47 protein-coding genes (2 of these 47 running past the window's edge) are annotated in these 57671 nt (G+C 61.7%); 23 read left to right on the top strand and 24 right to left on the bottom strand.

The genetic code is table 11. The features are described from left to right. The 3 genes in view from AC3CBN_RS19125 to AC3CBN_RS19115 are tightly spaced (each overlapping or abutting the next) and all read left to right on the top strand, a layout consistent with a single transcriptional unit that may run on beyond the window. Positions 1-222: the 3' portion of a FeoA family protein gene (locus tag AC3CBN_RS19125; RefSeq protein WP_488634572.1), read on the top strand. The gene continues 24 nt to the left of window position 1, outside the view; only the last 222 of its 246 coding nucleotides appear in the window; its start codon lies beyond the left edge, outside the window; its stop codon occupies positions 220-222. Next, positions 219-2063, top strand: coding sequence for a ferrous iron transporter B (gene feoB / locus AC3CBN_RS19120; protein WP_488634571.1), 1845 nt, complete (start codon positions 219-221; stop codon positions 2061-2063). Before AC3CBN_RS19125 ends, feoB begins: the two co-directional genes overlap by 4 nt. Then, positions 2060-2359 carry a DUF6587 family protein gene (locus AC3CBN_RS19115; protein ID WP_488634570.1) on the top strand — a complete coding sequence of 100 codons (300 nt, stop codon included), beginning with the start codon at positions 2060-2062 and terminating at the stop codon, positions 2357-2359. The genes feoB and AC3CBN_RS19115 overlap by 4 nt, the downstream gene beginning before the upstream one ends. Before the next feature lie 15 nt (positions 2360-2374). Here AC3CBN_RS19115 and AC3CBN_RS19110 read toward each other — a convergent pair whose 3' ends face one another. The 3 genes from AC3CBN_RS19110 to AC3CBN_RS19100 all read right to left on the bottom strand — a co-directional run bounded on the left by AC3CBN_RS19110 (position 2375) and on the right by AC3CBN_RS19100 (position 4856). Continuing rightward, on the bottom strand, positions 2375-3286 hold the full coding sequence (locus AC3CBN_RS19110; RefSeq protein ID WP_488634569.1) for a tetratricopeptide repeat protein: 912 nt from the start codon (positions 3284-3286) through the stop codon (positions 2375-2377). Between the two features lie 251 nt (positions 3287-3537). After that, the gene (locus tag AC3CBN_RS19105) at positions 3538-4497 is read right to left on the bottom strand and encodes an SRPBCC domain-containing protein (protein WP_488634568.1); all 960 of its coding nucleotides are present in this window, start codon (positions 4495-4497) and stop codon (positions 3538-3540) included. Next, positions 4494-4856: an ArsR/SmtB family transcription factor gene (locus AC3CBN_RS19100; protein WP_488634567.1), complete on the bottom strand. Its 363-nt coding sequence runs from the start codon at positions 4854-4856 to the stop codon at positions 4494-4496. The genes AC3CBN_RS19105 and AC3CBN_RS19100 overlap by 4 nt, the downstream gene beginning before the upstream one ends. Before the next feature lie 119 nt (positions 4857-4975). Between AC3CBN_RS19100 and AC3CBN_RS19095 the strand changes: the two genes are divergently transcribed. Beyond that, positions 4976-5161, top strand: coding sequence for a hypothetical protein (locus AC3CBN_RS19095; RefSeq protein WP_488634566.1), 186 nt, complete (start codon positions 4976-4978; stop codon positions 5159-5161). Positions 5162-5249: 88 nt separating this feature from the next. Here AC3CBN_RS19095 and AC3CBN_RS19090 read toward each other — a convergent pair whose 3' ends face one another. From AC3CBN_RS19090 to AC3CBN_RS19080, 3 genes are all read right to left on the bottom strand, one after another. Continuing rightward, positions 5250-6857 (bottom strand): carboxyl transferase domain-containing protein, encoded by a 1608-nt coding sequence (locus AC3CBN_RS19090; protein ID WP_488634565.1) that lies wholly within the window; start codon positions 6855-6857, stop codon positions 5250-5252. A 140-nt stretch (positions 6858-6997) separates the two neighbouring features. Continuing rightward, complete coding sequence (locus AC3CBN_RS19085) at positions 6998-7276, bottom strand: hypothetical protein (protein WP_488634564.1); 279 nt, start codon at positions 7274-7276, stop codon at positions 6998-7000. A 147-nt stretch (positions 7277-7423) separates the two neighbouring features. Further along, the gene (locus AC3CBN_RS19080; protein ID WP_488634563.1) at positions 7424-8608 is read right to left on the bottom strand and encodes an acetyl-CoA C-acyltransferase; all 1185 of its coding nucleotides are present in this window, start codon (positions 8606-8608) and stop codon (positions 7424-7426) included. 231 nt (positions 8609-8839) lie between these two features. Between AC3CBN_RS19080 and AC3CBN_RS19075 the strand changes: the two genes are divergently transcribed. Beyond that, entirely contained in the window at positions 8840-11659 is a 2820-nt protein-coding gene (locus tag AC3CBN_RS19075; protein ID WP_488634562.1) for a S8 family serine peptidase, read from the top strand. A gap of 164 nt (positions 11660-11823) precedes the next feature. Here the strand turns inward: AC3CBN_RS19075 and AC3CBN_RS19070 are convergent, their stop codons facing one another. The 5 genes from AC3CBN_RS19070 to AC3CBN_RS19050 all read right to left on the bottom strand — a co-directional run bounded on the left by AC3CBN_RS19070 (position 11824) and on the right by AC3CBN_RS19050 (position 17430). Then, complete coding sequence (locus tag AC3CBN_RS19070; RefSeq protein WP_488634561.1) at positions 11824-12981, bottom strand: isovaleryl-CoA dehydrogenase; 1158 nt, start codon at positions 12979-12981, stop codon at positions 11824-11826. 87 nt (positions 12982-13068) lie between these two features. Then, complete coding sequence (gene yccS, locus AC3CBN_RS19065; RefSeq protein WP_488634560.1) at positions 13069-15228, bottom strand: YccS family putative transporter; 2160 nt, start codon at positions 15226-15228, stop codon at positions 13069-13071. Between the two features lie 124 nt (positions 15229-15352). Beyond that, a complete protein-coding gene (locus AC3CBN_RS19060) occupies positions 15353-16456 on the bottom strand; it encodes a Glu/Leu/Phe/Val dehydrogenase dimerization domain-containing protein (protein ID WP_488634559.1) in 1104 nt (367 codons plus the stop codon). A 231-nt stretch (positions 16457-16687) separates the two neighbouring features. Further along, on the bottom strand, positions 16688-17044 hold the full coding sequence (locus AC3CBN_RS19055) for a YXWGXW repeat-containing protein (RefSeq protein WP_488634558.1): 357 nt from the start codon (positions 17042-17044) through the stop codon (positions 16688-16690). A 62-nt stretch (positions 17045-17106) separates the two neighbouring features. Further along, the gene (locus AC3CBN_RS19050; protein WP_488634557.1) at positions 17107-17430 is read right to left on the bottom strand and encodes a YXWGXW repeat-containing protein; all 324 of its coding nucleotides are present in this window, start codon (positions 17428-17430) and stop codon (positions 17107-17109) included. Between the two features lie 175 nt (positions 17431-17605). Between AC3CBN_RS19050 and AC3CBN_RS19045 the strand changes: the two genes are divergently transcribed. The 6 genes from AC3CBN_RS19045 (at position 17606) to AC3CBN_RS19020 (ending at position 26124) form a co-directional block, all read left to right on the top strand. After that, entirely contained in the window at positions 17606-18235 is a 630-nt protein-coding gene (locus AC3CBN_RS19045) for a TetR/AcrR family transcriptional regulator (protein ID WP_488634556.1), read from the top strand. Further along, positions 18232-19158, top strand: a complete 927-nt coding sequence (locus AC3CBN_RS19040; protein WP_488634555.1) for an alpha/beta hydrolase — start codon at positions 18232-18234, stop codon at positions 19156-19158. The genes AC3CBN_RS19045 and AC3CBN_RS19040 overlap by 4 nt, the downstream gene beginning before the upstream one ends. 443 nt (positions 19159-19601) lie before the next feature. Continuing rightward, a complete protein-coding gene (locus AC3CBN_RS19035; RefSeq protein ID WP_488634554.1) occupies positions 19602-23072 on the top strand; it encodes a methylmalonyl-CoA mutase family protein in 3471 nt (1156 codons plus the stop codon). Positions 23073-23374: 302 nt separating this feature from the next. Next, positions 23375-24082, top strand: a complete 708-nt coding sequence (locus AC3CBN_RS19030; protein ID WP_488636771.1) for a polysaccharide deacetylase family protein — start codon at positions 23375-23377, stop codon at positions 24080-24082. Beyond that, entirely contained in the window at positions 24079-25191 is a 1113-nt protein-coding gene (locus AC3CBN_RS19025) for a glycosyltransferase family 4 protein (protein WP_488634553.1), read from the top strand. Before AC3CBN_RS19030 ends, AC3CBN_RS19025 begins: the two co-directional genes overlap by 4 nt. Before the next feature lie 222 nt (positions 25192-25413). Then, positions 25414-26124: an rRNA pseudouridine synthase gene (locus tag AC3CBN_RS19020; RefSeq protein ID WP_488634552.1), complete on the top strand. Its 711-nt coding sequence runs from the start codon at positions 25414-25416 to the stop codon at positions 26122-26124. A gap of 250 nt (positions 26125-26374) precedes the next feature. On the opposite strand, the gene AC3CBN_RS19015 is transcribed toward AC3CBN_RS19020, so the two are convergent. Together AC3CBN_RS19015 and AC3CBN_RS19010 are read right to left on the bottom strand one after the other, a co-directional pair. Further along, positions 26375-27769, bottom strand: coding sequence for an Hsp70 family protein (locus AC3CBN_RS19015; RefSeq protein ID WP_488634551.1), 1395 nt, complete (start codon positions 27767-27769; stop codon positions 26375-26377). Between the two features lie 903 nt (positions 27770-28672). Continuing rightward, entirely contained in the window at positions 28673-28990 is a 318-nt protein-coding gene (locus tag AC3CBN_RS19010) for an antibiotic biosynthesis monooxygenase family protein (RefSeq protein ID WP_488634550.1), read from the bottom strand. A 227-nt stretch (positions 28991-29217) separates the two neighbouring features. Between AC3CBN_RS19010 and AC3CBN_RS19005 the strand changes: the two genes are divergently transcribed. Beyond that, positions 29218-30435, top strand: a complete 1218-nt coding sequence (locus AC3CBN_RS19005; protein WP_488634549.1) for a DUF418 domain-containing protein — start codon at positions 29218-29220, stop codon at positions 30433-30435. 285 nt (positions 30436-30720) lie between these two features. On the opposite strand, the gene AC3CBN_RS19000 is transcribed toward AC3CBN_RS19005, so the two are convergent. Then, positions 30721-31275 (bottom strand): lipocalin-like domain-containing protein, encoded by a 555-nt coding sequence (locus AC3CBN_RS19000; RefSeq protein ID WP_488634548.1) that lies wholly within the window; start codon positions 31273-31275, stop codon positions 30721-30723. Positions 31276-31418: 143 nt separating this feature from the next. Here AC3CBN_RS19000 and AC3CBN_RS18995 point away from each other — a divergent pair, with 143 nt between their 5' ends. The 3 genes from AC3CBN_RS18995 to AC3CBN_RS18985 all read left to right on the top strand — a co-directional run bounded on the left by AC3CBN_RS18995 (position 31419) and on the right by AC3CBN_RS18985 (position 36073). Continuing rightward, positions 31419-32342, top strand: coding sequence for a LysR family transcriptional regulator (locus AC3CBN_RS18995; RefSeq protein ID WP_488634547.1), 924 nt, complete (start codon positions 31419-31421; stop codon positions 32340-32342). 1305 nt (positions 32343-33647) lie between these two features. After that, the gene (locus AC3CBN_RS18990; RefSeq protein ID WP_488634546.1) at positions 33648-33983 is read left to right on the top strand and encodes an antibiotic biosynthesis monooxygenase family protein; all 336 of its coding nucleotides are present in this window, start codon (positions 33648-33650) and stop codon (positions 33981-33983) included. Between the two features lie 170 nt (positions 33984-34153). Then, positions 34154-36073, top strand: a complete 1920-nt coding sequence (locus AC3CBN_RS18985) for an AI-2E family transporter (RefSeq protein WP_488634545.1) — start codon at positions 34154-34156, stop codon at positions 36071-36073. A gap of 551 nt (positions 36074-36624) precedes the next feature. On the opposite strand, the gene AC3CBN_RS18980 is transcribed toward AC3CBN_RS18985, so the two are convergent. Beyond that, positions 36625-37230, bottom strand: a complete 606-nt coding sequence (locus tag AC3CBN_RS18980; RefSeq protein WP_488634544.1) for a TetR/AcrR family transcriptional regulator — start codon at positions 37228-37230, stop codon at positions 36625-36627. Positions 37231-37305: 75 nt separating this feature from the next. Between AC3CBN_RS18980 and AC3CBN_RS18975 the strand changes: the two genes are divergently transcribed. Both AC3CBN_RS18975 and AC3CBN_RS18970 read left to right on the top strand, forming a co-directional pair. Further along, positions 37306-38283 carry an NAD-dependent epimerase/dehydratase family protein gene (locus AC3CBN_RS18975; RefSeq protein WP_488634543.1) on the top strand — a complete coding sequence of 326 codons (978 nt, stop codon included), beginning with the start codon at positions 37306-37308 and terminating at the stop codon, positions 38281-38283. Then, on the top strand, positions 38280-38633 hold the full coding sequence (locus tag AC3CBN_RS18970) for a DoxX family protein (protein ID WP_488634542.1): 354 nt from the start codon (positions 38280-38282) through the stop codon (positions 38631-38633). Before AC3CBN_RS18975 ends, AC3CBN_RS18970 begins: the two co-directional genes overlap by 4 nt. Positions 38634-38694: 61 nt before the next feature. Here the strand turns inward: AC3CBN_RS18970 and AC3CBN_RS18965 are convergent, their stop codons facing one another. Genes AC3CBN_RS18965 through AC3CBN_RS18955 form a run of 3 tightly spaced genes read right to left on the bottom strand, consistent with a single transcriptional unit; the run spans position 38695 to position 39777 of the window. After that, positions 38695-38904 carry a restriction endonuclease gene (locus AC3CBN_RS18965; RefSeq protein WP_488634541.1) on the bottom strand — a complete coding sequence of 70 codons (210 nt, stop codon included), beginning with the start codon at positions 38902-38904 and terminating at the stop codon, positions 38695-38697. Then, on the bottom strand, positions 38826-39074 hold the full coding sequence (locus AC3CBN_RS18960) for a hypothetical protein (protein WP_488636787.1): 249 nt from the start codon (positions 39072-39074) through the stop codon (positions 38826-38828). The genes AC3CBN_RS18965 and AC3CBN_RS18960 overlap by 79 nt, the downstream gene beginning before the upstream one ends. A 4-nt stretch (positions 39075-39078) precedes the next feature. Further along, positions 39079-39777, bottom strand: a complete 699-nt coding sequence (locus AC3CBN_RS18955; protein WP_488634540.1) for a hypothetical protein — start codon at positions 39775-39777, stop codon at positions 39079-39081. Between the two features lie 261 nt (positions 39778-40038). Here AC3CBN_RS18955 and AC3CBN_RS18950 point away from each other — a divergent pair, with 261 nt between their 5' ends. Both AC3CBN_RS18950 and AC3CBN_RS18945 read left to right on the top strand, forming a co-directional pair. After that, a complete protein-coding gene (locus AC3CBN_RS18950; RefSeq protein WP_488634539.1) occupies positions 40039-40377 on the top strand; it encodes a hypothetical protein in 339 nt (112 codons plus the stop codon). A 198-nt stretch (positions 40378-40575) separates the two neighbouring features. After that, the gene (locus AC3CBN_RS18945) at positions 40576-40875 is read left to right on the top strand and encodes a HigA family addiction module antitoxin (RefSeq protein ID WP_488634538.1); all 300 of its coding nucleotides are present in this window, start codon (positions 40576-40578) and stop codon (positions 40873-40875) included. Between the two features lie 103 nt (positions 40876-40978). Here AC3CBN_RS18945 and AC3CBN_RS18940 read toward each other — a convergent pair whose 3' ends face one another. From AC3CBN_RS18940 to AC3CBN_RS18920, 5 genes are all read right to left on the bottom strand, one after another. Then, complete coding sequence (locus AC3CBN_RS18940; protein WP_488634537.1) at positions 40979-42442, bottom strand: FAD-dependent monooxygenase; 1464 nt, start codon at positions 42440-42442, stop codon at positions 40979-40981. 562 nt (positions 42443-43004) lie between these two features. Beyond that, on the bottom strand, positions 43005-44057 hold the full coding sequence (locus tag AC3CBN_RS18935; protein ID WP_488636770.1) for a DUF5694 domain-containing protein: 1053 nt from the start codon (positions 44055-44057) through the stop codon (positions 43005-43007). Between the two features lie 174 nt (positions 44058-44231). Then, on the bottom strand, positions 44232-46160 hold the full coding sequence (locus AC3CBN_RS18930; protein WP_488634536.1) for a tetratricopeptide repeat-containing diguanylate cyclase: 1929 nt from the start codon (positions 46158-46160) through the stop codon (positions 44232-44234). 278 nt (positions 46161-46438) lie between these two features. After that, positions 46439-47275 carry an SAM-dependent methyltransferase gene (locus AC3CBN_RS18925; RefSeq protein ID WP_488634535.1) on the bottom strand — a complete coding sequence of 279 codons (837 nt, stop codon included), beginning with the start codon at positions 47273-47275 and terminating at the stop codon, positions 46439-46441. Between the two features lie 227 nt (positions 47276-47502). Next, positions 47503-48306, bottom strand: a complete 804-nt coding sequence (locus tag AC3CBN_RS18920; RefSeq protein WP_488634534.1) for a class I SAM-dependent methyltransferase — start codon at positions 48304-48306, stop codon at positions 47503-47505. 333 nt (positions 48307-48639) lie between these two features. On the opposite strand from AC3CBN_RS18920, the gene AC3CBN_RS18915 reads away from it, so the two are divergent. From AC3CBN_RS18915 to AC3CBN_RS18900, 4 genes are all read left to right on the top strand, one after another. After that, on the top strand, positions 48640-50223 hold the full coding sequence (locus AC3CBN_RS18915; RefSeq protein WP_488634533.1) for a ShlB/FhaC/HecB family hemolysin secretion/activation protein: 1584 nt from the start codon (positions 48640-48642) through the stop codon (positions 50221-50223). Positions 50224-50279: 56 nt separating this feature from the next. Further along, positions 50280-55778 carry an MBG domain-containing protein gene (locus AC3CBN_RS18910; RefSeq protein WP_488634532.1) on the top strand — a complete coding sequence of 1833 codons (5499 nt, stop codon included), beginning with the start codon at positions 50280-50282 and terminating at the stop codon, positions 55776-55778. A gap of 142 nt (positions 55779-55920) precedes the next feature. After that, complete coding sequence (locus AC3CBN_RS18905; protein WP_488634531.1) at positions 55921-56907, top strand: catalase family peroxidase; 987 nt, start codon at positions 55921-55923, stop codon at positions 56905-56907. A 27-nt stretch (positions 56908-56934) separates the two neighbouring features. Then, the gene (locus AC3CBN_RS18900; RefSeq protein WP_488634530.1) at positions 56935-57171 is read left to right on the top strand and encodes a hexameric tyrosine-coordinated heme protein; all 237 of its coding nucleotides are present in this window, start codon (positions 56935-56937) and stop codon (positions 57169-57171) included. Positions 57172-57222: 51 nt separating this feature from the next. Here the strand turns inward: AC3CBN_RS18900 and AC3CBN_RS18895 are convergent, their stop codons facing one another. Next, positions 57223-57671 carry the 3' portion of a helix-turn-helix transcriptional regulator gene (locus tag AC3CBN_RS18895; protein ID WP_488634529.1) on the bottom strand. 364 nt of this gene lie beyond the right edge of the window, so 449 of the gene's 813 nt are visible here — the last part of the coding sequence; its start codon lies beyond the right edge, outside the window; it ends in the stop codon at positions 57223-57225.

Genomic DNA, 57671 nt, shown 5'->3' with positions numbered 1-57671 from the left:
GGGGCTACTGCCGTGGTGGACCGAGTGGACGATGCTCATGCTTCTGACCCGATCGCGCAGCGCTTGCGCGACCTGGGTTTCGTGGCGGGCGAACCGGTGCGCGTGGTGGCAATCGGCCCGCTGGGCGCCGACCCTTTGCTTATTCAGATCGGCTCGACCCGTTTCGCACTGCGTCGTAACGAGGCGGCACGCGTGATGGTGCGCCCAGAGGTGGCGGCATGAGCGCCAGTACCCTGCGCATTGCCCTGGTGGGCAACCCCAACTGTGGCAAGACGGCGCTGTTCAACCAGCTCACCGGCGGCCGCCAGAAGGTGGCCAACTACGCCGGCGTCACGGTGGAACGCAAGGAGGGCCGCTTCAGCACGCCGTCCGGTCGCGTGTTGCAGGTGCTGGACCTGCCGGGCACCTACAGCTTCGACGCCACCAGCCCGGACGAGCAGATCACGCGCGACGTGCTCGAAGGCAATTACCCGGGCGAGGCGCCACCGGACCTGGTGGTGTGCGTGGCCGATGCCACCAACCTGCGCCTGCATCTGCGTTTCGTGCTGGAAGTGAAGCGCCTGGGTCGACCAGTGGTGCTGGCGCTGAACATGATGGATGCGGCGCGTCGTCGCGGCATCGTTATCGACGTGCCCGAACTGTCGCGCCGCCTCGGCATGCCGGTGGTGGAAACCGTGGCGGTGAAGCGCGATGGCGTGAAGGCGCTGATCGCACAAGTGGATGGCGAAATTCCCGAGGCACCTCCGGCGCAGCCGGACGATGCGGCCAGCCGCGCTGACCTGCACATGCAAGTACGCGAGATGCTCGCCGCCACGGTCACCATGCCGCGCGCCACCGCCGAGATCGATGACGCGCTAGATCGCTGGGCGCTGCATCCGGTATTCGGATTGGCGATCCTGTCGGTGGTGATGTTCCTGGTGTTCCAGGCGGTGTATGCGGCGGGCAAGCCGATGACCGACCTGATCGGCGAAGGCTTTGGCTGGCTGGGCCAGCACGCCACCGTGTGGATGCCTGCGGGGCCGCTGCAAAGCCTGATCGTGGATGGTGTGTTCGGTGGCCTGGGTACCGTGATCGGCTTCCTGCCGGAAATCCTGGTGTTGTTCTTCTTCATCCTGGTGCTGGAGGAATCCGGCTACCTGCCGCGCGCAGCGTTCCTGCTCGACCGCCTGATGGTGTCGGTGGGCCTCACCGGGCGCTCATTCATTCCGCTGCTTTCCAGCTTCGCCTGCGCCATTCCCGGCATCATGGGAACGCGCAGCATCACTGATCCGCGCGACCGGCTCTCGACCATTCTGGTGGCGCCGTTGATGACCTGCTCGGCGCGACTGCCGGTGTATGCGCTGCTGATCGGTGCGTTCATTCCCACGCGGCGCGTGCTGGGCATCTTCAACATGCAGGGCCTGGTGCTGTTTGCGCTGTATGCGGCCGGGGTACTCGGTGCCATGACCGTGGCCTGGGTGATGAAGAAGATGCGCCGCGATCGCAGCGAGCATGCGCTGCTGATGGAGCTGCCGTCCTATCGCCTGCCCAAGGTGCGCGATGTGGCCATTGGTCTGTATGAGCGCGGCATGATCTTCCTCAAGCGCCTGACTGGCGTGATCCTTGGGTTGACCGTGCTGATGTGGTTCCTGTCCAGCTTCCCGGGCGCGCCGGCAGGTGCCACCGGTCCGGCGATTGACTACAGCTTTGCCGGCTACATCGGCCGCGGCCTGCAGGTGATCTTTGCGCCGCTGGGCTTCAACTGGCAGATCAGTGTGTCGCTGATTCCCGCATTCGCCGCGCGCGAAACGGCGGTAGCAGCGTTGGCCACGGTTTACGCCGTGGGTGGCGATGGTGCCGATGGCGCAGGTTTGGCGCAGGCTCTGGCGGCCAACTTCTCGCTGGCCAGTGCGCTGTCATTGCTGGTGTGGTTCGCGTTCGCGCCGCAGTGCATGTCGACGCTGGCGGTGATCCGTCGCGAGACCAATTCGTGGCGTAACGTGGGCATCTCGTTCGGCTACATGTTCGTGGTGGCCTATGCGGCCTCGTTCCTCACCTATCAGATCACGAGCCTGCTGACATGAGCACGGGACTGCTGGCTCAATACGTGGTGATCGGCGTGATCGTGCTGATCAGCGCCCTCATCACGTTCCGCAAACTGGCGCCGCAGCTTACCAATCGTTGGCTGGCCTCTATCGCCCTGCATTTCGATCAACCCCAGCGCGCCGCATGGCAGCGCGCCTTCGGCCGGCGCCTGCAACCGAAGCAGGCCACCGGCAATTGCAGTGATGGCTGCAGTACGTGCGGCGCATGCGGACCCAAACCGCCGGCAGCAGCGCACGACGTGCATCCGCTGGAATTTCGCCAGCGAGCGAAGTAACGCCGCAGCCCTATTTCAGCGCTGGCTTGGCGGGTTGCTGTCCATCGGCGGATTGATCTTGCGGATGGCTGGATCCCCCGATTTGACCGGCGTGAGGATGCCGACCGTCACCGTCCCCGATAGCAGATAGGTCTGGAATTTCGGGTCGTAGGGATCGTTGCTCGCGCGCAATTGCTGATAGGCGATGACGCCATCGATCTGATGGACGCCGGTGATATCGCCCGGAGTCGTATTGATGTGTCCGCCATTGCCGACGTCATAGTTCGGTGGCGCATGGTGATTGTTCATGCCAACCATGCCGCCGACAACCAGGTGGGGCGCTGCCGAACCCACCCGCGAGCCGGTGGCGGAGTAGAGCACCTCGCGCCATCGTGCCTTGGCGCGTGGCAAGGCGACTTCGTCGCCGTAGATGGGCAACAGCTCGCGCCAGATCTGGTTGGCTAGCTCGAACTGTTCTGGTGTCAGGTGTGCGTAGAGCAGTTGCTTGGCGTAGACGTATTGCGTTTCGTTGCGCTCGGCCGCCAGCGCAAACCAGGCCATGGCGGTAGGCAGATCCACGGGCGATCCATGGCCATTGAGATAGAGCACGCCCAGGTTGTACTCGGCGGGCTTGTACGCCCATAGGGCGGCGATCTTGTACATGGCGATGGCGTGGGTGTAGTCGTGACGCTGGTTGGCCAGTGCACCGAGGTAGAAGTAGTACTCGCCGGGCCGGCCGTCATCCTGAGGCGTATTGAAGGCATCCGTGCGGCTGATGGGTACGTCTGGTGTGGCGTGGTAACTCACCACTTGAGGTGGTGGTGCCGTGGTATCCACGGGAATGGTGGGAAGCGTCGCATCGGTGGTGGCGTAGGCCGCGGCGAGCGGCAGCCCCAAGGAGGCGGCGAGGCACAGCGAACGCAACGTCAAGAGACTTTGCCTGTTCATGGCGATACCCCGGGTGTCTGCGTGGGGACACAGTAACCACACGCTACTCCCGACGACGGCGCTAGGCAATCGCCAGTTGGACGTCTGAACGGCTGTTGCGAGCGACCAGGGTTGGTCAGTCGTTCGCAGCTGCTCGTCAACCACGGCACCATCGGCCCGATGTACGCCCGCCAGTGCCACCGGCTTGACGGTTCCACCCCATGTTGAGCTGCCGCGCAAATGCCTGCGCGCCAGCCAAGGCACCATACCCATCACGCCGATGCGGCACGCTCGTAGTTCTCGATATGCCGGCAAACGATGGGCCAGAAAGGTTGGGGCAGGCGGCCGGACAGGCGGTCGTCGAGGACGTCCAGATGCGCATGCCAACCGCCGCTGGTGCCGGCGATATCGGCGGGCGGCAGGCGGCGATGAGTCAGCACCAGGCGCACCTGATCGCCTTGCGGCGTCAGCTCGAAGCTGACCTCGGAGGGTTGCGCGGGATCGCCCCAGGTGTAGCTGAGCAGTTGCGGTGGTTCGCAAGCGGTGATCCTGTGCTGCGAGGTCACACCATCGGCGTGGTCCTTGAAACGTTCCGGCGGCGGTACCTGTGTACGCGACAGTTCGATGTGGTGGAAGTGCAGTTGGAAGTCACTGCCGACGCGCAGTTCCATCGACCCGCTGGACAGCCATTGGCCGCGTTTGTCCGATTCGGTGAGATAGGCCCACACGCGTTCGATGGGGCCGGGCAGCAGGCGTTCGAAACGGATCGTATCTGCGGCGACGAGCTGCCGCGGCGGGTGGCGCTGCAGGTTTTCCTCGAGATGACCAAGAATCATGCCCCAGCCCTGATGGGTGCCATCGGCCCATTCGGGTAGCACGTCTTCGTGCGTGAGCACGAGCTCGCAACCCTTGCCGACCGACGTCACTTCGATGGTCACGCGCGTATGCGCGCCGGAGTATTTCGGAACGGTGAAAGTGAAAACCAATCGGCGTGGCCGATCGATTTCCAGGTATTCGCCGACGTGCTCCACATCCTCGCCGTCACGGCGGTCGGTGAAGGAGAAGCGGCCACCCACGCGCGCATCGATGTCCACCTTCACCATTTCGCCGCCATCGGCGCTGAACAGCCAGCGCCCCGCGGTGGCTGGGTCCAACCACGCATCGAACACGCGCTCGGCGCTCGCATCAAAGCGCCGAGAGATGCGGAGACTACGTAGGACAGCAGTATTCATCGCGACTTACCTTTGCGGTTGGGCTTGCTCTTGGCGTGGTCATCGGCCTTGAGCAAGGCATCGAGTGCATCGAGCTTGTGGTTCCAGAACTGCTCGTAGAAGCGCAGCCATTCGTCGGCAGCCGCCAGTGGGGCCGGGTCGAGCCGGCAAACATGCATGCGGCCCAGGACGGCACGCTTCACCAGGCCCGCACGCTCAAGCACCTTCACATGCTTGGAAGCGGCGGCCAGCGACATCTCGAACGGCGCGGCCAGCTCGCCGATATTGCGGTCGCCCGTCGCCAGGCTGCGCAGCATGGCGCGGCGGGTCGGGTCGGTGAGTGCCTGGAATACGGTGTCGAGTGGGATTGATTCAACCATATGGTTGAATATCAGTCGGCCGCCGTTAAAAGTCAACCTTATGGTTGAATATTAAAAGCGAGTGGTGCCATCGAGGGGTCGATGCATGGTTAAAATCGTGGACCCACTAGGAGTCGGATATGCAGCGCACCCCATCCATCGATACCACCGTGCCAGATGGCGACACGACCGAAATTACCGTGCCGCCCACGGCCATGCGTCACCCGGCCGGACATGGGGTGCTCGACAACCTCGACGTGGCTGCGCATGACGAAGTGGAACATGAGACCGCGTTGCGTGATTCCAGCTTGCGAGTGCCGCGCTAGGCTCGTTACAGAAAGATCTTTACTGCCTGCGGAAACACCTGGCATGCAGCCATTCACTGCTGATTGAGTTGCCGGCAGGCGGTGAGCGTTACATGCGGAACACGCCGTAACGCTGCGGTTCGATCGGCGCGTTGAGCGAGGCGGAAATCGCCAGCCCGAGCACGCGGCGTGTGTCGGCCGGATCAATGATGCCGTCGTCCCAAAGTCGCGCGCTTGCATAGTAGGGGTGCCCCTGGCGCTCGTACTGGTCGCGGATGGGTGCCTTGAAGGCCTCTTCATCCTCCGCACTCCAGGTCTTTCCGCTGGCCTCGATGCCGTCGCGGCGCACCGTGGCCAACACCGAGGCGGCCTGTTCGCCGCCCATCACGCTGATGCGGGCGTTGGGCCACATCCACAGGAAGCGCGCACCATAGGCGCGACCACACATGGCGTAGTTGCCTGCGCCGAAGCTTCCGCCAATCACCACGGTGAACTTCGGCACGTGCGAGCAGGCCACGGCGGTCACCATTTTGGCGCCGTCCTTTGCGATACCTGCGTTCTCGTATTTCTTACCGACCATGAAGCCGGTGATGTTCTGCAGGAACACCAGCGGCACGTTGCGCTGGTTGCACAGCTCGATGAAATGCGCGCCCTTGAGTGCGGACTCGGAGAACAGAATGCCGTTGTTGGCGATGATGCCGACCGGGTAGCCGTGGATATGCGCAAAGCCGCAGACCAGGGTCTTGCCGTAGCGCGCCTTGAACTCGTGGAATTCGGAGCCATCGACGATGCGGGCGATCACCTCGCGGATATCGAACGGGCGGCGCGTATCCTGCGGGATCACGCCATACAGTTCCTCAGCGGCATACAGCGGCTCGGCAGGGGTGCGCAGCGCCAGCGGCATGTCCTTCTTGCGGTTGAGGCTGGCGACGATATCGCGAGCGATGGACAAAGCGTGTGCATCGTTCTCCGCATAATGATCGGCCACGCCCGAGACGGACGTATGGACGTCCGCACCACCGAGCGCCTCGGCATCCACCACCTCACCCGTGGCGGCCTTCACCAGCGGTGGACCGCCGAGAAAGATCGTGCCCTGATCGCGCACGATGATGGTTTCGTCGCTCATCGCCGGCACATAGGCACCGCCCGCGGTGCACGAACCCATGACAACCGCGATCTGCGGAATCCCCAGACCCGACATGCGTGCCTGGTTGTAGAAGATGCGGCCGAAATGTTCCTTGTCAGGAAATACTTCGTCCTGTAGCGGCAGGAAGGCGCCGCCGGAGTCCACCAGATAGATGCACGGCAGCCTGTTCTCCAGTGCGACTTCCTGTGCACGCAGATGCTTTTTCACCGTGATCGGGAAATAGGTACCGCCCTTGACCGTGGCGTCGTTGGCCACCACCACCACTTCGATGCCATTCACTCGGCCGATGCCGGTGATGATGCCGGCGGCGGGCGCAGCATTGTCGTACATGCCGTGGGCGGCCAAGGGTGACAGCTCAAGGAACGGCGAGCCGGGGTCGAGCAGGGCACGGATGCGCTCGCGCGGAAGCAGCTTGCCGCGGGCGGTGTGCTTTTCGCGCGTCTTTTCGCCACCGCCTTCGGCAGTGCGCACCAGCTCGTGGTGCAGGTCGTCCACCAGGCCACGCAGCTGCGTGCTGCTGGCCTGGAAATCCGGCGACCGAGGATCGATCTGCGAGGCAATGACGCTCATGGGCTAAGGCTGCCGTTCGGTTGAAGACCTGAATGATAACGGCCCGGGCCCATTGGCTAAATCGGCGACGCAGCATGGCGATAGCGCAAAAAAAAACCGGCCGCACAAGGCGGCCGGTTTTCGGAAGTACACCGGACTACTTAGTGACCAGCGGTCGAAGCAGCGGCCGGAGCAGCAGCGGTCGAAGCCGGGGTCGGAGCCGGCTGTTCGGCAGGAGCCGCAGCGGTCGAAGCCGGAGCAGCTGCCGGAGCAGCGGCCGTCGACGCCGGAGCAGCAGCAGCCTTCTGAGCCTGGTCAGCAGCCTGCTGCGCCTGGTCAGCCGACTTCTGAGCGTCCTGCGCGGAATCCTGCGCGCCGTTGCTGCAAGCCGCCAGCAGCGCGACGAGCGCAGAGGCGAGAAGGGTACGCGTGAACTTCATGTTGAATCTCCTTTGCCGTGGAATGCCGTTTGGCGGGCGTATTAATAACGCTTTCGCGGAAAATGCGCCACATCTTTATGTAAAGCCGTAAAAACGGTTAACCCGCCTTTCATCGGCGGCCGCAATGGCGGCCGCCTCGAGAGCGCATTAGTCGAGGCACTCTACCGCAATAGCAGTCGCTTCGCCGCCGCCGATGCACAGCGACGCCACGCCACGCTTGAGGCCACGGGTCTTCAACGCATTGATCAGCGTGACCACCAGTCGGGCACCGCTGGCGCCAATCGGATGGCCAAGCGCGCAGGCGCCGCCGTTGACGTTGATCTTGTCGTGGGGAATCGCCAGCTCACGCATCGCGGCCATGGGGACCACGGCAAAGGCTTCGTTGATCTCGAACAGGTCGACGTCGCTGGCCTTCCAGCCAGCCTTTTCCAGAACCTTGTGCAGCGCACCCACCGGCGCGGTGGTGAACCACTCCGGCTCCTGCGAATGGGTAGCGTGCGCCACGATGCGCGCCAGCGGCTTGAGGCCGCGAGCCTTGGCATCATCGGCGGAGAGCAGCACAACCGCAGCGGCGCCATCGGAAATGCTGGACGAGCTGGCGGCGGTGATGGTGCCGTTCTCTTTGCGGAAGGCCGGCTTCAGGGTTGGGATCTTGCTGGTGTCGGAGCGACTCGGCTGTTCGTCGGTGTCGATCTTCACTTCGCCCTTGCGGCTGGTCACGGTGACCGGGACGATCTCGCTGGCGAAGGCGCCGGACTGTTGCGCGGCCTTGGCGCGCTCCACCGACGCGGTGGAGAAGGCATCCTGCTCTTCGCGAGAGAAGTGGTACTTGTCTGCGCACAACTCGCCGAAGACGCCCATGGCCTTGCCGTCGTACGGGTTGGTGAGGCCGTCCCACGCCATGTGGTCAACGAGGGTGCCTTCGCCATAGCGGATGCCGCTGCGGGCGTTGACCATGTGCGGCGCGTTGGTCATCGATTCCATGCCGCCGGCGACCACGATGGCGGCCGAGCCAGCCTTGATGAGGTCGTGACCCAGCATGATGGCCTTCATGCCCGAACCGCATACCTTGTTGACCGTGGTGCAACCGGTGCCGGGCGGCAGGCCGGCGCCCAGCGACGCCTGGCGCGCAGGTGCCTGGCCCAGGTTGGCGGGCAGTACACAGCCCATGAACACTTCACTGACTTCGGCGGGAGCCAGGCCCGACTGTTCCAGTGCGGCGCGGATGGCAGTGGAGCCCAGCGTGGGCGTGGGAACGCCGGTGAACTGGCCGAGGAAGGAGCCAATGGCAGTGCGCTTGGCACCGACGATGACGACGCTGACATCCGACATGGAAATCTCCGCAAGTACTTGATGGGGCGGGGGTGCCCGGTAAATAACCCATCAATTATCGCAGCCCGCTGCCAAGCGGGGCAAACCGGGCTAATTTGCGATGGCAGTGCGATCTTGCCGGCATTTAGTTGCGTTTTCGTTGTGCGACTATTTGCCCTGTCGCGCGTTGCTGAGTGATGGGGCACTCGTCAGGCGCGAGACCATACACGTTGTATATGGGGTGGGGACGCCATGAATACGGGTATACAGGGGTTGCGGTACCGTCGTGCGGCTGTGCTCGTAGGGCTGTCGCTTGCATTGGCTGCCTGCGGCGGAGGTGGCGGCAATACCAAGCCGACCCCGGCACCACCGGTAACGCCGCCTTCCACACCACCGCCGTCGTCCAGCATCGCGCAGCCGCCCATCGATGCTCAGCTGAGCATCACCCATACCTATGCGGCGCATGCATCCGGCTATAACGGGGGCGGCGTCACCATCGGCATCGTCGATACCGGCGTGATGGCATCGCATCCCGCGCTGTCAGGGCGCGTGGTGAAAGAGCTGACCTACGTCGACCCGAGCACCAACAATCTCAAGGTTGACGATGTGAATGGCCACGGCACCTTCGTGGCGGAGATTGCTGCGGGCACCTCGTTCGGACAGTTCGCGGGTGGTATTGCGCCGGGGTCCAACATCGTCTCGTCGCGCATCCTCAACGACAGCGCTCCGGACGATAACGGTTCCACCGCCCCCGCGCCGGTCACATCCTCGGACGCGATTCCGCTGGGCCAGGTCAACGCCGACCAGATGGCCAATGGCGTAAGGGTGATGAACAACTCCTGGGGTGGCATCAGCTGGAGTTCCTCCGACACCGCCACGACCAAGGCTTTCCACGACGCATATAGCCCCTTCATCAACTCGTGGGGAGGCCTGGTGGTGTTCGCGGCGGGCAACGATTCGCAGGCCAATCCCAGCAGCATCGCCAGCTTGCCGAACCTGGCGCCGGATCTCGAGAAGGGTTGGCTCACCGTGGTGGCCGTCAACAGCAACAGCCCCACGCAGCTGGAGAGCTATTCCAACAAGTGCGGCATCGCGATGAACTACTGCCTTGCGGCACCCGGTGACGTGATTGTCAGCGGCAAGGGCGACACCAGCACGGCCAACGAGACGTACTGGATCGTCGAAGGCACCTCGCTGGCCGCGCCGCAGGTGTCCGGTGCGGCGGCATTGGTGTGGCAGGCCTATCCCTATTTCACCAATGACCTGGTGCGGCAGACCCTGCTGGGCACCGCCGACCCCTTGGGCGGCTCACAGCCCAACGCCACTTTCGGCTATGGCGAGCTGGACGTGGGCAGGGCAGTGAATGGCCCGGCGCAGTTCAACTGGGGCGACGTCACCGTCAATTTCAGCGGCAGCTCCAATTGGAACAACGCGATCTCAGGTGCTGGCGGCCTGATCAAGCAAGGCACCGGCACGCTGACGTTGACCCAGCCATCGAGCTACACCGGATTGACCCAGGTGCAAGGCGGCATGCTGGTGGCCACGTCGCTAGCTTCCAATGTGAGCATCGGTGCCCAAGGCGTGCTGAGCGGTACACCAGCTATTGGTGGTTCGATCACCAACGCCGGCGTGCTGGCCGTGGGCAGCACGGATGTCACGGTAGGCGGCAGCTACAACCAGCAAGGCGCCGGCCGTCTTGCCGTGGCACTGGGTTCGGTATTGCGGGTCAGCGGTACGGCCAGCCTTGCCGGCGGCGATCTCTACGTGACCGGCACGAAGCAGGGTTATCAGGCCAATTCGCATACCGATGTACTTGTCGCCAACGGTGGACTGACGGGCACGTTCTCCGCGCTCAACACGGCAACGGGTGTGTTGCTGACCGCCACGCTCGGCTATGGCGCCAACGACGCCTGGTTGAATGTGAGCCAGGTGCAGGCCAGCACAGTGACGGGCGTGACTTATACGCCTGCTTCATTCGCTGCAGCCCAGCGCGTGGATGGTGCCTTCAGCCAGATCAATACCCAGATGGGGCAGGGAGCAGCAAGCAACGGCAGCGCCGTGCCAACGTCCTTCATCGACGGTGCGGCAAGCTTGCAGCAGACGTCCACCGCGAGCGCGTTGCAGCAGTCATTGGCCAGTCTGTCGGGTCAGTTGCACGCCGCCAGTGCCGCGATGACCTTCGATGCGATGGATGCCGGCACGCGAGCGTTGTCCAACCGCTTCGACCAACTCGCCGACGTTACGAGTGTCGGTGGCTGGACACAGGCACTGGGCAACTACGGCAGCATGAGTCGTAGTGGCTACAACAACGTGGGTTATGACCTGAGCGGCTGGATGGTGGGACAGGATCACCGCCTTGGTAGTAACGGGCTAGCTGGCTTTGCGGTCAGCCACAGCCAGAACCTCGGTCGACTGGATGAGTTTGCCGATCAGGGGCGAAGCCGCGCCGTCGAAGGCATGCTGTATGGCGGCCTGGTACAAAACCAGTGGTATGCGATGGGGCGGCTGGGTTTCGGCAGCTATCGCGAAGACATGTATCGTCACCTGGCACTGGGCAGCGATGTGCAGAGCGTGGCCAGCGATACGAATGGCCGCTATGGCATCGCTTACGGTGAAAGTGGTTACCGCATGTCGTTTGGCGGCATGCACGTCACGCCGTACATCAATCTGCAGTACGCCAACATCCGGACCGACGGCTTCGATGAGGTTGGCGGCGATGGCTTCGGCCTCAAGGCCGGTGCGCAGACCATCGAGCGATGGCAGGCCGGCGCCGGCTTGCGTGCCGGTCGCGACTGGTCACTGGCGGGTGGCGGCCGCCTCAGCCTGCAAGGTCACCTGCTTTGGCAGCGCGCCTTCAGCATGCGCGGTGCGATACCCGATGCGAGCTTCGCGGTACTCAACCAGTGGGCGCCCGTGGGCGGCATCGGTCTGTCCCGTTATGGTGGCGAGGCGGGCGTGAGCCTGGACTGGGCCATGTCGCGACGCTCCAGCCTGTCCTTCGGCTATGACCAGTACGTGGCCCAGTACGATCGCGGCAAGATGGAAACGCTGAGCTACCGCCTGTCGTTCTGACGTCCCGGCGTCCTGGCGCTGGCATGACCCCTCTCCCTTTGGGGAGAGGGTAGGGTGAGGGGCTGGTCTTGCGGAAGCGCCATTCCGGAGCGCGCTTCGTAGAAACGTTATCGCGAGCACCCGCCCCTCACCTCAGTCCTCTCCCCATAGGGGAGAGGAGGCGATCAGGCCTTGCCGTGGAACAACTCTCGCCCGATCAACATGCGGCGAATCTCGTTGGTACCCGCGCCAATTTCGTAAAGCTTGGCATCGCGCAGCAAGCGCCCGGCAGGAAATTCGTTGATATAGCCGTTGCCGCCCAGCGCCTGGATGGCCTCCAACGTCACCTTCACCGCGTTCTGTGATGCATTGAGCAAGCACGCTGCAGGATCGATGCGCGACTTCACGTTGCTGTCGAACTGCCGGGCGACCATGTACGCAAAACCGCGCGACGACTGCAGCGCGGTATACATGTCCGCCACCTTGCCCTGCATCAGTCCGAACGTGCCGATCGGTGCGTTGAACTGCTTGCGCTCTCGCACGTAGGGCAGCGTGATATCCATGGCCGCCTGCATCAGGCCGATCGGGCCGCCCGAGAGCACAAGGCGCTCGGTGTCCAGGCCGCTCATCAGTACGCGCACGCCCTCGTTCACTTCGCCCACGATGTTCTCGGCGGGGATCTCGCAATCCTCGAACACCAGCTCGCAGGTGTTGGAGCCGCGCATGCCGAGCTTGTCCAGCTTCTGCGCGGTGCTGAAACCCTTCATGCCCTTCTCGATGATGAAGGCGGTCATGCAGCGGCTGCCCGCCGGACGCGGCGCGGTACGCATGTAAACCAGCAGCACGTCGGCGTCAGGGCCATTGGTGATCCACATCTTGGAGCCGTTGGCGACCCACACGTCGCCTTTTTTCTCCGCCTTGCAGCTCATCGAACCGACCACGTCGGAGCCGGCGCCGGGTTCGCTCATCGCCAGTGCACCCACATACTCACCGGAGCACAGTTTCGGAATGTACTTGCGACGCTGTGCTTCGTTGCCGTTGTGGAAAATGTTCTGCACGCACAGGTTGGAGTGCGCGCCGTACGAAAGGCCTACCGAGCCGGAAGCGCGCGAGATCTCCTCCATTGCCACGAGGTGCGCGAGAAAGCCCAAGCCGGTGCCGCCGTACTCCTCCGGAATGGTGATGCCGAGCAGGCCCATGTCGCCGAATTTGCGCCACAGATCGGCAGGAAACAGGTTTTCGCGGTCGATGTGGTCCGCGCGCGGCGCGATTTCCTTCTCCGCGAATGCGTGCACGCTCTCGCGCAGCAGATCGAGATCTTCACCCAACAAAAACGGACGCATGCCTTGAAACTCCGGAAAAACGCAACATGGAAATGGTAACGCGCCGCCCGTAACAATCCGTTGCGCGTCGCACAACCGGCTGCCTGATCAATCGGTGTGCAGCGCGTTGGTCAGCTCCGCGAGGCGATCGCGCTGTGTCAGCACCTGAGTGAGCTGGCCCAGCACCAGGCGAGCTGTTTCATCGCTGTCACACAGGGTGAGGGTGCTGGCGAAGGTGGCGTCGTCGGCCATGGGGATGGCGTTCAGCCCGTTGGCCAGCGCGTCGGCGAGCCACTCAAGCGCAACGACGGTACGCGCACCCGCCTGTGCAATGGCGTCGCGTGCGGGAGCGGAAGTGATGGTTTGTCGATGCACTCCCAGCGCAGAGAGCTGCCCCAGCAACGTGTGCGCCGCGGCCAGGAAGTGCAACAGCATTTCGCTACCCCGGTGATGCTGTCCCGGCTCGCGCAACATGTTCGCCAGCACGCTGCTCAGCGTGGCGTTGGCGTTGTGCGCGTCGCGACGGGCAACGCGGTAATCGAGATCGTCGCGGCGGCCGCTGGCGTACTGCGCGATGATCCGTGCCAGGTAACGCGCATCGCCGCGCATGGTGTCGGCCAGCACGTCATCGAATCGTCGCCCCTGCCAGTCGGGCAGGATCAGACGCATCGCCAGCGCGGCGATAGCGGCGCCGATTAGCGTATCGAGCAGGCGCGGCCACATCACCGCATAACCGCTGCCGACCTGATTGAAGCACAACACTACGAACAGTGTGATGGCAGCGGTGGCGGTGGAATAGCGTCGCAGACGCGCGGCGAAGAACGTCACGCCGGAGGCAACGATCAGCGACATCTGCCACGGCCCGAAGGGCACCAATCGCAACGTGGCCCAACCCAAAATCAGGCCCGCGATTGTGCCGGCCACACGCTGCAGGAGCCGCCGCTGCGTGGCGCCGTAGCTGGGCTGGCATACCAGCAGCGTGGTCAGCAGGATCCAGTAGCCATGGCGCGGATGCATCAGATGCAGCACGCCGTATCCCACCAGCAAGGCCATGGCGAGCCGCACCGCATGGCGAAAGCGGAACGAACGCGGCGTCAGCTGCAGGCGAATGCGCTCCCACGCTCCGCCCAGCGACTGGGGGCCGGGGTTCTGCAGCGCGCTTTCCCCATCAGTGGTTGGCAGGCCGATCGGCTGGCCACCTTCGAGCTGCTGTTGGATCGCAGAGAGGTTGCTAACCAATGCGTTGAGCGAGCGCAAGAGATGATCGACGGGCGGATGCGACTGCTCGCGTAGTGCGGCAAGGGCGCTGTGCAGATCATTCACCGCAACGCGGGTTCCTGGATCTGTCGGTACCCGGCTGCGCAGGCGCAGCGCATCCGCGCGTAGACGGCAAACGCGGGCCTCCTGGCGCAGCAAGTGTTCGCAGCGAAACAGCACATCGCTGTGAAACAGCGCCTCGGCCAATGCATCGTACGGATAGTGTGCCGAGCTGATGCGCTCGTGGATGTCCTGCGCCGTGAAGTAAAGCCGTAGCCGCGCGGCGGTGGCGCCGCGCGGGCGTCGTGCGCCGATGCGGTCGATGAGCACCAGGCGGGTGTCGTTGAGCGCTTCCACCACGCGCCCGTTTCGACTCGCCAGTGACAGCTGCAACGCTTCACGGTCCACGCCATGCACTGGTGTAAACAACGCCGCCTTGCTGTCCAGTACATCGGCGAGTGCTTCGAACAATCGGGCCAGCGAATGTCGTACGGCCTGCTGCGGCGCCAGCACGCTCCACAGTAACGACAGCACGCCATACCACGCGGAGCCGGCCAACAGCAGCAAAGGCTGGTGCCAGGGATGTATCGCCGTGCCGTCTGCCGTGTCGGCGCCGATCATGGTGTAGACCGCCAGCAGCAGCGTGGCACCCGCCACGGTGGCGTAGCGCTCGCTGATCGCACCCAGCATCACCAGCACAAAGGTGGACAGCGGTAGACCGATCGCAAACAGCAACGGATACGGAAATAACCACTGCACGGCGAACGACGACACGGTGAAGCAGGCCAGCGTCACCAGCAAGGTACCCAAGCGGTTGCGCCAGTGATCTTCTGTCTCCGCCAGTGCACAGGCGATCACGCCAAGCAGTACGGACACCACGGCATCGATGCGTCCGCTGCTGAAACACCAGGCGACTGCACCGCCCAGGGCGAGCAGCACGCGCAGGCATTCGGCAAAGCGGTCGGAGCCGCGCAGGCGGCGCCAGCGAAGAGTGAGGGCAGGCGAGAGCATCACGACGGCAGCATACGATGATGCAATGCACCATGCCCAGCCGTCGGTAGCTCAGTCCGGTGCCTGGCGCAAAAAAACGCCGGCGCAAGGCCGGCGTTCTTCAGGTAGGTAACGCTTTTGCCGCTTACTGGCCGCGCATGCGACCAGCGAAGCGCGGACCGTGGTCGCCCATGGTCGGCAGCTTGATCTTGCCGATGGAGGTGATGCGCTCCTCGGCCAGGCGGTCAGCGGCCTTGTAGGTCGGCACGCCTTCGTTCTTGGAGATCTCGAAGATGCGACCCAGGTTGTAGTAGATGGTGCGCATCATGCGCATCGCACGCTCGCGGTTGTAGCCGTCGATTTCCAGCGACACGTTCATCACGCCGCCGGCATTGACTGCATAGTCCGGTGCGTAGAGCACGCCACGGCGGGTCAACTCGTCGCCGATGGCGTCGGTGGCCAGCTGGTTGTTGGCTGCACCGCAGATGATCTTGGCCTTGATGCGGTCGATGGTCTGCTCATTGAGCGTGCCGCCCAGCGCGCACGGCGAGTACACGTCGGCGTCGACGTCGTAGATCTCGTCGAGGCCCACGGCTTCGCAGCCCAGCTCATCGACGCAGCGCTGCACGGCATCCTTGTTGATGTCGGTGACGAACACCTTGGCGCCCTGTTCGCGCAGCAGCTTGATGAACTCGCTGCCCACGTGGCCGCAGCCCTGCACGGCGTAGCTGTACTTGCCCACGTCTTCGTTGCCGTTCTTGAACTGCAGCGCGGCCATCAGGCCCTGCAGCGTGCCGAATGCGGTGAACGGCGACGGGTCGCCCGAGCCGCCGTGCACCTGATGCACGCCGGTGACGTATTCGGTTTCACGGAACACGTATTCCATGTCGTTGACGTCGATGCCGACGTCCTCGGCGGTGATGTAGCGACCGTTGAGCGAGTTGACGAAGCGGCCGAACGCGCGGAACAGCGCCTCGGACTTGTCCTTGCTCGGGTCGCCGATGATCACGGCCTTGCCGCCGCCCAGGTTCAGGCCGGCAACGGCGTTCTTGTAGGTCATGCCGCGCGACAGACGCAGCACGTCGTTCACCGCGTCTTGCTCGCTCTTGTACGGCCACATGCGCAGGCCGCCGAGCGCGGGGCCCAGCACCGTGTTGTGGATCGCGATGATGGCCTTCAGGCCAGCGTCTTTGTTGTGGCAGAAGACGACTTCTTCGTGACCCGTGTTGGCGATGGTTTCGAAAATCATTGGAACGGTGACTCCAAGTTGAGTGCCCGGGGATGGCACGCCGGAATGGAGGCGGGAACGGTCCAGCGCGGTCCCGCCAAGGCTGAAAACGCCTGAAACTCAAACGCCCCAGCAAGGCTGGGGCGATGAATCGAGTTCCCAATTCTAATACGGCACGGGCCGAGGCTGGTGCCGCGGCGCATCAAAGCGGTGGCGTATGGGTTTTTCCGGGGTGCCACGTCAGCGCGGCGGCTAGCCGGCCACCCAGACACCCACGTTGAGGTGCCAGCCGTCATTGCGACGCTCGTAGTGCGGATGCACATAGTGGTAGCCCGGGCGTGTGGGTTCCCAGTGCCCATGCATGGCTACGTATTTGCGACCGTTCCAGTGCCAGTAACCGCGCGCCCAGACATAGCCTGAGCGCGGCATCGGTTCCTGCTCCACCAGCTCCACTGGCGGCGGCTGAGGTGCGATGACTTCGACGTAATCACGTTGCTCAACCGGCTCGCGCTCCACCACTACAGGGTGGGGGCGACGGGCAGGCTGCTCGACCACGCAACCGCTGGCCAACAGAGTCAGAGCGGAAAGGACGACTAGACGAATCGACATGATGGCCGGTGCCTTTGCAGAAGGAATGGAAGCTGGATCTGGCTGCCTGGGGTTATGGCTGCTCAATGGCCCCAGTACCCATCACGGAAGCGCCAGCCGTCGCGCGCGTGCGCCCAGCCAGCCCGGTGATAGACGTAGCCCGGACGGCCACGTACCCAATAGCCGCCCACCCACACGTGGCGTTGACCTTCCCAGCGCCAGTAACCCGGTGCCCACACGTAACCCGCGCGCGGCGGCGGCGGCACCTCGTAACGCGGCGGCGGCGGGGCGACATTGATGCCGACCGCTACCGAGACGCCGGCCGCAGCGGTCGGAGCATAGACGGCACCTGCGCTTGCCATGCCAATGACGGCAAGCAGGGCGAGTTTGCGAGTAGTGCTCAGCATTAGAGATCTCCCTTGGTGAAGGCCGCACCGTGCGGTCTCATGGCCGAAAACGGAGTACTCCACGGGCTGTTGACGCTGTTTCTCCGCCTCGTTCAGGTTCGTGAGGGTCGATGGCGGGCGCCTGTTCAGTTTTTCTTGATGTAAAAAGAACGAACGGTCGTGCTATTTTAAAGCCATGAACACGACCTTCCCCAGCACCGGCAAGCGCGCAGCCACGCGCGAGCTCATCCTCGACCACGCTTACGAGCTGGCCCGCCGAGATGGCTTGGAAGGCCTGTCCATTGGCTCGCTTGCACAAGACGTAGGCATGTCCAAGAGCGGCGTATTCGCCCACTTCGGCTCGCGCGAAGATTTGCAGCTCGCGGTGTTGGAAGCGGGGCAGCTGCGCTTCCTGCAACGCGTGAAGTGGCCCGCGCTGAAATTGCCGCGAGGTCTGCCGCGTGTGCGCGCCATCGTGGTCAATTGGGTGGCGTGGGCGCAGGAATACCAAAGCGGTTGCGTACTGCTCACCGCCGCCGGCGAGTACGACGGCCGCGAAGGTCCGTTGCGCGACACCGTGACTCGACAGCAATCGGGCTGGCGCCAGGAAATGTGCCGTGCCATTGGGCACGCGGTGGAAAACGGCGAACTGCACCAGGACACCGACTTCGGCCAGCTCGCTTTCGAGATCTACGCACTCATGTTGGGCCTGCATCACGACGCGGCCCTGTTCGGTTTCGATGAAGCACGCCGGCACACGCTGGCCGGCTTCGAGCGCTTGATTGCCAGCTATAGCCCGGATTTGGGCCGGAGGACCGTGCCATGACCACCACGACCGCCAAGCGTCATCACCGCACTCATGCGCTCAAGCTGGGCGCGGTACGCGCCACCTTTGCGGTGGGTAGCCGGTTGGCGCCGGAGCGTACCGTGAACAAGGCAGCGCAGCTGTTCGTCACGCCGTTCTCCAGCAGCCGCACGCGTGCGCAGCTTGCCCGGCCCGATCACGACATGACCTATGCGGAGCTGGACATCGCCGGTCAACGCATCGCCACTTATGTATGGGGTGATCCCACGACACAACCCTACGCGTTGCTGGTACACGGCTGGTCGAGTTTTGGCCTGCGCTATCTGCCTTGGGTCGCGTCGCTGCGTGCGCTGGGCTACGCGGTGGTGGCGTTTGATCAGCCCGGCCACGGCAAGAGCGGCGGCCGCTACTGCTCCTTGCCTGATTTCGTGAAGACCGTGCGCGAGGTTGGCGCGCATTTCGGCAACGCGGCGCTGGCCATTGCGCATTCGCTGGGTGGCACCGCGGCCACGCTGGCGCAGGGCGAAGCGTGGCATGCGCAGAAACTCATCCTGATCTCTCCCGCTGCCGATCCGGTAGACGCCACGCGTCGCTTCTCGCGTTTCGTGCATCTCGGTAGGCATCTCAACGGGCGCCTGCACGATCGGCTCGAAGCGATGTCCGGCGTCAACATCCACGACCTGCAAGTACATCGTCATCTGCCCGCGCTCGGCCAGCCCGCACTGATCGTGCATGACGTGGACGATCATGACGTGCCCTGGTCCGAAGGCGAACGCTATGCACGCCACTGGTGCGGCGCACGCCTGCTCAGCACGCAGGGCCTGGGACATCACCGTGTGCTGGATGCGCCGGAAGTGATCGAGGCTTCACTCGCTTTCCTGCGTGGCGAAGTGGTGGGCGAGCGTGTGGTGTCGTCGCCCAATCTGCCGTTTGGGGACAGTTGAGCGAATAGGCGGGCGGAGCGCTCCGCTCGCGGGTTCCCCCACGCCTTCACCGTCATTCCTGCGAGAAGCTCTTAAACAGCCGCAGGGCTGATCAAGCAGGAATCCAGGATTTGTCGTTCGGGGACAGTTGAGCGGATCCGCGGGCGGAGCGTTCCGTTCTGCTCCGCTCGCGGTTTCCCCACGCCCTCACCGTCATTCCTGCGAAAGCAGGAATCCAGTGCCTTTGCATCTCGCCGGGGCGTCACAAATAGACGCTGGATTCCTGCGTTCGCAGGAATGACGGGGCGGTGGTATGTGTGCGGCCACGATACCGACGCGCACGGTCGCCGCGAATATGATGCGGAAATCGCCGAAAATCAGCCTCCTCCGCGCCGCAACATGTTCCGAACGCAACCATCCATTAAAATCGGGACATTCGACGCATACGCAGTCTCGGAGTCCCCATGAGTTTCCCCGCCCAGCACGTTCCCGCCAGCGCCGCCCAGGCGGAAACCCGCCCCCTGCGCTTCGTCACTGCCGCCAGCCTGTTCGATGGTCACGACGCGGCTATCAACATCATGCGTCGCATCATCCAGTCGCAAGGCGCGGAGGTGATCCACCTCGGCCATAACCGCTCGGTAGAAGACGTGGTGCGCGCCGCGCTGCAGGAAGACGCCGATGCGATCGCGCTGTCGTCCTACCAGGGCGGGCACGTCGAGTACTTCAAGTACATGGTGGACATGCTCAAGGAGCACGGCGCCGCGCACATCCGCGTGTTCGGCGGTGGTGGCGGCACCATTACGCCAGAAGAAATCCGCGAGCTGCAGACCTACGGTGTCGAGCGCATCTATCACCCGAACGACGGCATGAAGCTCGGCCTCACCGAGATGATCGAGGACGTGATGCATCGCACGCGTGCCGCGGCGGTGAAGCGCGCGAAGGAAGAAGAGGCCACCACCGTCACGCCGCGCGTGGATATCGACGACGAAATCTCCATTGGCCACATGCTCTCGGCCATCGAAGAAAGCGAACTGCCCGAAGCTGAGCTCGACCATCTGCGCAAGCAGTGGAAGATGGCCGGCAAGCAGACGCCGGTGCTTGGCGTGACCGGTACCGGCGGTGCGGGCAAGTCCTCCGTGGTCGACGAACTGCTCTTGCGCTTTTTGCATGCGTTCCCTGAGATGCGCATTGCCGTGCTAGCCGTCGATCCCACGCGTCGCCGCAGTGGCGGCGCGTTGCTGGGCGACCGCATCCGCATGAATTCTCTGCGAAGCCATCGCGTGTACATGCGCTCCATGGCCACGCGTCGCCAACACGCCGCCACCAACGCGGTACTGCGTGACTGCATCGATTTCCTCAAGGCGCAGCCGTACGACCTGGTCATTGTCGAGACCGCCGGCATCGGCCAGAGCGATTCGGAAATCATCGATCTGGTGGATTTCCCCACCTACGTGATGACCAGCGACTACGGTGCGGCCAGCCAGCTGGAAAAGATCGATATGATCGATTTCGCTGAGCTGGTGGTGCTCAACAAGTTCGACAAGCGCGGCGCCGAAGACGCACTGCGCGACGTGCGTAAGCAGTGGAAGCGCAACCGTACCGCGTTCTCGCTCACTGACGAGCAGGTGCCGGTGTTCCCCACCATCGCCAGCCAGTTCAATGATCCGGGCGTGACCTGGATGTTCTCCAACCTCTGCCGCCTGCTGCGCGACAAGCTCAGCCTGCCGGCCGACAAGTGGACGCCCAACCTCGATACCACGCTGAAGGAGCCGCGCGCTACCGTGCTGATTCCCGGCAGCCGCGTGCGTTACCTCGCCGAGATCGCCGAGCAGGGCCGTGGCATCAACAAAGAGATCGAGCGCGAGGCCGAGTTTGCCAGCAAGGCGCAGCACTACTACGAGTCGTTGAAGGATCTGGGTGATGCGCAGCTGCCGCGCGAGCTGGCCCGCTACGAATCCGCCGCGCTGCACGAGGAGGGCGCGGACCGTACGCTGCTCACGCTGCGCCAGCGCTACAACGAAGCGATCAAGGAACTCAGCCACCACGCCATCCACCTGCTGCACGAGTGGCCGGCGCGCTACAAGTCGGTGACCGACGAGGTCAACGAGTACAAGGTGCGCGACAAGGTGATCCGCGTTGAGAACTACCGCGAATCGCTCAGCCATCAGAAGATCCCGAAGGTCGCGCCGCCCAAGACCAAGGACTGGGGTGACCTGCTGCGCTTCCTGCTGCGCGAGAACCTGCCCGGTCATTATCCGTATACCGGTGGCGTGTATCCGTACCGCCGCACCGGCGAGGACCCCACCCGCATGTTCGCGGGCGAAGGCACACCTGAGCGCACCAACCGTCGCTTCCACTACCTGAGCCAGGGCGGCGCAGCGACGCGCCTGTCCACCGCGTTCGACTCGGTCACGCTATATGGCGAAGACCCGGCACCGCGTCCGGACATCTACGGCAAGATCGGCAACTCCGGCGTCAACATCGCTTCGCTGGACGACATGAAGAAGCTGTACTCCGGCTTCGACCTCAGTGCGCCGTCGAGCTCAGTGTCGATGACCATCAACGGTCCCGCGCCGATCATCCTCGCGATGTTCATGAACACCGCGATCGACCAGAACGTTGAGAAGTACCTCAAGGCAGATCCCGCTCGTTGGGCCGCAGCCGAGAAGCGTATCGCGGAGATGTTTGCCAAGGGTCCGCGTCCGACCTATTCGGGTGAACTGCCCAAGGGCAACGAAGGCCTGGGCCTGAGCCTGCTCGGCGTCACCGGCAATCAGCTGGTGGATGCCGAGACCTACGCACGCATCAAGGAAGAGACCCTGCAGAACGTGCGCGGTACCGTGCAGGCCGACATCCTGAAGGAAGACCAGGCGCAGAACACCTGCATCTTCTCCACCGAGTTTGCACTGCGCATGATGGGTGACATCCAGCAGTATTTCGTCGACCACAAGGTGCGCAACTTCTACTCGGTGTCCATCTCCGGTTATCACATCGCCGAAGCGGGCGCGAACCCGATCAGCCAGTTGGCTTTTACGCTCAGCAACGGGTTCACGATCGTCGAGTACTACCTCGCGCGCGGCATGAACATCGACGACTTCGCGCCGAACCTGTCGTTCTTCTTCTCCAACGGCATGGACCCGGAGTACACCGTGATCGGCCGCGTGGCTCGTCGCATCTGGGCACGTGCGATGCGTGAGCGCTATGGCGCCAGCGCACGCAGCCAGATGATGAAGTACCACATCCAGACATCGGGTCGTTCGCTGCACGCGCAGGAAATCCAGTTCAACGACATCCGCACCACACTGCAGGCGCTGTACGCGCTGTTTGACAACTGCAACAGCCTGCACACGAATGCGTACGACGAAGCGATCACCACGCCGACGGAAGAAAGCGTGCGCCGCGCTGTGGCGATCCAGATGATCATCAACAAGGAACTTGGCCTCAACTTCAACGAGAACCCATGGCAGGGCAGCTACATCGTCGATGCACTCACCGACATCGTCGAAGAGGCCGTGTACAAGGAGTTCGAGGCGATCAGCGAGCGCGGCGGCGTGCTCGGCGCGATGGATACCATGTATCAGCGCGGCAAGATCCAGGAAGAGTCGATGTTCTACGAGCACAAGAAGCACGACGGCAGCCTGCCGCTGATCGGCGTGAACACCTTCCTGCCCAAGGATCATGGCGGCGAAATCGCCACCGAGATCGAACTCATCCGTTCGACCGAAGGCGAGAAGAGTCAGCAGATCGACAACGTGCTGGCGTTCGGCAAGGCACGCAATGGCCTTGCACCGGAAAGCCTCAAGATCTTGCAGAACACCGCGCGTGATCGCAAGAACGTCTTCGAGCAGTTGATGGAAGCCGTGAAATACAACTCGCTCGGCCAGATCAGTCACGCGCTCTATGACGTGGGCGGCGAGTACCGCCGCAACATGTAAGCCATGTGCTGTGTGCCCTCTCCGCTTCAAGGAGAGGGCAGGGCGACAGCAAGTTCTCGCGCAACGCCCTTTATCACCAAACACTTCTTAAACGAATACACCGGCCACGCCGAAGAAAGTCGTCACCTTGGAAGGTGAGCGACAGTTTTGGCGTGCACGATGCCGTCCGCAAATGAAATAGATCGCAAGCAGGCCGCGAAACGCAGTTTTCGTGGCGCGTTACATCGTGTGCGGCAGAATGAAGAGTAATTGCGCACACGTCTAATGAATCATTTGGACGTCCGGTGAAAATACCCATCCTGATGTATCACAACATCGCGCAGGTGCCGCGCGGTGTGCAGGTCTATCGCAGCCTTTACGTGTCGCCCGCATCGTTTGCCCGGCAAATGGGCCTGTTGAAGATGTTGGGCTATCGCGGCATGTCGATGTCCGATGCCATGCCTTATCTGCGCGGCGAGCGCGAGGGTCGCGTCGCCGTGATCACGCTCGATGACGGCTACGTCGACAACCTGGAATCGGCAGTACCCGTGCTGCAGCGCTACGGGTTCACTGCCACCTGCTACGTGGTGAGCTCGCGCATTGGCGAGTACAACCAGTGGGACGACGAAAAACTTGGCGTCCGCAAGCCGTTGATGACGGTGGAGCAGCTTAAGTCATGGCATGCAGCGGGCATGGAAGTCGGTGCGCATACGCGAACCCACGTGCGGCTGAGCCAGTGCACCGACAAGCAGCAGACCGACGAGATACAGGGCAGCAAAGCTGAACTGGAGGATCGCCTTGGCGTATCCGTTACCCAGTTTTGCTACCCCTATGGCGACCACGACGGGCGTGCGGTCGAGGTCGCACGCGAAGCGGGCTACGAGGCGGCCACTACGACGGGCCGCGGTCGCGCGGAAGCCGGACCAAACACCGATCTCTTGCGCTTGCCGCGCATCCAGGTTGCGCGTCACCACTGGCTTCCCCAGGTGGCGGCCAAGGTGATGAGTGGCTACGAGGACAAGCGTGCATGAAGTTGCTTTTTGTTGGCACCAACCCGGAGAACACCGGCGCGGCAACGCATTTCGTTTCGTTGGCCAAGGCGATGGTCGAAGCAGGGCATCGCGTGGAAGGCATCGTGTCGCGACACGGGCTTATTGGCGAAGGGATGGAGGTCGCGGGCATTCCGGCGTTCTACAGCTCGTTTCGCAACGTGTTCGATTTGCGTGGCTATGCGGCGGTGCTTCGTCGGGTGAGCAAGTTTTCCCCGGACTGGCTGGTTGGCAATTTCGGCAAGGAATACTGGCCGCTCATCGCCTGCAGTCGACTCACCGGGACGCCGGTGGCCCTGTTCCGGCACCGTAATCCACGAATGAATACGCTCTCCGAGTACGGTGTGCCACGCCTGGCGCAACGCTTCATTGCCGTATCCGAATATGCGCGCAATGCGTATCTGCGTTGCGGTGTGCCCGCCGATCGCGTGTGGATTTCCTACAACCCGGTCGACACCGCCGTGTACCAGCCGGATCCACAACGTCGCGCGCAAGTGCGTCGCGAGTTCGGCATCGATGATGACGCTATCGTCATGGGCTACGCAGGGCGCATGCATGGTGGCAAGGGCGTGACCCAGCTGATGAAGGCGGCAAATGAAGCCATGGCCTTGCAGCCAAGACTGCATGTGCTTTGGGTAGGTAACGGGCCGGAGGAATGGGCGTTGCGCCGGATGGCGCACGCCAGCGGCCTGTCTGCTCGTCACCACTTCACCGGGTGGGTAAGTGATACGTCGCGCTACTGCAGCGCGCTATCGTTCCTGGCGTTTCCTTCGGTGGAGCCGGAAACCTTCGGGCGCGTCGCTATCGAGGCCGAGGCGTGTGGTGTGCCGGTACTCGGCAGCAACATCGGCGGTATTCCCGAGACGATGCAGGACAACGTCACCGGCTACCTGATCGAGCCGGGCAACATTGCCGCCTGGCGCGATCGCATCCTCGCACTGAGTGATGAAGCGCAATGCAGGGATATGGGACTTGCGGCGCGCGCCTACACGGTCGAGCACTTCAGCAATGCTGCTGTCGCACGGGATTTCGAGGCGCTTCTCCGCTACGGCGACGTGGCTCTGCATAACTACCATCACGCCCCTGCATAACGTTGCCTTTTCCCGAGTGCACGCCCGAAGGTACGTCTTGCGGAACATGGCGTCGGGTGAGGGGGCGCCACAGTGATGATCTGGACAAGTCGTCGTCCGTCATTGTGGCTGCACACCAGCGCCGTGTTCGGTGCCTTCGGAGTCATCCGGTAGCCAGGGCGGACTCCGTTCGGGTGTTGCCGCACGCGATACAATGGGGCTTCCGCATCCTGGCCACCTCTGATGACCGAGCCCGTCCGCCTCGCCAAACGTATTGCCGCCATGACGCAGTGTTCGCGGCGCGAGGCGGAAATGTATATCGAAGGCGGCTGGGTGCGCGTGGATGGCGAGACGGTGGAAGAGCCGCAGTTCATGGTGCTCGATCAACACATCGAGATCGACCCCAACGCCAAGCTTGTTCCACCCGAACCTGCCACGCTGGTGTTGCACAAGCCGGCGGGCGTCACGGTTGATCAGGCACGCGCCTTGATCACCATGGAGAGCCACACCGAGGACGATGCCTCCGGCGTGCGCCTGTTGAAGCGCCACTTCGCCCGTTTGGAATCACCGCTGCCGCTGCCTGACAACGCCAGCGGCCTGCAGGTGTTTACGCAGGATTGGCGAGTGAAGCGCCACCTGGAAGAAAACGGCGACCGCATCGAGCAGGAGATGGTCGTCGAAGTTGCCGGCAAGCTCGCGCCGAATGGTCTCGCGCTGCTCAACCATGGGCTTAGTTTCAACAACTACGCGCTGCCGCCCATCAAGGTGAGTTGGCAGAACGAAACCCATCTCCGCTTTGCGTTGAAGCGCATTGCGCCCTCCATGGTCGAGCGCATGTGCCACGCGGTCGGGCTGAAGGTGTTGGCGGTCAAGCGCATCCGCGTCGGCCGCGTTCCCATGTCGCGGCTTCAGCCAGGGCAATGGCGCTATCTCGCCAGTACAGATCGGTTCTAAGGAACCCTCTGTTTAGCTCGTCATCCCACTAGCCCGTCATTCCACTAGCCCGGCATCCCACTAGCTCGTCATCCCTGCGAAGGCAGGGATCCAGCGTCTTCATTGCCTTGCAACGGCATTGGATGACTCGCTTCGCGACCTTCCCACGGACGTTCCGCGCGCTGTGCCCCTGTCCAGTCTTCGCTTGGATGATGGGCACAGACTTTGTTGCATTCCCAATCGTCATTTCGTCACGGGGTGACGGTCGGGCTCACCCAACAACCTCACTCGCCGCCACCGCCAGACCCGACACCACACCCAGCGACGGATCGCCGTGCACCAGCGGAATCTCGGGGAAACACGCTTGCACGCGCGCCTTGATCTGCGGTGAGCGCGACGTACCGCCAGTGAGAAACAAACTGGCGGGCAGGGCAGGCAGGTCGGTGCGCACCGTCGCAAGCGTGCGTTCCAGTTGCGTGAGGAAGGGCTCGATGGCGGTGTCGAAGTCATCGCGGCTGGCGTCCACGTCCAGGCCGGCTTCGATGAAATGCAGTTCGGCGCGGTGGTTCGTCGCTGCGCTCAGCATGATCTTGGTGCGCTCCGCCGCCTGATTGAGGCGCGTGGTGGCACCCAGTTCCTGCAACGCGCGCAGGCGCGGGCCATAAGGCGCGGCCACCAGACGATAGTTCTGTTTGCGGAACTCGCGCTGCTTGGGCAGGTTGTGCACACTGGCCGCTTCCACAAACTGATGCTGCGGCACGCGCACAATGTCCTTGCCCAGCAGCGGCATGAAGCTGTGCAGGCTCACGCCCACGTCCAGATCGGTGCCGCCCTTGGGCAGGCCCCAGTTGCGCGCAATGAATGGTGCCTGGTTGCCGCCGAGTTCCGCGTGCGTCACGTCGGTGGTGCCGCCGCCAATGTCGACGATAAGCGCGTGCTGCCGGTCCGCGAGGCTCTTGTGGTAATGCATCGCGGCGGCGGCGGGTTCTTCCAGAAAGCTCACTTCGTCAAAGCCGGCCACGGCGGCCGCCTCGCGCAGAATCTCGATGGCCTGTTCCGAGCCCGCCGCACCCATGGAGCTACGAAACTCCACCGGCCGCCCGATCACCGCACCGCGCACCGGCACGCCAAACTGCCGGCTGGCGGTAAGGCGGATGTGTTCGAGAATGTGCGTGGCGATATGCACGATCACCTTGCGCACCTGCGGGTCCAGCCGATAACCGAACATCGACTTGGGCGACTCGATCAGGTTGCCGCCACCGCTGTCGAGATAACCCTCCACTGCCTCCTCGCCAAACAGGGCGTGCTGAAAGCTGGCGACCGAGGCGGCCGTCTCGCGGGTCTGTTCTTCCATCCACTGGCGGCGCACCACGCGCAACGATTCCTGGCGCAAGTCATGCTCGGTGCGCGACACCGGCGCCTGTCCACGCGCCGCCGCAGCGGCAGTCATCTGGCGCTGCTGGTTACGGGCAAGGCGTAGCTGGGCTTCAAGCTGTGCTTCCAACTCGGGCGTCAGCGCAAAGTCGCTGGGGTCCGGCACCAGCTCGGGAAAATACACCGCCGTGCGGAACTGCTCGGCGTCGCCGAAGCGCACCAGAGTCAGTTGGCCGTTGATGATGGCGGCGGCAGCGGAGTAGCTGGTGCCGAAGTCGATGCCGATGTGCATGGGGGTGTGTGGTCGTTGTGTTGCAACCGCACATTATGACTGGTAAGTCGGTCTAGCGGGAAATCGGTTGGCGGAAGCGTCTTCCTTTTGCCCTTAGCGACCTTGCGGCCCCCGACTCGAGGGCAATCTGCGACTGTCCGCTTTCGACCCGACGCGAACACACTGCCGCGACATCAAGTTGAACTCACTGGCGGGCTGGTGGCGGAAACGGGCATGCTGGAGTTATTCCGTGGAGACGGGGGAGGTCCATGGAGCGATCACCGCGCAAAGCCGGCGTCGGCCAAGTGCTTGTGTGGATGTGTTTTGGCCTTGTTGGTTGCGGCTACATCGTCACGCAGCAGATCTACGTATTGCACCGACTTCAAGTGAGTGGCACATCGACCTGGGGAACCTATATCGAACAGGTTTCCCCCAAGGGCAGGCGAAGCGCCTATTTCCGCTTTGACTTCGATCTCGGTAGCAGGCGCTTTGTTGGTGCAAGCAGCGAGTACGAAGCGATACTCCGGCCCGAGTCCTGGCCATCGCGGCTTGGCGATCCAGTCATGGTGTACTACCTGCCATCCGACCCCCGCGTTAATCGGGCGGGCAGACCCGCAACGCAGCTGCTCGAGTGGTACGGAGTGCTATTGCTGTGGATCGGATTCACAGCCATCCCTGCGTATTTTTCCCTCTGGCGCAACCAAGCCAATAGGGAGAAGGTAGTGGGCGTCTACAGGCAAGTAGTGCTTCGCGTCCCTCGCGGATGATCGTGTGTTGAACCTTTGGGGTCGCAACAAAGAGTTCAGATGAGGCTAATAAGGGGCCCGTTGCTATAAACCATGAACGTCCGCTTTCGATCCGAATCGGTCATTCGCACTAAGACTCCCGCAATGACTTCACCATCGAGCTTTGAGGGTAAGGGCTTCAGCCGTCCTTCGACCGGCTGGCAACGACGTAGAAATGCTGAACATTCGGCTCGAATTCGAGCAGAAAGTCGGTGTCTTCGGGGTAGTACTTCGCCTTCAGAATGTCATCGCCGGCAAATCGACGAATCGACTGCTCCGAGTCCCAGTGCGTCACTGTCAAGAAGTGAGTGACCTCACCATCGTCTCGACGCAGCACTGAGACATCGATGTTCCCCTCAACGGAGCGATAGTCTGGAATCGCACGTCGTTCGAGAAATGACGCGTACGCTTCAGCGTTCTCTCGAGATGTGCGGCCATGCCACATGCGACAGATCATGAGCTTTCCTCGGTGGATACAAGGGGGCACTTCCTCAGGCGTAACTTACTTGATGTGATGTATGGACCGCGCCCACGCGGATCCGGATGAAAGAAGCGCGATGCAGCGGGCGTCCTTGGTCCGCGCTCCGCGGCTGCGGTGGCCATTGGCAACACACCTCCTGCTGTCGCAGTCTATGGGTGTTGTAACGACCGGTTGAATCCGCCACCCAAAGCGGACATGACGGAGTGAGCGATTACATGCGAGAGGATGAGGCGCGCCCAGTCCGCCCCGATCAACGAATAGCCGGCATTGATGTGCTGCGAGGCATTGCGCTCTTCGGCGTGCTCGCGGTCAATCTCATCACCGAGTTTCGCGTTTCGCTGTTCCAGCAGTTTCTCCCGGCATCCGCTGAAGGATCGTGGTTAGATCATGCCGTCGAGGCAATGGTAAGCATCGGCGTGGAATTGAAGGCGTTTGCCCTGTTCTCGTTGCTGTTCGGTGTGGGATTGGCGATTCAATTTGAACGGCTTGCGACCAAGCCACGCCGCCTTTCATTGCTGGCCAGGCGGCTTCTCGTGCTCCTCGGGTTTGGCCTTATCCATCTCTGCTTCATTTGGAATGGCGACATCCTTACCGAGTACGCGTTACTGGGGCTGTTGGCCTTACCATTCCTCTATGTTTCGAACCGAGTCCTTGCGGTCGCCGTAGTGATGGCATTGGCGGCTTATGCGGCGCTTCCGTTCTGGCTCCCCGATACGTTCTTTTGGCCGAGCGAAGCGTGGCTCCAGCAACATGTGCAAGAGGCAACCGCGGTCTATGCGAACGGAACCTGGACGCAGGTCATCCGATACAACATCGGCGAGATCTCGAGCCTCATTCCGCTACACCTGTTTGTAGCCCCGCGAACGCTTGCGCTGTTCTTGCTTGGAACGCTTGCATGGCGAACGGGTCTCCTACGCCGACCTGAGCATCATCGTCCTTTGCTCCAGGGCGCCGCCATTCTGGGTTTGATTCTTGGTTTTGGCATGAACCTGCTTGATCCACCCGGCCAGTCCTCACCCTGGCACTCCTGGGCTCCGGTCATCTCAGTTTTTATAACACTGGGCCCTGTTGTGCTCGCCATCGGTTATGGCTCCGCCATCATCGTGCTCTATACGTTCACCCGAGCCAGCCGAATCCTTTGCGTCGTTGACCCTCTCGGTCGCATGGCCTTCAGCAACTACCTGACTCAGTCGCTAATCTTGAGCTGGATCTTCTTCGGATACGGACTGGGTCTTTTCGGCCGCATGAGCCCATCGCAAGCGATGCTGCTGTGCGTCGTCGTTTACCTTGCTCAAGTGAGCATCAGCCAGTGGTGGCTCAAGCGGTTTCGGTTCGGACCGATGGAGTGGTTATGGCGATCGCTCATGTATGGCGCCCGTCAACCCTGGCGGATAGGTACAACGAACGGCGCCGGACGATGAAGCATCATCAAAAAAGGTCCGCTTCCAACCCATGGCTCACAATTCAGCGCTGTGCGCGATAGCCATGAATAAAAGTGGCGATAAGCCGCGGCCTGGAAGATATGGCACTACCAAATAGAGGAGGCGTGTCCGCTCTGGTTGACGGGTAGTAGTGCAATGCGCGCCTCATGCCGGGGGCAGTGGAGTTGGCAACGGACCTTTGGTGGACTCAGATGCCGATCAACGAGGCCTTCCTGCAGCATCGTCGCGGAATCGGCGTCGCCATAAGTGCAGGAAAGAGCTTTCTCATGAGTGAACGCGTCGCCACACGACTTCACCATGTGCACCTTCTGCGGCACCGCTGGAGGGCTTCGCCACGCTGTAGGTCAACATGTCGCCATTGAGCGTGTAACTCGTATTACTGATCTTGCCGTCCCAGTTCGGGAACGACGCATGCAGGATCTGGCTGTGCAGGACGCTGGCATCGGCGGTGACGTGGCCGAAGTGAGCGTTACTGTCCATCGAGGCGGCGCGATACTCATCCGGCGTGCCCTTGGATTTGTCGTTCGCGGCAAACGGCATTCGCTTTGTGCGAACCATCTGCATCATGTAGTCGCCCTGCGCATCAATGATCCACATGCCTTCAGGCTGCGGACCATAGAGTTCCACGTGATGCCCATCCGGATAGACGTTGTCACAGCGGACAAGTGTCCAAGCGCCGACCAACTCCTTCGGTACTGGCATGTGACCCATGACGGCATCGCCCTGTTTCATGGGGGCCTCCTGGGCTATCGCGAGCATCGGCGCCGCAGCCATCAGCACAAGGAAAGGAGCGAGCTGGACGAACTTGGCACGTGACATGGGGACACCTGTAGTCGTGGGGTGGGTATCTGGCATCATCCTCGCGATTCTTCTTTTTGATAATTGGGGTCAATTTTCATTGACCTTCAAAAAATATTTGAAGATGATTCGGCAAGCGCCTTCTGCAGCCGGGATGGAACTTTATGAACCGCCTCAGCGACATGCAGCTCCTCGTCGATGCGGCCGACCTGAGCAGCCTGTCGGCTGCCGGACGGCGGGCCGGGCTCACGCCGGCCGCTGCCAGCGCCTGCGTCCAAAGGGTGGAAGCCATGCTTGGCGCCCGACTCTTCGAGCGCACCACGCGACAGTTGCGCTTGACCGATGAAGGGCGCATCTACATAGGATCCTGCCGGATCGCCATCGAGACGATGCGAAATGCCGAGCAAGCGGTTCGCGCCGGCACCGACAGCGTAAGCGGGACACTGCGCGTCTCCGCGCCTTCCGATTTCGGGCGCAACCTGCTTGTCCCTATCCTGGACAGTTTCATGAGGCTTTATCCCGACGTGCGCATCGTCCTCACGCTGTCGGATTCGCTATCACGCTTTCTGCCCGATGACATCGACGTTGCCATCCGCGTCGGTCAATTGGAAAACAGCGACCTCGTCGCGCGGCATGTGGCCGATAGTTGGCGCGTCGTCTGCGCTTCACCCGCGTGCATCGCGACCCACGGAAGACCGGCAAAACCTGCTGATCTTGCCGATCTGCCAACGCTTGTCCTTACAACCAACGCCGGTCCACGAAACGAGTGGCGCCTCGGAGAAGACGTCGTGCGTGTGCGTCGATACCACGAATGCACCGATAGCGAGGTGATACGTCACTGGGCCGTGCTCGGCCATGGCTTCGCCTACCGGCAACTTTGGGCGGTGGCAACCGACGTGCGCGAAGGTCGCCTTGAGCTCATCAACCCCTCTGCGTGGTTCGCGCCAGCGCCCATCCACGCCATGTACCACCCCAACGTCTTCCAACCTCCGCGCGTCCGCCGCTTCGTGGATTTCCTGAGTGCGGAGATGACCAAACGACTCCCTGTCGATATGGAACAAGCGATGGCGTTTGCGGCGATGAAGTGATCATGCTGGCGAGCGAGCACTGTTTGGTGTCCACCCGTAGCGAACATTGCTTTCGTCCATCAGGAGATCAACAAGAGGTGTGTGAAATCAGTCGGGACGTTTTTGCTGATGGCCCTGGTTGGCTCTGCAATGGCCTTCGGCGCCGATGATTTCACTCCTGCAGGAATGGAGCAGATCCAGCCGAACCTGGGGCCGAACTGTCCGGCGAAACTTAAAGCACCGGACAAAGGCTTGTTGGCAATAACGGACTCCGGCAGGAGCGGTAGTTCGTAGAGTGCGGCCACGGTGCCGAGGAGTACTGGGTCTCCTATCATCCGTCGGAAGCGTTCTCCAATCGCATTACGCTTGTGGAGGTGAAGCGGGTTACGGACAAGGCGAACTAACGTCCGCTTCCGACCCGAAGCTGACTTTAGTGGCAACTGCCGGATCTCGAGAGTGGAAGTGAACTGGATCGCCGACGATGCTCGCGCGGACGTTACAGCCCCTCATTAATCCATAGCAGCAAAACAAGGGTCCAAAACAGGGGCAGGGTGCACTCTTCAGATTCCTGCTCAGCCTACAAAGTGCACCCTGATGCCTGTTTTTTCCCTGCTCTTTTTGGCCGATCTTTACGACGGCAATTAGTGCACATCATCCGAGCCACGATTGCAGCTCGAATAATTAGTGTTTGCCATGGTTTGAACATACGAGCCAGGCACACTTACTGCCGGAACTGTTACACAACGCACATGCCGTGTATTGGCCGTATTTGTCTTTGCCTGCACATCCTTATGCGTTGGCTGTGCTGTACAAGCAGCTGCCAGGAGCAAGGACAAGGCGAGTAGTACAAACTTGCTCTGCGACATATGGTGCACCCCGAAGTCCGTTAGGGATTACATAACTTCACTGTTTCAGGCAACTTGCCCCGAGATGATAGGCAGACAGGCCAGCATTTGGTAGAGACGCATGAGCCGCTTTGCGCATAGCGCGAGAAAGGGGCCGAGCGCAATTCTGGACCACTGGACGAAACGCTAGTGTCTGGAAGATCAGCAATAACATCCGTCGGCCAATGACGTGGTCGGTTCCCCGTCCGGTAAGTGAGTGGACGATTTACATATGTCCGCTTCCGACGGCGGCCTCAACCGGTCAATGCAACACTTCTGCTGCTTGCGCAGTCGTTAGTGTGTTGCGTTGACTGGTTGAGGTCGCCACGCAGCGCGGACATTGGCTATCCTTTTCGAGACCTAAAGGATCGGCTGAAGTAACCCCTCGGCATCGGTGGATATCAGCCAATCCGTTTCCTTGCTAGCTTGAAGGTATCTTGCTGTGACGACGATTTCAGAGAAAGCCGGGCTTCTCACTTTCATCAATGTCTTTACGGTGCGCCCGGAGAATCAGGACCTGCTTGTTGAGCTTCTGACGCAGGCAACCGACGTTTCGGTGCGCCACGCCGAGGGCTTCGTTTCGTCTGCCTTGCACCGCAGTCTCGATGGCACCAAGGTTACGATGTACGCTCAGTGGCGAAGTATGGAAGAGTATCAGGCTATGCGCGGCGATCCTGCCGCAAGCCCTTATTTGGCGAGGGCGTTAGCGATCGCGACCTTTGAGCCTGGCGCTTACAACGTGGTCAAGACCTTTACGTCATCTCTGCTCGATGGATGAGCACAAGGTTGGGCGATATGTCTGCCTGCGACCCGCAGCGGACATTGCGCTCTGCCGCGCGTATTCCATCCAGGCGAAGCGAATGACTCGCGGTTATGCCTGTGTTCTCCCGAGGGCACTATCGCGGTGCTCGTGAAGCCCAAGGCATAGCAGAAAGAGGAGATTTTCTCATGGCGCATGAATCCGATGCATTGCCAACCGTCTCGCCGGCCCAACGTGCGATCACCATCATCGCTGCTGCCACCGTGTTGGCACTGTTGTACTTCGGAAGAGAAGTGCTCGTTCCGATTGCTCTTGCGCTGTTCCTCAGTCTGCTTATGGCTCCGTGGGTTCGCCTGTGCCGCCGAATCGGCCTGGGGCACGGTCCCTCCGTTTTTTTTGCTGTGCTCGGCCTGGCAGTCGTCATGGCGGGATTGGTAACAGTCATCGGCTCGCAGCTCGTTCATATGGGCCGAAGCCTGCCGCAGTATGAGGCGACCATCCACGCCAAGGTTCAGACGCTGCGTGCCATGACCGTCGGGCGCATGGAAGTGATGCAAGGCGAATTCGGCAAGGTCATCAGTCAGTCCGACGATCGGAGTGCCTCCCTGCCGATGAAGTCTGCGACTACGCCATCGAGCTCGGCGTCGACGGCTACCAATGAGGTTCCGGCGCAAGTGCAGACGCCGCACACTCCCATGGCCGTGATGACACGCATTCTTTCCACAGCGTGGATCCCATTGCAGACGGCGGGCATTGTGCTGGTCGTCTTGATTTTCGTTTTGCTCGAGCACGAGTCCCTGCGCGATCGCTTCATTCGACTGGCGGGCGGTACGGATCTGCGTGCAACGACCGCGGCGATCAATGATGCGGGCGGACGTTTGTCGCGGTTCTTTATCTCAACGTTCTCAGTCAATTTTGGGGTAGGCGTGGCGATCTGGGTGGGGCTGATGCTTATTGGGGTTCCCAACGCGCCGCTTTGGGGCGCCCTCACAGCTACGTTGCGTTTTGTACCGTATGTGGGCGTGTGGATCGTCGCAGTACTTGCCGCGCTGTTTGCTGCGGCTGTCGTTCCGGGTTGGTCGCTGCTGCTCATGACGCTGGCGTTGTATGCCGTTGTCGAAACTGTCGTGTCGCAGGTGGTCGAGCCCTTTCTCTATGGCCACACCACGGGCCTGTCGCCGTTGGCCGTCGTTGTGGCGGCAATCTTCTGGAGCTGGCTGTGGGGGCCGATAGGGTTGATCATGTCGACGCCGTTGACATTGTGCCTCGTGGTCGCTGGGCAACACGTCAAAGCACTCGATCTGCTCAGTGTCTTGCTGGGCGATACGCCGGCATTGACGATGCAACAACGGCTTTACCAGCGTGCTCTTTCCGGCGACTCCGACGAAGTGCTCGTCGAGGCTCGTGCTTTCCTGAAACGCAAATCGTTTGCCGCCTATTGCGATGCAGTTCTGTTGCCAGCTGTGCAGCTTGCTCGCGCCGATCTGGCACGGGGAGTCATCAGCCGAGAGCAGCAGGCTGGCGTTCGAGAGGTCATAGTGACGGTCGTTGAGACGCTTGGTAGCGAGGGGCGTAAATGGACTCGCCGGCATCATCAGATATCGGTTCTCGATGGAACGAGTATCGGGCGCCGGCTGCGCCAGCAGCGCGAGGATATCAGTGGTCGCTGGCAAGGCCCGCTGTCGGTAGCCCCGGAGTCCGTGGTTCTTTGCGTGGGTCTTGGTTCTCTCGCCGATGATCTGGCTACTGAGATCCTCACGCGCATCCTGCGCGACCTGCATATTGATGCGCGGCATCTATCCACCGAGGATTTCGTAGCCTTCGAGGCCGAGCCTCATCCGGACTTAACGCCAAACGCAGTCTCCATGCTCTACATCGTCAGCGCTGATGCGCCCGGGCAGCAGCGCGTCGATAGCCTGGCAGTCGACATGCGCGAGCGGTTTCCCGAAGCATGTATCGTTGCCGTACTGCTCCCGGAACCGCTGGCACAGGGGGACGTTTCGGGAGTCGTCGGTTCCGACCTCAATGAAGTCGTGAACTCACTCGAAGCAGCCGTGCTGCAGGCTATTGATAGGTTTCCCAAAGGCGCGACGGGCTCCTCGCCGTAGACAGCGACGTATGCCGCCACCAACGGACCTTGTCGCCATGTTGGATTGTCGACATGCTGAAAATGTCTGCTATCGACCCAAAGCGAAGGTTACCGACCGCTACGCTACAACCTTGAGAATGGGGTCAGGTTCCCTTTTCCTGATTTCATCAGTGGATGAAGGGTTGGTGTTGGAAGGGCGGCCGAGAACGGAGCCAGATTCCCTTTTTCACGAGCAGCTGAGGGGGAAGTCAGCCCAATCCAATTTTCGCTCTCTGTGCCCCTGCTGGCGGCGCCTCATTCGTTAGTGCTCGGCCTAAGCGGCACTTCCTTCGTGGTCTTTTCCAGAATCTTCATTGCCTCGGCATTCCTACGCTTCCATTCGCGTGGTTCCGCATCGGTTTGTGGAGCATTGTCATAGACGGCTGCCTGGACTTGTGACTTTGCGCGTGCGGTAGCGGGGTTGGGTGCTGCGCGACTGGCTGTCACTGCTGGTCGTGGCGTAGCTAGCGCGATAGGTGTTGACGTTGATTCCATTGAGGCGATCAAGATCGACACCTTATGCGGCGCTCCTTAGCGAAGTGCAGCCGCCACCGCCTCGTCAATCTGCAGCGCAAAGCGCGCTTCAACATCGGGCACCGCGTAGCCAATCGACAGTTCCAGATACGCGTCGCCGAGCACCAAATTAACGAATGTCGCTGCCCGCAATGAAGCCGTCAATTCGTCAAATCGCTTTCGCAGAATTTTTGCGGCGAAGGCGCGCACTACCTTTGCACCATTGTCGTAAAACACCTGGCCGAGTTCCGGGCGACGCTCGGCCTCAGCGACGATGGTCCGGTAAAGCCGCAGGTTATCCGGCGCGATAAGGTTTTGTGCCAGCAACCATCCCAACGCGCGCAGTTCGGCGTCGGGTAAGCCATCGGATTGCTCGCCCTGAGCGCTGGCAAGAAGCGCGCCCACCTGAGCGCACATCGAACTCACCAGGCCAACAAAGAGCGCGTCCTTCGACTTGAAGTGGCGGTAGACCGTCTGTTTGCCCACGCCGGCGGCCGAGGCGACATCGTCCATCGTTGCCAGACCGAAACTCTGGCGTAAAAAAACGGCTTTCGCACCGTCGAGGATGGCAGACCGCTTGCGGCGTTGCAGCGGGCTCAGGCCGGGGGGAGAGGAAGCGTCCATACGGGGTAATTAACAGATCGTCGCGTAGTTGACAAGACTGACTAGTCTCGTTTAGATTTGCCAAAACGAGACTGCGTGGTCTCGTTTGCGCGCCGATTCAACTTCGCGAGCAATCGTTGGGAGAACGCTTTGAAACTGTTCATTACAGGTGGTACTGGCTACATCGGGCAAACGGTCGCGCGCAAGGCAATCAGCCTCGGCCATCAGGTGACGGTGCTGGTGCGCCAGGACAGATCGGCGGCGGCCAGCGCGCTGGCACGTCTCGGTGTGAAACTGCATTCCGGCGACCTGCGTGAGCCAGAGTCTTTCGCTGCGACTGCCGGTGCCGCTGATGGCGTGGTGCACATTGCGTCGACCAACGATGCTTCCGCCGCTGCTGCTGATGAGGCTGCGGCAGTAGCGATGCTTTCGCATTTGCATCCGGGTGCGGCGTTTGTCTATACGTCGGGCATCTGGGTCTACGGCAATACGGAGGGAGAGCCCGCGACTGAAGCATCGGCGCTGAATCCGACACCACTCATCGCCTGGCGGCCCGCAGTGGAGCAACATGTGCAGGCGCTGGCAGCAAGCCGCTCGGTGGCCGCAGTGATCCTCAGACCGGCGATGGTGCACGGCTACGGCGGCGGCATCTTCGGCATGCTTGCCGGCATGGCCCGTCAGACCGGCAGTGTGCGGGTCGTCGGCGATGGTCGCAATTACTGGCCTGCCGTTCACGTCGATGATCTCGCCACGGCTTACCTGAGCGCGGTGGGGCGGGCAGCAAGCGGGGACGGTCGAGTTACGGGACAGATCTTCAACGTGGTCGCGGAAGATGCCGTTGCCGTTGCAGAAATAGGTGAAGCGATTCGGGCCTCGATCGGCGCTGATCGCGTCGAACCTTGGCCGCTCGACGATGCTCGCAAATCGCTTGGACCGTTCGCTGACGCATTGGCGCTCTACCAGACAGTAAGCGGCCTGCATGCCCGGCGAGTTCTTGCGTGGGAACCCCATAGTCCCGGCCTGATTGCGGACCTCTCTGCACAAAACCACTTTCAGCAAATCAACGGAGCATGACGATGGCGTGGAACAGTGCGTCTTTAGAATCGATCCTCGCGATGATCGTAGCGGCTCTGTTCGCAGTTGCCGGGGTGGTCAATTTCGCAAGACCCGGCGCGGTGAAGCGAGACTTCGCACGCTGGGGTTATCCGGCATGGTTTCAGTTGCTCTGTGGCGCTCTCGAGCTGCTCAGTGCAGCACTTCTTCTTGGGCAACAAACCAGAGTCTTAGGCCTAGCGCTGGCCGGCGCGATCATGATCGGCGCGCTTTTCACGTTGCTACGAAACCGGGAGCCGTTCGGACATCTCGCCCCGGCGCTGTTCTTCTCGGCTCTCATTGTGGCTACTGTGGTGGTCCGCTTTTTGTAGCAATGGCTGGCCTTCGGTGGTGAACTTCCCACCGGTCAGATGACTGGCGAAGCTGGTCAGTTCATTTGCCCATACTGGTCAGCTGCGATGGCAATGGACGGTCAGCTCGGTGGCAATACGCACTGACGGAGATCTGGCGCGCTCGCCACTGTTTGCATTGAGCCAGGGTTGTTGCGTCGTTCTTGTGCAGTATCAGGTCAATGCCGCCATCTGCACCGTCGAGACTGGTTTCCCGGATGGTGTAGCCCCGTCGACGGAAGGCCTCGCCCACCAGCAGTCGAACTCTTTCCAGTTGATGGCGCGGATGATGTCGAGACCGAAAACGGGGTCAAGTTGCCTTTCTTTCGTTCGCGGTCGAATGGTGAATGCGTTCTCCATTGACGGCGTCGCCGGGAAGCTGAGATGTGTGCAATGGAGCAACCCGATGAGCAGGGCGTTCACAGTGCTACGCCGAAACCCCTGAATCTCGGGTCGATTGAGGGTTGCCCATTGTGCCGTCGTCCCTCTCGCTTGCTGCTTGCTTCAGCAAGATTTCGTAGAGCTGGATTCGGAAGCGAAGGCTGACTTGCATAAGGCTTGACCAGTAGCAAAGCACGAGCGCAAAGCCAAAGATGATTTCTGGCCAGCTAGGCTGGGGTGGCCAATGCAGATCTTTGAACTGGATGAAGAGGGCGATCACGATTGGGAGTGCGCCCAATTTTTCCAAGCTGCCAGTAAGCAGTGGCAGCTTGTCTTTGAGGCGTTCGTGGCGGTGAGCCGCGTACTCCGCCATCGTTTCGAGCTGATCCTTAGGAAACGTCCCTAGCCATTCGATGAGTTCGGCGTGGTGGGGCATTTCGAAGTCCAACTGATCCGCATACTCGCGGCGCTCCGCCGCGAACCCCGGCATTCTCCAGGGGAGTGGAGGAATGACCGCCATAGCGAGTGCGATAAGCTCGATGGCGAGCATCAAGGACACAAACACTAGGGTAGGCATGTTGTCAGGCAGCAACTTTCCGCCAGCGATTCCGACGAATCCTGCTGTAACACCAACTATGTAGCCCCAACGAGCTTTCTTTGTCAGTTGCATCGACATGCTCGGATGCTCCGGCAAGGCCTCGATGCGGTCGTTCAATGCCCGAAAGGTCAGTTTCGCCTGTTCCATAGCTCCCCCTTGTTGCGGGTAAGCATATGGGGAGTATCGGGATTCGGCCAGAACTGGGGCACGGCCTCATGCGGATGCGCGGCGATGCCTTACAGGCATGCGCCAGCTCTTTTGCTACGTTCGGCGGGTCACCCGCGCCGTCTTTGTCGGGCTACGCGAGTGACCATTGCAGTGATGCAGTGATGCAGTGTTGAAGCGCGGATCGCGTGAGTTGCAGCTCACACGATCCGCTGACCATAACCAACTAAATAGGAGTTGATCGTGGCTACGCCAGATCATACGGCACTCGTTCGCCCGCTGAATCCCTTTGGCGGCAATTCCACCCAGTCTCCCGGCCGTCCGTTTGCTTTCATGGATATGGTTGGGGAATCGCGGCAGCACATTTCCATCCGGCTTTCGGCCGTCTCGTTGGCGATTAACGAAATCACTTCGTTGCTTGCCGATAGCGAGGCTTTTCGAGAGGCGCTCGCCGGCGGCGTAGTCGTCACGTCGAGCACATGGCCGCTCAAGCCGGCATGCACGGAAAATCTCTTTGCCGCGATCTGCTTCCTCAGCCAGTTCGCCGAGACGCTCAGGCATGAGCAGAGGGTGGTTCTCTAGAGTCCGATGATCGCCCCGCGGCGTGTCGCGTTATGAGCACGGCACGTCGCACCTGGATATCGCGCCAGGTGGCGATGTCGGCACAGGCGAGTCGGTTTCACCAAGGGTGCGTTCGGGAAATGGTTTGCGCGCTCGCTGTTGCCGCGTTGCAATGCCACCGCCGCATCCGCCACAAGCATGGACGCAACGAGTGACTTCATGAATACAGAAACCCGCGCCCATCCGGGCGAGATCCTGCTGCACGACTACCTCATTCCGTTTGGCATCACTCGCTGCGCATTGGCGCGCGCCACGGGCATCCCATCGCGTCGCCTCACTGACATCACCAAGGGCCGGCGTGCCATCACCCAGGATATTGCCGTGCATCTGGCTGCTCAGCTTGGCACCACGGCCCGCTATTGGCTGTGGCTGCAGATGGATTACGAGATTGAACGGTCGAGGTCGATGGGCGCGCGAGAGAACGGAAGTGGAGTTAGCGCGGCGCCGACAAAACCATGAAATGTCCGTGTGCGTTGAAGCACGCCAAGGCGATAAGAGTTGATGTGCGCCCTGGACGTGTCTCCTCAGAAGTTCTCACAGGATGACTTTGGAAGCCGGTGCGCTACGCAGCGGTAGGTGGTCCAAACCAAGTGGTTAGCGCGTCAGCGAGCCCCGCCTGAGTCAGGTCCCCTACCCACGCCACATATCCGTCGGGCCGAATCAACACGGCGATAGGAGCAGTGACCGACCCGAGTGCCGGAAGCTCCCACGTACCAACGTACCTGGCGTCAACCAGTCGAACCCGATCTGCCCACGGAGTGATGTCGAAGCCGCCGGGCTCATCGAGATTGAGCAGCACCGGCCGGGCATCGTGAAGCAGGGTGAAGACCCGCAGTGGGCCGTTGGCGGTGACCAGGTCGAGATCGGGCATGCGGCGTCCGAGCAACGGGTGCCCCTCGCCGAGATCGTAATGGATGTCCAGACCAGACATCGTGGCGGCAAACCGTTTGCGAGGCTCATCCATGCCAAGGAGTTCGGAAAAGGTGTCGCGCAAGGCCTTCGTCCGGTCGTTTGCGCGGCGCAGCGCGACTGCCGCCATCGTATGGCGCAGCACGCGGGCGGCGATCGGGTGGCGCTCGGCATGGTAGGTATCCAGAAGGCTGTCCGGCGATATCCGGTTGACCACCTGGGCCAGTTTCCATCCCAGATTCACTGCATCCTGCATGCCGGTCTGGAGGCCCTGTCCCCCATCCGGGGAATGCACGTGCGCGGCGTCGCCGGCCAGCAAAATCCTTCTGTCGCGGTACGCCGAGGCCTGCCGGGCCATATCGGTGAACCGGGAGATCGAGGTTGGAGTGTGGATTCCATAATCGGTGCCGTACACGGCGATGAGCGCCTCGCTGAGATCGCGCAAAGTCGGCTCGCCGGTGGCTCCGATCTGCTGTTCGGTCACCAGGACACGCACCGGCCCATCCTCCAGCCTGTTGAGGGAATGAAGGCCCAAGGCGTCGCGGCGGATGCCCCATTCCGGCTCGTCGGTTATCTCGACCTCGGCGATCAGGTTGCTGGTTGTCGGGTCCGAACCGGGGAAATCAATGCCGGCTGATTTGCGGATAAAACTTCGTCCGCCATCGCACCCGACTAGATATTGCGCATGCAGCGATTGGCCGTCCGACAGCTCGATGTCGACGCCAGTATCGTTCTGCACGAAACCCGTCACCTCACGCCCGCGATAGGTCGGCACACCGAGTTCATCGACCCAGCCCGCGAGTATTCGCTCGATGTGCTTCTGCCATAGAGCCAGCCCGTAGTTGTGCCGGGTGGGAAAGTCGCTGATGTCGAAAGAAACGCCCGCGAACCCTGCGACTTGGGCCACCTGTCCCTGCGAGAGAAACCTATCGGCGATGCCACGCTGATCGAGAACCTCGATGGTGCGTGAGTGCAGACCGCCCGCGCGCGAGCCGGCGAGATTCTGGCTGGCGCGTCGCTCGACAATGGCGACGTCGACCCGCGCCAACGCCAACTCACCCGCCAACATCAGCCCCGTCGGGCCTCCTCCAACGATCACCACTGCATGCTCGGTCATGGCTGCACTCCGATCGACGCTAGCGGGACATTGACACTGGCCAGCGGCTCCGCGCCAAAGGTGTGCAACTGCACCGCGAGTCCCGCTACCGGTTCGACGTCCCTGCACGACCCAATCATCGACAACATCACACGCATCTCGTGACTCCCATTTCCGGCGGTTCTGCCATAGGTCGGCGATGCTGCAGCACGCCCTGGGCCTTACGGCAAGCCCCCCGGCGGGCTATACTCTGGAAGTGGGAAGGAGTGGGTCTCCTCCTTTCCCTTCTTTGTCCGCGCTGGACGGACAAGCTCCTCGCGAAGCGGCGGAGCGCCGCTTACGACGTATCGCCTCTCTCATGAGCCTGCGGATGCAGTCGCAGCACGAGACGTTCACCACCCTCTTCGACATGGCCGGCTCGAACATCGTCGAGAGCGTCGCCATTCTCATGTCGTTCGTCGCTAGCTCATCATGGCCCGGCATTGCAAAGCAGTGCAGTGGTTGGAAGCCGAATAGTCGTTCGACACGGGAAGGCTCGGCGGGCGTACACCGAGCCTGTTCGCACTTATCCCGTGGTGCTGATTTATTTCAACACCTGCTCCGCGTCCACGATCTCTACCCCCAGCATCTGCCCGAGCAAACTGTCGAACCAGGGCTTGTGCTGGCTACCGACAATGGACAACACGCGCGCACCGGGTGACTCGCGGAAAGCGGCGTGGACGTTCGCTGTCATTCGCAGATTGCGGGTTTCCCAGCCGGCGACGTACATCTGCCCGTAGTGTTGCGGTGATGTATCTGCAAGGGCGGCGCCGAAGTCGCTGCTGATGGCGGCGCGCATCACCTTTGGGCTGTTGATGTACCGATACAGCGCCAGCATGTCGCCGCTCTGCCAGAACGTCTTCTTGGTGTTTTGGATGGGGCTCATGATTGCTGCGGCTCCATCCCACGCTTTCTGGATCGCCTTGCCGTAGGCAGTCGCATCCGTCACGTCGACGTTGTCGCCGGTATGGTCGTCAATGGCAAACACGCGCTGCAGTCCCAGCCTGGCCGCCAAGGGTGCGGCGATCTGATAGTTCTCGCTGTTAGTCGTCACGCACTTGTCGAGCCGCTTTGCGAGTCCATCGTCAAGACCGTCGCCAGCATGGCGCTCGGTTGCGGGTAGCTGCAGCCATTGCACCAAGGCTGACGTATCGTCATTGGCGGCAAGGAACAACGCCGCCAGGTGCCGGCGCTGCACGAATGAAGGCTGGGCTGGCCAAGCCTTCAAGGTGCGCTGTACTTCGGCAATGGCTGCCGGCACATCCAGCCCCGTGGCCGCCTTCGCCATGCCTGTGTTCGCACAATAAATGTTTACATCCTCAGGGGCATACACAGTGGGATGACGTGCCAGTAGATCGCAGCCTTCACCGGAAATCTGTTCGACTGTGATGATCTGCGGCTTGAATGTCGCGAGTCGCTCCAGCATGGGCTTCAAGGTTTCAGGTTTGAAGCCTTTCGGAGCCTCGGACAAGTGCACCGTGCCCATCACCAACACTTGCGTGCGCGGCCCCGCTTCCTGTTTTCCCAGCGAGGCCAGATCGACTTGTGTCTGTGCCAAAGCAGAACCCGTCATCAGCATTGCGAGCTGACATAACAGCCAACGCTTGACCATGGATAGATCCGAAGAGAATGGTGGCGGGGCACGCTACTGCAGCGCTGCTGCGCCGTACCAGTGCTAGGGGACATGGATGCCGTTCCCTGGGGCGCGGCTGTCAGGGAGCTAGTCTGGTGAAATCGTTCTCAAAGTGAGGGCGCAACGATTTCCAACGTTTCAGGCTTCGACCAGACTGCCGTCCTCGGTATCGGCAATAACGCGATTGCGTCCGGCGTGTTTGGCGCGATAAAGCGCTGCATCCGCGTCCATGAAAATCCGTTGCAAGCCGTAGCCGGAAGTGTCGGTGGAGGTCAGGCCAAAGCTGGCGGAAAACGAGATGACATGTCCGTCTCTCTCGATCTGGGTAGCGCCAATGGCCATGCGAATGCGATCGGCGATAGCCATGCCCTGGTCGCGAGGGCAATCGAGCAGAAGAATGCCGAACTCCTCGCCGCCTAGACGTCCGAACAAGTCGGCTGGGCGCAATTGTTGTTGGCAGATGGCGACGGTACGCCTCAGCACGGCGTCTCCCATGGCGTGACCGTGGGTATCGTTGACTTGCTTGAAGTGGTCGAGGTCGATGGCTATCAGGCAGGCGTGGCCGAGCTTTTTGTCCAGCAGGCGCAGGGCACGATCGGCCTCACCGATGAAGTGCTGGTGGTTGAAGATGCCGGTAAGCCCATCGTGTGAGGACAGCTTCTTGAAGCGAAGCTGCGAGCGCTTGATCCGAAACAGCCAGAAGACGATGGATACCAGCACCAGCATCAACAGCACGATATAAAGCCGGCTGGTTTCGACCGCCTTGGTGTCCAGTGCCTGTTGCAGCCGCAGGATGTTGTTCTGCTTGCTGAGACTTTCCGTCTCGAGCTTTTGCACAAGCATGTGCTGCTGGGCTACCTCGTAGGCCAGCGCCCTGGCACTGATGTCGTTGAGATGGCCCTTGTCCTGGGCCATGTAGTGCTCGTAGTACGAGAGTGCAGCGGCGACGTTGCCCCGCCTTTTTTCGATCCGGTAGAGCACCTCGTAGGCATCTCTCAGCCACTCACTGATGTCGTCCGCGCTACTCATGGCCACGGCTTCAAGGGCGGTTTTCCTTGCGTCGTCGTCGCTACCCAGTTTTGCGTAGGCCTGTGCCCGCTCAACCTTCGCGGACAGCATTTGGAAATGGTACTGATTGACCCGGTTGCTGTGGTCAACCCGGTCCAGCAGGGCCATCGCCTTGCCTGGTTGATCTTCGTCGAGGTAGAGGCTACTCAGGATGAGCCATATGGCGTTGACGTAGACCGGTTGTCTGGCGTCCTCGCAGGTATTGATGGCCTGTTGTAGTTCTGGGCTGGCTGATTTGAGCCGCTTTCCGTTGAAGAGTGCTGCGACTCGGAGATAGCGAGGGCGGCACAGGGTCTCTCCGGGCGGAGTGGCGTCCTCCATCATGCGTGCGTACTGGATGGCAAGATCGGTTTGGCCGGCCAAATCCAGCATCTGCGACAGATTCAGCAGGAGCGTGAAGCGGATCTGCGGATCCTTGATCATGGGCAGGCTGGTCGTCAGGCGATTTGCCAGCGCGAAGGCCTCCTCGTAGCGCCGATTAGTCCCGAGGTTGATCAATAGCAGCGCCGATGCCTTGGCGACCAGAGTCTTGTCATCGGAATGATCAATGACATCGCGAAGCTGGACTTCGGATTTGGCGTAGTCGCCCTGGAAACTAATCTCCCAAGCATCGAGATACCTGAGATGCCATTGCTCGCCCGAGGTTAGGTCAGGGGCTTCGCGGTGAATCTGCTGCAGCATCTGGACGAACCGCGGGTGATCTTGCGTGCGTAGGCTCTCGGTCTGGTCGAGGAATTGGGCCGGATTCGCAACGGGCGCGGCCGCATGGCCGGCCTGCACGAGCACGCACCAAGCCATGGCCGCGATAGCGGGCCATGACCAGGTGCGGCTCGACTGCCGGGGCATGTCGAACTCGTCTATCGTCAGGACAAGGAGCTGCTGTCCCCGGGAGCCGGGGTGTCTAGCGGTTCCTCTCCCTCGTCTTCTTCCTCGTGACCGGGATTCTGGACGACTTGAGGCGCTTGCATGGGCTTGTGCCCTAGTTCCTTGGATAGCCAAGAACTGTCGCCGGAAGCCACCGCCATCGTGAGGGCCTCAGAGGCCTGCGCCTGATCCAGCATGTTTGTCAGTTCCTCGGCCGATGCGTGACGCAGCGATGCGTCCCGGCCGATGGCTTCCAACAATTCAATCGTGTCTGACATGTGTTTCCCCTGTTTCCATTAATCGTAATGCAGCAGCCGATGGGTCTGGCACGCGGATGCCCTGCGGTCATGAGCGTGATGAAGCATGGTGACGACCCTATTCAAAGATCGTTCCCCATCATTGCGTTTGTCACCTCATGCGAGGGCGTCTGCCTTGTGTAGCTTGTCCAGCGCATCCAGTCGTTCTTGCATGGCGAGGTTCGGCTTCAAGGCTTCAGCTGGCGGCAACACCACCGTTTCCTCCGCGGTCAGCGGAGCATGGGGCAGATCGCGCAGGGCGAGGCGGCGGATACGTGGTTTCTCGATCGGAAGCGTCGCCCCTCGGTAGATGATCACCTCGTGGTCGAGCGGATAGTCCCGACTCAGCAGGTCCACCAGCACCTGCCGGTACGCCGATCCGGTCTGGAAGCGCGCCAGCGACCGATCGCCAACCAGCCCGACCTGCCACAGCACCAGATAGCCGGCGGGATCGATGCGTCGCTCATAAAAAAGCAGCTGGCTGGCCTCGAAGTGCTGGCACCCGAAGCGGCCCGGATCGATCCCCAGGTCGGCGTAGAGACAGTCCTCGGCGGATATGCCCGGCTCCATATGCGCCGCGAAACCCTCGGCCCGGGCGACCTGGATGGCCTTGTGCGGAGACCAGGCAAAGATGCCGGGATGCCCGTAGAACACGCCGCAGACGCGTTTGCCGGCACGCACTTCGGCCATCATCAGCTCGACCCATTGCCGATAGGTCTTCAGCCGCGACTTGCCCTCCTGGTAGTAGGGCTGAAGGCTGCGCACATCCGAATGCATGCGCTGCAGCCACATCTCCACGACGCTATCGGAAAGCCCGGCGAATACGACGTCCGCCTGCTCGATATGACTGCGTGCCAGCGGCGTGAGGTGGGAGCCCAGGGTCATGCCCATGCCGACGCAGGCCAGGCTGCCGCGGCGGACGTTGTTCGGTGGCAATAGAGGGAGTGCTGTCATCGGCCGATAGTAGGGCAATTTCCGGGGCAAATGACCGGGTTGCCAGCCGTGGGTGGGGCGGCCAGATCCCGCCCGGCCGGCCGAGTGGGCCGGTGCCGCACCTGTTGGGAAGTGAGCGGGTGCGGCTACCAAAGGCGCTGGGTCCCGGCGTTCGCCGGGACGACGGTGAGGGGCCTGGGTGTTTGCGGTGTAGCCAGCGCTGCGGGCGGCTGGCTACCCGCATGTCGCTAGGGTTTCACGAACTTCAGCGTCATGCGGTCGGATTCGCCGATGGTCTTCATCTTGGCGTGCTCGTCCTCGGGGCCGGCGAGGTCGGGTGGCAGGCGGTGGACGTTGATGTCTTCGGGGTCGTTGGGGTTGGCATTGACCTGCGATACGCCGGCGAGACGGAAGCCGTTCTTCAGCGCCACCTCGATCATGTAGTCCTCGGAGATGCGATGCAGCGCGCCGGCGGTTACGTGTGGGTCGCCGAAAGGCTTGGCGCGATGCTCCTCGATGCCGAGCACACCGCCGGGCTTGAGCACTTCAAACGATGCCTTGAATACGGATTCCATTGTGGCCGGGCTGTCGATCAGCCAGTCGTGCGTGTTGCGAAACGTCAGCACCATGTCCGCTGAGCTCTTCGCGCCCAGGCTCACCTGATCCGGTGGCGCAAACGGTATGACCTTGGTGATGCGCCCGTACACGGTAGGGTCCGCCTTCAGCTTGGCGGTGAATTTTTCAGCCTTCGGCGACGCTGCTTCAATCAGATGGCCGCGAGCGGCGAGATAAGGCGCGAGTATTTCCGTATACCAGCCACCGCCTGGCGACAGTTCGATCACGGTCATATCGGGGCGAATGCCAAAGAACTGCAGCGTCTCCACGGGATGACGGTAAGCGTTGCGCGCCTTATTAGTGTCGGAACGCCAGCTGCCATCTGCAGCCTGTTGCAGTGACACTTCCGTGGCGGCAGGTGTGGTGGCCTGGACGGCGGCCGTGACCAAAAGCAGGGCAGGGAACAGGGCTAACAACTTGCAGGTTCGCTGGAACATGGCTCGGCTCTCCTTACGTGAACTTCATAAAGCGTACGCCGAAACCCGCGCCGCGGAGAGAGGTGCGCCATGTGAATCAAGTGGCCACGACCAAGCGGTGTCTTTTCAGCACATACGCGGTTATCACGAAATGTCTGGCAGTTTGCAGCCCGAGGGGCGTTTTACGAAGCTGTCTGATCGTAGTGGATTGCAACCCTTAGGCATGGCGTGCGCACCTGGAAGGTTGTTTATGCGCCAGGAATTGGCTCGATTCGCAAGGGAGATCATTTCGACTGTTGGGCATCCGCCATGATGCTCGGCCCGCACAGGCGAACCCGGCTCGGATGGCACGGCATGCTGTGGCTCGTCGCCATCGCCGCCCATGCGCAGACGTCGGCGCCTACGCCGCATTTCGAGATCCGTCACATCGAGGTGCAGGGCAGTTCGCTTATCCCCGCGGAACGACTCAATGCGCTAGTGGCGCCCCTGGTGGGCGCCGATCGCACGATCGCTGATCTTCAGCGCGCCCGGCAACAGATCGAGGACGAATACGCCAGTCGTGGTTATGGTGCTGTACGCGTCATTCTGCCGGAGCAGGAGATACACGACGGCGAAGTGCATCTGCGTGTGATCGAAGCGCGACTCGGGCACGTCAGCATCGAAGGGAACCAGCACTTTGATCAGGCCAATGTGCGACGCAGCCTCCCCGCATTGCGCGAAGGTGAGCCGCCCCAAACGTCTGAACTGGCCAAGGAGCTTCGGCTCGCCAATGAGAGCACCACCAAGCAGACGGTGGTGACGCTGGCAGCCGGTGAGAGCGAAGACCTGATCGACGCGCATGTGCAAGTGACCGACGAACGGCCGTATCGCTTCGCGCTCAGCATGGACAACACCGGCACACCGGAAACGGGGAATCTTCGCGTTGGTGCCGGCTTTCAGGCATCCAATCTATTTAACCGCGATCAAGTGCTCAACCTGCAATACGTGACGGCTCCCTACGAAGAGGATCACCCGAACCGCTACGCGTTACCGCCCGACGATAACGTCAAGATTTTCGGCGGCTCGTATCACATTCCACTGTACGCGCTTGGCGATTCCATCGATGTCATCGCCGGCTACGCAAACGTCGATTCCGGCGTCGTGCAAAATGTGTTCAACGTGACCGGCGCCGGACGCCTTTATCTGGTGCGCTACAACCACGCTTTTTCCGCCTGGGGAAGTTGGCAGCAGAGGCTGACATTTGGCCTCGACGTTCGTTACTACGAGAACAGTGTCGTGCCCATCGGCGGAACAAGTACGCTGGTTCCCGATTACAAGCTGCAACCGATCAGCCTCACTTACGCAGGCGTGCGCCAAACCGGGGCTTCCGAACTGAGTGCCGACGTGTCGCTGCTGCACAACGTTGCCGGAGGAAACAAGGGCAATCAGGCCGCTTTCGATGCCGTCCGGCCGGGCGCGGAACCTCATTACACCGTGTGGCGCGGGGATGTCGCTTATCAGCACACGTTGCCGTACGGCATGCGATGGCAGGGGCGCGCCTCCGTACAGTATTCCAACGACATGCTGTTGCCCGGTGAACAGTTTGGCATCGGCGGCGCGGACAGCGTGCGTGGCATGTACGAACGCGAACTGGTGGGGGACAAGGGCGCCGGCGCTTCGCTGGAGCTTTATTCGCCGGATTGGGGTGGCGATGCGTCGTCGCAGCACGGATGGCACGCGCGGATGCTTGCCTTTGTCGATGCCGCGCGGGGCTGGACGAACCACCCCCAACTTTTTGAGCGCGGTGCATTCACAGTCTGGAGTCTCGGGCCGGGCGTGCGCGTCACGTACGGCAACCGTTTCAGCCTGCGCTTCGATTACGCATTTATCCACCCACACGATGACACGCTGGTCCGGCGAAATTCCGGGCCAAGTGGGAGCATTATCTGGGTGTTCTGAGTCAGCGCCGCGAGGCGACGAAGCCTTCGCGGTTGCCACATCGAGGAGGACGCGACATGGTCCACGTCAGCGACGCGCGCCGAGACGATCATCTTCAACAGGCCGCCCAGGTTCGGCGGCAACTTTCCCTGCTGCGCCGTACCGCATTGTTCACGGTGCTTGTCACCTGTCTTGTCAGCGGTGTGGCCATGGCCAACCCCAAGGGCGGAAAGGTGGCGGCTGGCCAGGCCAGCATCTCAAGCAATGGCCAGATCCTGACAGTGACAAACACACCAGGCACGGTGATCAACTGGCAGCAGTTTTCGATTCAGCCGGATGAGGTGACGCGTTTCATCCAGAGCAATGCCGCGAGCGCGGTGCTCAACCGTGTCGGCGGAACGAGCGCGTCGATGCTGCTCGGCCAATTGACCTCCAATGGACGGGTGTTTCTGATCAACCCCAATGGCGTTACGGTGGGTCAGGGCGCGGTGATCAACACGGCGGGTTTCGTCGCATCAAGTCTTGGCTTGTCCGATGAAAATTTCCGCTCAGGCAAATTCAGTTTTGCCGATACATCCGGCAAGGCGGGCGATGTCGTCAACCACGGCAGTATCACATCCACTTCGAATGGATCGATCTACCTGATCGCCCCGAATGTGGAGAACGCCGGCGTCATCAATGCGCTGGGCGGTGAAGTGCTGTTGGCTGCTGGCCATCGCGTGGAGCTGGTGTCGGGGGCTGCACCGGAACTTCGCGTGGAATTGTCATCGTCGCAGGATGGGCAGGCACTCAACGTGGGCCAGGTGCTGGCCGATGCCGGCAAGGTCGGCATCTTCGGCACGCTGGTGCGCAATGCCGGCACGGTGTCGGCGAACAGTGCGCGTGTTGATGCAAGCGGCAACGTTGTCCTCAGTGCGTCGCAGGATCTTCTGCTCGATGCGGGAAGCATTACTGAAGCAAAATCCTCATTGGGTGCGGGCGGTGGCGTTACGCTGCTTGGGCATCGCGTCGGCGTGCTCGATGGCGCTACGGCAGACGTCTCCGGTGCAATGGGCGGTGGAACGCTGCTGGTCGGTGGCGATTTGCACGGCGCGAATCCGAATGTGCGAAACGCATCGGCAACGTATGTTGCACCGACGGCAACGCTGCGTGCCGATGCGATCGGTGCCGGGAACGGTGGCAAGGTGGTGGTGTGGGCCGATGGAAGCACACGCTATCTCGGCAGCATCTTTGCGCGCGGCGGATCGTTGTCGGGTGACGGAGGCAATGTCGAGGTCTCGGGAAAGTCGGATCTGAGCTTTGCCGGTGCCGTTGATACCTCGGCGACTCATGGCCGTTCGGGTTCGCTGCTGCTGGACCCAACCAACATCACCATCGTGGCCGGCGCGACGCCTGCGCCACCAAACGCGAGCGACGGGCTCTGGGCGTTCACCGAAGACACGGGAAACCAGAGCATTGGCGCGGACTACATTCTGTCGCTACTCAATACAACCAATCTGACGTTGCAGGCCACCAACGATATTACCGACGGCGCCGCGATGAATTTCACGGGAAGCGCGGATCGCACGCTGACCATGCAGGCAAACAACAACTTGTCGATCAACCAGCCGATTACGGTCGGCAGCAGCGGTGCGCGGCTCAACTTGTTGTTCGCCGCCGACGCGGGCAACAGCGGCGCAGGAACGCTATCCCTGGCGTCGAACATCAATACGCGCGGCGGCTTCTTCACCGGCACTGGCTTCAACATCAGCAGCACGTCCGCTGGCACGATCACCACGAATGGCGTTGCCATCGGGCGCGCCGGTGGGAACATCGGCCTAACCGCGTCGCCAGGCGGTACGGTGAATATGGCGGGCGCCATGAGCACCAATGGCGGCGGCTCCAGTGCGGTCAACCCCTCCGGCAGTGACGCTGGCTCAATCTCCGTTGGTGGCGGTTCCATCACGCTCGGCGCATTGACCACGCACGGCGGCACCGCAGTCGGCACCTCAGGCGCCCATGATGGTCATGGCGGCGCCATCACCATCACCAACACGAGCACATCCACGGCGTCGACAGTCACGCTCAATGGAAATATCGACACCACCTCCGGTGGCTCGGGCGGAGCCGGTAACGGCTCCAAGAGTGGCGACGTCATCGTGCATGGTGGGCTGGCAGCCATCGTGCTCAATCAAAGCATCAATGCCACCGGCGGCTCGGGTGACGATGGTGGCAATGTCACCATCGACGGCACCAATTCGCTGGTGCAAGCCGTGGCCAAGTTCATCAATACCTCGGGTGGCGTGGCGTCGGCTATCAACGCGGCTGACCCTGGTGCAGGCCTTGGGCGCAATGCCGGCAACATCATGGTGTCGGCGGGCAGTGCATCGTTGCAGCAGATCATCGCCCAGGGTACGAATGCGGCAGCAGGGTCAAATCGCTCAGGTGGTAATGGTGGTGTGCTCAATGTGACGGCCAACTCCGTGACCTTCGGCTCCACCATTTCAACAACCGGTGGTGCCGCCGACGGCAATGGCAACGGCGGCAACGCTGGCGCTGTCGCGATTAACGCGAACGGCGCTTCACCCGCTATTAGCTTCACGGCCGCCGCTGGCGCGACCGTGGATACGCGTGGCGGAGCCAGTGCCGGAAGCGGTGCGGGCGGTGCCGGCGGCAACGTCACGCTTAATGGTGCGACAGCAACCGGTGGCAATCTCAGCATCGCTACCGCTGGCAGCAACGGCGCAGCGGGCGGCAACGTGGTGTTCACTTCTACATTGGACAGCAGTAACGGAACGCCACGTGCGGTGACGGTCGATACGGGCGGTCTTGGCGATGCCACATTCACGGGCAACGTTGGTCAGACGTCTGCGCTAGGCGGCTTGAATGTGAATGCCCGGAACATTGCACTTGGCGGCGGTGTGCGTACGGTTGCCGGCACGCCGCAGGCGGGCGCTGTTGTGCTCACGGCGGCAGGCACGCTCGGCGTGGCCGGCACGATCGACACGAGTGCGGCAAACGGCAACATCACGTTGAGGGCAGGTGCCGGTTCCATCGGAACCTTGAACACGCCGGTGGCGGTCAATGGTGGCACTGGCGTGGTCAGCGCCACAACGTCAGACAGCGTCGGCAATATCAACATCAACTCGCTGGGCCCGTTACAGCTGGGCACTTTGTCGACCAACCCTGCGAGCCGACAGGACATCGAGATTTTCAGCAACGGAAACCTCACCGTGCTCGATGGAAGCAACAGCTTTGCGGGCGACACGCTGACGCTCAATGCGCGCGCCAACACGCTCACCGTGCAGAATACGAACTACGACATCGGCATCAACGGTGGGCTTTGGCTCGTTGGCAATGAGATCAACCTCACCGGCGGGGCAGGGTCGATCCGCGGCGGGGCGTTTGCGCCGGTGACGCTGGAGCCTTATACGCTGACCCAGTCGATGAATATCAACGGTGCGGACACCGGCCTGGCGACCACGCTCGATCTCACGCCCACCGATCTGGCGGCGCTGCAGCCGGGCTTCTTTGCCTGGTTTATCGGCAACTCTGCCGGCACAGGGCTGATCACCATTCATCAGGTGAACCTGCCGGATGCGGTGACTTTCTACAGCGTTGAACCAGGTAGCGCCGGGTTCAACATTGTTGGCCCGGTCAATGCCCTGGGCGACCACATCGCGTTCAAGACCACGGGCGTGCTGACACAAACCGCGCCTGTGACGGCCAACGGTCTCGATGTGTTTGGGGCCGGCGGTGTATACAACTTCACCCATGCGGGCAACAACGTGCGAAGGATCGCAGGGGATACCGGTAACCTGACCTATGCCGGTACTGGTGACGTGTCCATCGACACCGTCAATGGCGATTTCGGTCTCACTACCAGCATCGATCCTCGGATTGTCGTCTCCGGAAACCTCACCCTCAATCAGCCCATTGTCGCTGCGGGTAGTGGGGATGCGGTGGTGCTGTCGGGCGCCAACTTCATCAACAACGTCGGTGCGGCGGCGATATCCACGCCCAACGGCCGCTGGGTGATCTACTCGAATGCCCCTTCGACGAACACGTTTGGCGGCCTTGCCAGCGGCAGCAAGCCGATATGGAACGCAAGCCTCGCGACACTTCCGCCACCGAACATACCGGCGGGCAATCGCTACGTGTTCCTCACGCCGCAGACGCTTACGTTTACGTCCACCCATGCGAGCAAGGTCTACGGTGACGACGCAACCGGAGCCATTGCCGGCAACTATGCCGTGACGGGCTTCAACACCAACACCTACGGCGGCGCATTTCTTGCCGATGATGCGAGCGTGTTCAGTGGTGCACCGAGCGTGGCATCCAGTGGCGCACCGGCAACCGCGGTGGTTTCAGGCTCACCGTATGTCATCGATATCAGTGCGGGCACGCTTGCTGCCCTGACCGGGTATGCCTTCACCTTCGATTCCGCTGGCGCGCTTTCCGTGTTGCCGCGCGCGCTCACTGTCGTTGCCGATCATCTATCCAAGATCTATGGTTCGTCCGATCCCTCTTTCACCTACACCGTCAACGGGCTAGTCAACGGCGATGGATTGAGCGGCGTGCTTACCCGTGCGCCGGGTGAGACAGTGCCTGGTGGACCGTACGCCATCACGCAAGGCAGCCTGGCTGCAAATCCGAACTATGCACTCGCATTCACGGACGGGCAGCTCACGATCACGCCCAAGCCGATTGCCGTGGCCGCTGACCATGTGACGAAGGTGTATGGATCGCTTGACCCTGCTTTCACTTTTTCGGCGAGTGGACTTGTCGGTAGCGATACGCTCACTGGATCGCTTGCGCGCACGCCCGGCGAAACGGTGTTGGGCGGACCGTACGCGATCACACAGGGGGCGCTAGCCAACCCCAACTACGCCATCAGCTTCACCGATGGAACCCTTGTCATTACACCCAAGCCAATCCATGTGACCGCTGACTCGCTGAGCAAGGTGTATGGCTCAGCCGATCCCGCACTTACCTATGCGGCGAACGGATTGGTCGGCAGCGATATCCTGAGCGGCGCGCCTGCGCGTGCGCCCGGCGAAACCGTACCCGGTGGACCCTATGCGATTACGCAAGGTTCGTTATTCAACCCCAACTACACCATGACCTTTGTCGATGGACAGCTCGTCATCACGCCAAAACCCATCGACGTGATGGCGAACAGTGCCTTCAAATTCGAAGGCGGTGCCGATCCACCGTTGAGCTACAGGGTCGCCGGGTTGGTGCCGGGCGACATGTTGATCGGACAGCTCGCTCGCGCCTCCGGCGAGGCAGCGGGCGTGTATCGCATCACTCCTGGCACGCTCGACGACAGCAATAACCCCAATTACCTCATTGCCTTCACCGATGCGGCTCTCGCAATCAGCTCGCTTCCGCCGAGAGCGGCCAACAGCACCGTCGCCGCGGCTGTCACGGACGTAGCCGACGACACCTCAAGCGGCAAGGCCACCAACGTGCCGCCACGCTCATCAAGCGATTGTCTGGTCCGAGCCGAGACGAGTGTTGAAGGAAGCACCTTGTCGGCCTTGCAGGGCCAGCTCAATCACGCCGCGTGTTCCGGTCGTGCGTTGCACCACTGATGGCCGCCAATACCCTGGTCGTCCTTGATAGCCGAATCGCTTCATCAACTCAGGTCAATTTTGTTCCAGACATTATCGTTCCTGTTCAAGAAGCCTATGCGTGGGTGAGGGAGCATGTGCCTCCCGACCAAGAGGCCGCGCTATGTTCACATCGATTTCACGACGACTGGCCGTTTCCACGGTTTTGGCTTTCGCTGTCTGCGGCATGGCCGTCGCCGGAAGCGATGAAGCGAACCCGTCGCAGCTGGTGGACTCGCTGCACCAGGCTTTCGGCAAGCATCACGCTCGCGCGGTTCATAGCAAGGGCGTGTTGCTGGAAGGGGAATTTCAACCGGACGCCAATGCACACCTGCTAAGCAAGTCACCGTTGTTTGCCAAAGACAAGGTGTCGGTGATCGCCCGGTTTTCCGACTTCACGGGCCTGCCGGAAATTCCGGACAACGCACCAGAGGCAAACCCTCGCGGGTTTGCGGTGAAGTTCAAGCTGCCCGACGGCAGCACGTCGGACATCGTCACTCACAGCTTCAACGGCTTTCCGGTGGCGACGGCGGCGGAGTTCGGTGAGCTGATGCGGGCCATAGGTGCCAGCGGCCCCACGGCCAACAAGCCCACGGCCATGGATACGTTTTTGGCCGGGCATCCCATTGCCAAGACGTTTCTCACGACGCAAAAGCCCGCCCCAGTGAGTTATGCATCGCTGAGCTATTTCGGCGTCAACTCGTTTGCATTCACCGATGCGGCAGGCCACAAGCAGTTCGTGCGCTATCGCTTTGTGCCGGTGGGTGGCGAGCATCTGCTGGATGCCAAGGACGTGGCCGCCAAGTCGCCCAATTACCTGGTGGATGAAATCGGTGGGCGGGTAGCCAAAACGCCGGTGAAGTTCGAATGGTATGCGCAGATATCCAGTGCGGGTGACGCCATTGCTGACCCTTCGGTGGCGTGGCCGGAGACGCGCAAGCTGGTGAAGCTCGGCACGATCACCCTGACCAAGGTGGTGACAGACCAGGCCAGTACCGACAAGACGCTGATGTTCACGCCCGGCAATGTAACGGCAGGCATCGAGCCAGCGGACCCGATGATCGGCGCACGCACCGCGGCTTATCCGATTTCCTTCGCAGAGCGCCAGTAAGGCGCGTGACCAGGATCCGATAACGTCATGTCACTCACTCTTGTTCCCGAAAACACACTTTTCACTGCCACGCCTGAAGAGGGCAGGCAGCTTGCCATCAAGATGGCGCGGCTCATCATCAAGGCCACCCAGCCGGACGATGCCGTGCGTTCGCGCCTGCGGGACGTCTATGCGAACGATGCGAGCATGCTGATACAGGTAGGGCAGGTGGTTGCCACGGAGTTTGCGACCATTGCGGCGGCCAACAACTACTGGCGTGCCTGAGTCGGGCCGCGCGGCGGTAAAGAGGCGCAACCTCTTTACCACTCGCCTGCATCAATGACCATTGCGCCAGGCGCCCGGACCCATACCCATGCGTGCGCGGAATGTGCGCGTGAAGTGGCTTTGATCCGCGAAGCCACATGCCAGCGCCACGTCTGCGAGTGACAGGGATCGATCGCGCATGAACTGGATGGCGCGATCGATGCGCCGCTGCATCAACCACTGATGCGGAGAGCAGCCAAGGCTTCGGGTGAACTGGCGCACGAACACGCTCGGCGACAAACCGCAGGTGGCAGCAATCTCGGCGAGTGAAATGCCACTGGCGATCCTGGCATTCATCACTTCGAGCGCGCGGCGTTGGCGCCATGGCGCGAGACCGCTGCTAGGCGACTGGACTTTGGCGGCGCCATCGCCGTAGGTGGCAACCAGGTGACTGCATATGGCAAGCATCACGTGGTCAGTGAATAGCTGATTGGCCGGTTGGTTGGCCCGCACTGCCGGCA

Source organism: Dyella sp. OK584 (assembly GCF_057787755.1).
The sequence above is the reverse complement of the archived record's forward strand: the minus strand, read 5'-3'. Positions and strand labels throughout refer to the sequence as shown.

Excerpts from the sequence above, each read along its gene's own strand:
- feoB (WP_488634571.1), top strand. The coding sequence starts at position 219 with ATGAGCGCCAGTACCCTGCGCATTGCCCTGGTGGGCAACCCCAACTGT.
- AC3CBN_RS19115 (WP_488634570.1), top strand. The coding sequence starts at position 2,060 with ATGAGCACGGGACTGCTGGCTCAATACGTGGTGATCGGCGTGATCGTG.
- AC3CBN_RS19110 (WP_488634569.1), bottom strand. The coding sequence starts at position 3,286 with ATGAACAGGCAAAGTCTCTTGACGTTGCGTTCGCTGTGCCTCGCCGCC.
- AC3CBN_RS19105 (WP_488634568.1), bottom strand. The coding sequence starts at position 4,497 with ATGAATACTGCTGTCCTACGTAGTCTCCGCATCTCTCGGCGCTTTGAT.
- AC3CBN_RS19100 (WP_488634567.1), bottom strand. The coding sequence starts at position 4,856 with ATGGTTGAATCAATCCCACTCGACACCGTATTCCAGGCACTCACCGAC.
- AC3CBN_RS19095 (WP_488634566.1), top strand. The coding sequence starts at position 4,976 with ATGCAGCGCACCCCATCCATCGATACCACCGTGCCAGATGGCGACACG.
- AC3CBN_RS19090 (WP_488634565.1), bottom strand. The coding sequence starts at position 6,857 with ATGAGCGTCATTGCCTCGCAGATCGATCCTCGGTCGCCGGATTTCCAG.
- AC3CBN_RS19085 (WP_488634564.1), bottom strand. The coding sequence starts at position 7,276 with ATGAAGTTCACGCGTACCCTTCTCGCCTCTGCGCTCGTCGCGCTGCTG.
- AC3CBN_RS19080 (WP_488634563.1), bottom strand. The coding sequence starts at position 8,608 with ATGTCGGATGTCAGCGTCGTCATCGTCGGTGCCAAGCGCACTGCCATT.
- AC3CBN_RS19075 (WP_488634562.1), top strand. The coding sequence starts at position 8,840 with ATGAATACGGGTATACAGGGGTTGCGGTACCGTCGTGCGGCTGTGCTC.
- AC3CBN_RS19070 (WP_488634561.1), bottom strand. The coding sequence starts at position 12,981 with ATGCGTCCGTTTTTGTTGGGTGAAGATCTCGATCTGCTGCGCGAGAGC.
- yccS (WP_488634560.1), bottom strand. The coding sequence starts at position 15,228 with ATGCTCTCGCCTGCCCTCACTCTTCGCTGGCGCCGCCTGCGCGGCTCC.
- AC3CBN_RS19060 (WP_488634559.1), bottom strand. The coding sequence starts at position 16,456 with ATGATTTTCGAAACCATCGCCAACACGGGTCACGAAGAAGTCGTCTTC.
- AC3CBN_RS19055 (WP_488634558.1), bottom strand. The coding sequence starts at position 17,044 with ATGTCGATTCGTCTAGTCGTCCTTTCCGCTCTGACTCTGTTGGCCAGC.
- AC3CBN_RS19050 (WP_488634557.1), bottom strand. The coding sequence starts at position 17,430 with ATGCTGAGCACTACTCGCAAACTCGCCCTGCTTGCCGTCATTGGCATG.
- AC3CBN_RS19045 (WP_488634556.1), top strand. The coding sequence starts at position 17,606 with ATGAACACGACCTTCCCCAGCACCGGCAAGCGCGCAGCCACGCGCGAG.
- AC3CBN_RS19040 (WP_488634555.1), top strand. The coding sequence starts at position 18,232 with ATGACCACCACGACCGCCAAGCGTCATCACCGCACTCATGCGCTCAAG.
- AC3CBN_RS19035 (WP_488634554.1), top strand. The coding sequence starts at position 19,602 with ATGAGTTTCCCCGCCCAGCACGTTCCCGCCAGCGCCGCCCAGGCGGAA.
- AC3CBN_RS19030 (WP_488636771.1), top strand. The coding sequence starts at position 23,375 with ATGTATCACAACATCGCGCAGGTGCCGCGCGGTGTGCAGGTCTATCGC.
- AC3CBN_RS19025 (WP_488634553.1), top strand. The coding sequence starts at position 24,079 with ATGAAGTTGCTTTTTGTTGGCACCAACCCGGAGAACACCGGCGCGGCA.
- AC3CBN_RS19020 (WP_488634552.1), top strand. The coding sequence starts at position 25,414 with ATGACCGAGCCCGTCCGCCTCGCCAAACGTATTGCCGCCATGACGCAG.
- AC3CBN_RS19015 (WP_488634551.1), bottom strand. The coding sequence starts at position 27,769 with ATGCACATCGGCATCGACTTCGGCACCAGCTACTCCGCTGCCGCCGCC.
- AC3CBN_RS19010 (WP_488634550.1), bottom strand. The coding sequence starts at position 28,990 with ATGATCTGTCGCATGTGGCATGGCCGCACATCTCGAGAGAACGCTGAA.
- AC3CBN_RS19000 (WP_488634548.1), bottom strand. The coding sequence starts at position 31,275 with ATGTCACGTGCCAAGTTCGTCCAGCTCGCTCCTTTCCTTGTGCTGATG.
- AC3CBN_RS18995 (WP_488634547.1), top strand. The coding sequence starts at position 31,419 with ATGAACCGCCTCAGCGACATGCAGCTCCTCGTCGATGCGGCCGACCTG.
- AC3CBN_RS18985 (WP_488634545.1), top strand. The coding sequence starts at position 34,154 with ATGGCGCATGAATCCGATGCATTGCCAACCGTCTCGCCGGCCCAACGT.
- AC3CBN_RS18980 (WP_488634544.1), bottom strand. The coding sequence starts at position 37,230 with ATGGACGCTTCCTCTCCCCCCGGCCTGAGCCCGCTGCAACGCCGCAAG.
- AC3CBN_RS18970 (WP_488634542.1), top strand. The coding sequence starts at position 38,280 with ATGACGATGGCGTGGAACAGTGCGTCTTTAGAATCGATCCTCGCGATG.
- AC3CBN_RS18955 (WP_488634540.1), bottom strand. The coding sequence starts at position 39,777 with ATGGAACAGGCGAAACTGACCTTTCGGGCATTGAACGACCGCATCGAG.
- AC3CBN_RS18945 (WP_488634538.1), top strand. The coding sequence starts at position 40,576 with ATGAATACAGAAACCCGCGCCCATCCGGGCGAGATCCTGCTGCACGAC.
- AC3CBN_RS18940 (WP_488634537.1), bottom strand. The coding sequence starts at position 42,442 with ATGACCGAGCATGCAGTGGTGATCGTTGGAGGAGGCCCGACGGGGCTG.
- AC3CBN_RS18925 (WP_488634535.1), bottom strand. The coding sequence starts at position 47,275 with ATGACAGCACTCCCTCTATTGCCACCGAACAACGTCCGCCGCGGCAGC.
- AC3CBN_RS18920 (WP_488634534.1), bottom strand. The coding sequence starts at position 48,306 with ATGTTCCAGCGAACCTGCAAGTTGTTAGCCCTGTTCCCTGCCCTGCTT.
- AC3CBN_RS18915 (WP_488634533.1), top strand. The coding sequence starts at position 48,640 with ATGCTGTGGCTCGTCGCCATCGCCGCCCATGCGCAGACGTCGGCGCCT.
- AC3CBN_RS18910 (WP_488634532.1), top strand. The coding sequence starts at position 50,280 with ATGGTCCACGTCAGCGACGCGCGCCGAGACGATCATCTTCAACAGGCC.
- AC3CBN_RS18905 (WP_488634531.1), top strand. The coding sequence starts at position 55,921 with ATGTTCACATCGATTTCACGACGACTGGCCGTTTCCACGGTTTTGGCT.
- AC3CBN_RS18900 (WP_488634530.1), top strand. The coding sequence starts at position 56,935 with ATGTCACTCACTCTTGTTCCCGAAAACACACTTTTCACTGCCACGCCT.